This is a genomic window from Paenibacillus sp. J5 (assembly GCF_054955055.1).
This window is the reverse complement of sequence record NZ_JBUEDD010000006.1, coordinates 346,029-387,086: the sequence shown is the minus strand read 5'-3', so window position 1 is coordinate 387,086 and position 41,058 is coordinate 346,029. Positions and strand designations below refer to the sequence as shown.

Annotated in this window: 38 protein-coding genes (1 of these 38 cut by a window edge); 6 read left to right on the top strand and 32 right to left on the bottom strand. The window is 53.7% G+C overall.

Going from position 1 to position 41,058, the window contains the following annotated elements; genetic code table 11:
* Window positions 1-233: 233 nt before the first annotated feature.
* Window positions 234-818, bottom strand: a complete 585-nt coding sequence (locus ACY1JZ_RS14005) for a hypothetical protein (protein WP_462629678.1) — start codon at window positions 816-818, stop codon at window positions 234-236.
* Window positions 819-1,099: 281 nt separating this feature from the next.
* Here ACY1JZ_RS14005 and ACY1JZ_RS14000 point away from each other — a divergent pair, with 281 nt between their 5' ends.
* Entirely contained in the window at window positions 1,100-1,453 is a 354-nt protein-coding gene (locus tag ACY1JZ_RS14000; RefSeq protein ID WP_270165619.1) for a YgzB family protein, read from the top strand.
* A 108-nt stretch (window positions 1,454-1,561) separates the two neighbouring features.
* Here the strand turns inward: ACY1JZ_RS14000 and ACY1JZ_RS13995 are convergent, their stop codons facing one another.
* The 17 genes from ACY1JZ_RS13995 to ACY1JZ_RS13915 form a co-directional block, all read right to left on the bottom strand.
* Window positions 1,562-3,289, bottom strand: a complete 1,728-nt coding sequence (locus ACY1JZ_RS13995) for a glycosyl hydrolase family 18 protein (protein WP_462629696.1) — start codon at window positions 3,287-3,289, stop codon at window positions 1,562-1,564.
* Between the two features lie 470 nt (window positions 3,290-3,759).
* Complete coding sequence (gene perR, locus ACY1JZ_RS13990) at window positions 3,760-4,194, bottom strand: peroxide-responsive transcriptional repressor PerR (RefSeq protein ID WP_270165621.1); 435 nt, start codon at window positions 4,192-4,194, stop codon at window positions 3,760-3,762.
* 128 nt (window positions 4,195-4,322) lie between these two features.
* Entirely contained in the window at window positions 4,323-6,359 is a 2,037-nt protein-coding gene (locus ACY1JZ_RS13985) for a DUF4097 family beta strand repeat-containing protein (protein WP_462629677.1), read from the bottom strand.
* 339 nt (window positions 6,360-6,698) lie between these two features.
* Window positions 6,699-8,141, bottom strand: coding sequence for an Asp-tRNA(Asn)/Glu-tRNA(Gln) amidotransferase subunit GatB (gatB, locus tag ACY1JZ_RS13980; RefSeq protein ID WP_270165625.1), 1,443 nt, complete (start codon window positions 8,139-8,141; stop codon window positions 6,699-6,701).
* A gap of 34 nt (window positions 8,142-8,175) precedes the next feature.
* Window positions 8,176-9,636: an Asp-tRNA(Asn)/Glu-tRNA(Gln) amidotransferase subunit GatA gene (gatA, locus tag ACY1JZ_RS13975; protein WP_270165627.1), complete on the bottom strand. Its 1,461-nt coding sequence runs from the start codon at window positions 9,634-9,636 to the stop codon at window positions 8,176-8,178.
* A gap of 33 nt (window positions 9,637-9,669) precedes the next feature.
* On the bottom strand, window positions 9,670-9,957 hold the full coding sequence (gatC, locus tag ACY1JZ_RS13970) for an Asp-tRNA(Asn)/Glu-tRNA(Gln) amidotransferase subunit GatC (RefSeq protein WP_270165630.1): 288 nt from the start codon (window positions 9,955-9,957) through the stop codon (window positions 9,670-9,672).
* Between the two features lie 227 nt (window positions 9,958-10,184).
* Window positions 10,185-10,562: an ATPase gene (locus ACY1JZ_RS13965; protein ID WP_270165632.1), complete on the bottom strand. Its 378-nt coding sequence runs from the start codon at window positions 10,560-10,562 to the stop codon at window positions 10,185-10,187.
* A 237-nt stretch (window positions 10,563-10,799) separates the two neighbouring features.
* On the bottom strand, window positions 10,800-12,107 hold the full coding sequence (locus tag ACY1JZ_RS13960) for a M24 family metallopeptidase (protein ID WP_462629676.1): 1,308 nt from the start codon (window positions 12,105-12,107) through the stop codon (window positions 10,800-10,802).
* A 62-nt stretch (window positions 12,108-12,169) separates the two neighbouring features.
* Window positions 12,170-12,655: a hypothetical protein gene (locus tag ACY1JZ_RS13955; protein ID WP_270165636.1), complete on the bottom strand. Its 486-nt coding sequence runs from the start codon at window positions 12,653-12,655 to the stop codon at window positions 12,170-12,172.
* 71 nt (window positions 12,656-12,726) lie between these two features.
* Complete coding sequence (locus ACY1JZ_RS13950) at window positions 12,727-13,152, bottom strand: hypothetical protein (RefSeq protein ID WP_270165638.1); 426 nt, start codon at window positions 13,150-13,152, stop codon at window positions 12,727-12,729.
* Complete coding sequence (locus ACY1JZ_RS13945; protein WP_270165639.1) at window positions 13,149-13,379, bottom strand: hypothetical protein; 231 nt, start codon at window positions 13,377-13,379, stop codon at window positions 13,149-13,151. The genes ACY1JZ_RS13950 and ACY1JZ_RS13945 overlap by 4 nt, the downstream gene beginning before the upstream one ends.
* 12 nt (window positions 13,380-13,391) lie before the next feature.
* Window positions 13,392-13,541 (bottom strand): hypothetical protein, encoded by a 150-nt coding sequence (locus tag ACY1JZ_RS13940; RefSeq protein WP_270165640.1) that lies wholly within the window; start codon window positions 13,539-13,541, stop codon window positions 13,392-13,394.
* 76 nt (window positions 13,542-13,617) lie between these two features.
* Entirely contained in the window at window positions 13,618-14,487 is an 870-nt protein-coding gene (locus ACY1JZ_RS13935) for a hypothetical protein (RefSeq protein WP_270165641.1), read from the bottom strand.
* A 14-nt stretch (window positions 14,488-14,501) separates the two neighbouring features.
* Window positions 14,502-15,449, bottom strand: coding sequence for a type II secretion system F family protein (locus ACY1JZ_RS13930; protein ID WP_270165642.1), 948 nt, complete (start codon window positions 15,447-15,449; stop codon window positions 14,502-14,504).
* Entirely contained in the window at window positions 15,446-16,906 is a 1,461-nt protein-coding gene (locus tag ACY1JZ_RS13925; protein WP_270165643.1) for a CpaF/VirB11 family protein, read from the bottom strand. The genes ACY1JZ_RS13930 and ACY1JZ_RS13925 overlap by 4 nt, the downstream gene beginning before the upstream one ends.
* The gene (locus ACY1JZ_RS13920; protein ID WP_270165644.1) at window positions 16,903-17,748 is read right to left on the bottom strand and encodes a CpaE/TadZ family protein; all 846 of its coding nucleotides are present in this window, start codon (window positions 17,746-17,748) and stop codon (window positions 16,903-16,905) included. Before ACY1JZ_RS13920 ends, ACY1JZ_RS13925 begins: the two co-directional genes overlap by 4 nt.
* Entirely contained in the window at window positions 17,745-18,473 is a 729-nt protein-coding gene (locus ACY1JZ_RS13915; RefSeq protein ID WP_270165645.1) for an SAF domain-containing protein, read from the bottom strand. Before ACY1JZ_RS13915 ends, ACY1JZ_RS13920 begins: the two co-directional genes overlap by 4 nt.
* Window positions 18,474-18,819: 346 nt before the next feature.
* Here ACY1JZ_RS13915 and glpK point away from each other — a divergent pair, with 346 nt between their 5' ends.
* On the top strand, window positions 18,820-20,313 hold the full coding sequence (glpK, locus tag ACY1JZ_RS13910) for a glycerol kinase GlpK (RefSeq protein WP_270165646.1): 1,494 nt from the start codon (window positions 18,820-18,822) through the stop codon (window positions 20,311-20,313).
* Window positions 20,314-20,574: 261 nt separating this feature from the next.
* On the opposite strand, the gene ACY1JZ_RS13905 is transcribed toward glpK, so the two are convergent.
* Both ACY1JZ_RS13905 and ACY1JZ_RS13900 read right to left on the bottom strand, forming a co-directional pair.
* Window positions 20,575-21,210, bottom strand: coding sequence for a TetR family transcriptional regulator (locus ACY1JZ_RS13905; protein WP_270165648.1), 636 nt, complete (start codon window positions 21,208-21,210; stop codon window positions 20,575-20,577).
* Between the two features lie 263 nt (window positions 21,211-21,473).
* Complete coding sequence (locus tag ACY1JZ_RS13900) at window positions 21,474-22,622, bottom strand: YhgE/Pip domain-containing protein (protein WP_270165650.1); 1,149 nt, start codon at window positions 22,620-22,622, stop codon at window positions 21,474-21,476.
* 258 nt (window positions 22,623-22,880) lie between these two features.
* Here ACY1JZ_RS13900 and ACY1JZ_RS13895 point away from each other — a divergent pair, with 258 nt between their 5' ends.
* The 3 genes from ACY1JZ_RS13895 to ACY1JZ_RS13885 all read left to right on the top strand — a co-directional run bounded on the left by ACY1JZ_RS13895 (window position 22,881) and on the right by ACY1JZ_RS13885 (window position 26,523).
* Window positions 22,881-23,390, top strand: coding sequence for a hypothetical protein (locus ACY1JZ_RS13895; protein ID WP_462629674.1), 510 nt, complete (start codon window positions 22,881-22,883; stop codon window positions 23,388-23,390).
* 246 nt (window positions 23,391-23,636) lie between these two features.
* Complete coding sequence (locus ACY1JZ_RS13890) at window positions 23,637-24,947, top strand: ParB/RepB/Spo0J family partition protein (RefSeq protein ID WP_462629673.1); 1,311 nt, start codon at window positions 23,637-23,639, stop codon at window positions 24,945-24,947.
* A gap of 31 nt (window positions 24,948-24,978) precedes the next feature.
* Window positions 24,979-26,523, top strand: a complete 1,545-nt coding sequence (locus ACY1JZ_RS13885) for a YcdB/YcdC domain-containing protein (RefSeq protein ID WP_462629672.1) — start codon at window positions 24,979-24,981, stop codon at window positions 26,521-26,523.
* A gap of 268 nt (window positions 26,524-26,791) precedes the next feature.
* On the opposite strand, the gene ACY1JZ_RS13880 is transcribed toward ACY1JZ_RS13885, so the two are convergent.
* The 8 genes from ACY1JZ_RS13880 to ACY1JZ_RS13845 form a co-directional block, all read right to left on the bottom strand.
* A complete protein-coding gene (locus ACY1JZ_RS13880) occupies window positions 26,792-27,142 on the bottom strand; it encodes a type II toxin-antitoxin system PemK/MazF family toxin (protein ID WP_020618872.1) in 351 nt (116 codons plus the stop codon).
* Window positions 27,143-27,145: 3 nt separating this feature from the next.
* The gene (locus ACY1JZ_RS13875; RefSeq protein WP_028563293.1) at window positions 27,146-27,427 is read right to left on the bottom strand and encodes a CopG family ribbon-helix-helix protein; all 282 of its coding nucleotides are present in this window, start codon (window positions 27,425-27,427) and stop codon (window positions 27,146-27,148) included.
* Between the two features lie 381 nt (window positions 27,428-27,808).
* Complete coding sequence (gene alr, locus ACY1JZ_RS13870; RefSeq protein ID WP_270172629.1) at window positions 27,809-28,990, bottom strand: alanine racemase; 1,182 nt, start codon at window positions 28,988-28,990, stop codon at window positions 27,809-27,811.
* 155 nt (window positions 28,991-29,145) lie between these two features.
* A complete protein-coding gene (locus tag ACY1JZ_RS13865; protein WP_462629671.1) occupies window positions 29,146-30,336 on the bottom strand; it encodes a LolA family protein in 1,191 nt (396 codons plus the stop codon).
* Between the two features lie 307 nt (window positions 30,337-30,643).
* Complete coding sequence (locus ACY1JZ_RS13860; RefSeq protein WP_270165662.1) at window positions 30,644-31,291, bottom strand: ABC transporter ATP-binding protein; 648 nt, start codon at window positions 31,289-31,291, stop codon at window positions 30,644-30,646.
* Window positions 31,288-32,046 carry a hypothetical protein gene (locus ACY1JZ_RS13855; protein WP_462629670.1) on the bottom strand — a complete coding sequence of 253 codons (759 nt, stop codon included), beginning with the start codon at window positions 32,044-32,046 and terminating at the stop codon, window positions 31,288-31,290. Before ACY1JZ_RS13855 ends, ACY1JZ_RS13860 begins: the two co-directional genes overlap by 4 nt.
* The gene (locus ACY1JZ_RS13850; protein WP_462629669.1) at window positions 32,043-32,828 is read right to left on the bottom strand and encodes a hypothetical protein; all 786 of its coding nucleotides are present in this window, start codon (window positions 32,826-32,828) and stop codon (window positions 32,043-32,045) included. Before ACY1JZ_RS13850 ends, ACY1JZ_RS13855 begins: the two co-directional genes overlap by 4 nt.
* 5 nt (window positions 32,829-32,833) lie before the next feature.
* Window positions 32,834-33,646, bottom strand: coding sequence for a hypothetical protein (locus ACY1JZ_RS13845; RefSeq protein ID WP_462629668.1), 813 nt, complete (start codon window positions 33,644-33,646; stop codon window positions 32,834-32,836).
* A 474-nt stretch (window positions 33,647-34,120) separates the two neighbouring features.
* Between ACY1JZ_RS13845 and ACY1JZ_RS13840 the strand changes: the two genes are divergently transcribed.
* Window positions 34,121-34,888, top strand: a complete 768-nt coding sequence (locus ACY1JZ_RS13840) for a helix-turn-helix transcriptional regulator (RefSeq protein ID WP_462629667.1) — start codon at window positions 34,121-34,123, stop codon at window positions 34,886-34,888.
* A gap of 12 nt (window positions 34,889-34,900) precedes the next feature.
* On the opposite strand, the gene ACY1JZ_RS13835 is transcribed toward ACY1JZ_RS13840, so the two are convergent.
* From ACY1JZ_RS13835 to ACY1JZ_RS13820, 4 genes are all read right to left on the bottom strand, one after another.
* On the bottom strand, window positions 34,901-36,526 hold the full coding sequence (locus tag ACY1JZ_RS13835) for a helix-turn-helix domain-containing protein (protein WP_462629666.1): 1,626 nt from the start codon (window positions 36,524-36,526) through the stop codon (window positions 34,901-34,903).
* Window positions 36,519-38,264 carry a sensor histidine kinase gene (locus tag ACY1JZ_RS13830; RefSeq protein WP_462629665.1) on the bottom strand — a complete coding sequence of 582 codons (1,746 nt, stop codon included), beginning with the start codon at window positions 38,262-38,264 and terminating at the stop codon, window positions 36,519-36,521. The genes ACY1JZ_RS13835 and ACY1JZ_RS13830 overlap by 8 nt, the downstream gene beginning before the upstream one ends.
* 70 nt (window positions 38,265-38,334) lie before the next feature.
* Window positions 38,335-40,005 carry an extracellular solute-binding protein gene (locus ACY1JZ_RS13825; RefSeq protein ID WP_462629694.1) on the bottom strand — a complete coding sequence of 557 codons (1,671 nt, stop codon included), beginning with the start codon at window positions 40,003-40,005 and terminating at the stop codon, window positions 38,335-38,337.
* Window positions 40,006-40,197: 192 nt separating this feature from the next.
* Window positions 40,198-41,058 carry the end of a family 43 glycosylhydrolase gene (locus tag ACY1JZ_RS13820; protein WP_462629664.1) on the bottom strand. The gene runs 5,370 nt beyond the window's last position, so only the last 861 of its 6,231 coding nucleotides appear in the window; its start codon lies off the right edge, out of view; the stop codon is at window positions 40,198-40,200.

Here is a 41,058-nt window from a genome sequence, read left to right as displayed (position 1 = left end):
CAACCGCCTATCTTAATGCAAGCTTTTTTTTAAAATCTTTTTTATTTCTTCTTGCTCAGCATTGAAGTCTCTCAAGCGGCGAATATTAATTTACCACATATCGATAAGGTAAGTCAACAGTCGACATGATTTTTTCTAAGATGACGCTCCCCGTACCAAGCAGCGCTTGTGCAGCTACTCATCGCCGCACGCTATACCTGGCACCGGCCGGCCTGTAGACATTCAAGCTATCATCAGACGACTGCCGACAAGCGCAGCTCCAGATCATTGAAGGAACCGTCTGATCCGATAACCGCTACCTCGCGAATGTAACCTTTGGACAGCAGCTTGTTCAGCAGCATATCCAGATCATCCTCAATCCAAGACAGCGACGGATGTGCGCGCAGTTCGTCATAGCTCCACGGCTCCTCCCTGCTGTTCAGTACACGGAATATTAAAGCCGTGCAGGTTTTTAACTTATCCATCATGGCAAACTCGCAGCCTAATAGCACTAGCTTAAGCCGCTGCTCCAACGATTCCGTACTTCCCGTCAACTCCTCATAGAGCTTATGAATACCGGGATGATAACGCCGGATCTGCCGCCACACACTCGCTTTAGGCTTGATTGTTATCTCCGCCAGTTCAATATGCGCCCAATGATGAAGAGCAGCCAGTGTGCTGCTATGGGCGTCAAGCAGGCTCCCGGACTGCATTTCCTCGCGAGCTTGCACATAGGCGTGCGCAAACCCTGCAAATTCAAACAGCAGTCTATGTTCACGCTCCTCCTCGGACGAATCACATCGTGGATGCACCTGTTTCCATACCTCATCGAAATCCAACACCATTTCACCCCGTACCGGGTCACAGCGGACGCCGAGACCCTTATACTATATCTGCAAGCAATCTCCTCGATATTATACTGCTGTCTTCCAAATCGCAGCTCCCATTATATAGCGTTGCCTGCCTGTTTCAGCTATAATGAAATTCTATGGTGTGTTCATGTTCGACACCTTTGTTCCGCTTTCCTGCTTAGCGGTATAGAATTATTCGGAACACCCGCCGCGCTGATCGCGGCCGTAGGTTAACGATGAGGCTTGAAAGTATAGAAAGGATGAAATCTATGTTTTTCAAATCAAGCAAGATTAATGAGTTCCGCCTCTGGGGACTTCTCCTCACCTTGATTGGGATGGGGCTTATGATCTGCGGGACGGCAGGAATCGTCATGTGGGGTCAGGCAGGGAAAATCTTCGCAGGCATCTTTATGGTTATCGGCATGGTGTTCATGATGGGCAGCATGGCCATCTACTTCTGGGCGGGGATGCTCTCCACTAGCGCTGTCATGCTCCAATGTCCCGAGTGCGACCGTCCTACGAAAATGCTAGGCAAGACGGACCGCTGTATGTTTTGCAAAACCAAGCTGACGCTCGATCCGAATCAAGCGACCCACACCCCTCCTAGTGAACCCGCAAGTTAACGAACCCGCCTCTGCTAGGAGGATACACTGCTGAATTCCCCGCCCCGACGGGGGAAATGCTCCCTTACAGAAAGGCTCCCTGCCGCTGATGCAGGGAGCCTTTCTTTTTTATGGCCTGCTCTGCAGCGCCTCATCCAGCACCGGCCAAATGGCAGGCTTCTGGAAGACACGCGCCCACGAGGCGACGCCGCCCAGGTCGTACTTCTTGGCCAGCTCTGCCCGCGCCTTGATAGATACCTCATCCTCCATCCAGATGCGCTTGCGGGCGCCGTCCTCTTGATACTCTATATAATGCTGTCCGGTTGAGGCGTTGAATTCAGGCTGAAGCTGCTTCTCCTCGATCAGCTTGTCCACCGCCTCCATCCCGATCGCCTTGGAAGATACCTTTGTTTTCCCGTCCTCTCCCGCCTGCTCCGTCCATACCCGCGTATAGAGCGGGATGCCCAATATCAGCTTTCGGGACGGTACACCGTCCTCCTCCAAAATACGCTTCACAGATTGCTCCACCCATGGAAGGGAAGCGACCGAGCCGGCTACTGGACTCGAAGCCCAATGCTCATCGTAGGCCATCACCATCATGAAATCGACGACTTTACCCAATGCGGCTCGATCGATAAAGGCCGACCACATCTCGCTGTTTGATTTGGGCGTCACATCCATCGACACAACCAGCCCTTGCTCATGCAGCAGCGGTGTCATCTCCCGCACGAACTGCACCAGATTCTCCTTGTCCTTGGTGTAGACATTCTCAAAATCTATATTAATACCCTGCAGCTTGTAGATTTGAGCATAGGCGATCAATTGCCGAATCATGTTTTGCCTGCTCTCATAGCTGGCCAGCGCCGTGGTTGTCATATCGGGATCAAAGCTGTTGCTGAACAATGCCCACACTTGCATTCCTTTGCCATGTGCCCAATTCACATAGGACTTGTCTGCCTTGCTGCTCAATTGTCCCTTGGCATCCTTCAGGGCAAACCATGTCGGACTGACGACATTAACACCCTCCAGCTCTCCAAGCTTCACCAAATCCGGGTTGCGCGAGTAGACGGCCTCCCATGTCAGGTTGATGCGCTGGCCGTACAGCTTCCAGGCTACAAAAGGCTCCGGCTCCTCCACAGAGGCGGTCGTCTCGATCGCACCCAGTACGACAGCGCTCTTGGCGACATAGCCGATATACCCGGAGGAGGCCTGAACCTTGTACCATCCTTCCTCCTCGCCCCATAGACGCAGCTTCGCTCCACTCTGCAGCGATTCTACGATGGGAGCCTTGATCGTAGGCTGGCTTCTCAGCTCTGTCTCCTGCTTTGCAACACTTCCCGTCTGGATCAGCTCCGCCGCGGCGTGGATCGTTACGATCGAGGACGAAGGCGCATAGTCAAATTGCAGGCCATATAGCTCCTGTAGCGGCTCAAACGGCAAATAAACCGTATCCTCCTGTTTCTCGGCAGCAAAGCTAAGATCAACCTTCTGCTGATTCATCGTCGCCGTCAGCGCATCCGTCTTGAAATGCATAACACTATTAGACGTTGTCAATATAATGGATTCGCTCTCTTCCTCGTAGCGGACCGGCGCGTCTGGCCCTAACAGCTCCTGCACTAGCTTCAACGGCAGCTTAACGCTCTTCCCGCCTTGAGCTACCAATGCTCCGTAGCCTGTAGGCTCTCCTTGGTAGAACAACGGATTGGCCGTGTCGAACACTGGCGTGAGCCGTTCAAAGCTAGGAACGTAATGCTGCCATCCCCAATAGCCACCGCCCGCAACCACACCTATAAAGCATAGAAATAAAAAACCTCCAAACCCGCGCTTTTGCTTCTTCCGCGGTGTCTGCACCCGCATCGTCTCCAACAGCGTTCACTCTCCCTCTGCTTGCGTAAACCAGTTGCCGCTCTAGCAGCGCCTGCTCTCAGACCCGTGTCAAGCCAACATTCAACATCAATCGTTACCTATAAGACTTAGACGAGATAGCACTTCATCACGTTCACTCCTGCCATATCTCTTAGCAGACAAAGACAAAGAATAGGCGCCAGTAGCATCTAAGCGTATGCGGCTTTATCGTCCTTGACTAGCTGGCTACACTAGGTCGTGTCTGAAAACCCGTTCAAGGGCATCTCTCCCCGCCTTTTCGCCCCATGCTGCGTTGCTTTTTCTTGACGTCCCCCCGGTACGCCTGCGAAAAAACGCCTTGCCTGGAACGAAAATTCGGCCAGATCTGTTCCGTTCAGAGTCTTCAGACACGCCCTAAAAAAACGCGCACTAAAGTCGGCCTTCGAGGCTTCCCTTATGTGCGCGTCTTTTGTAAGATACGGTTACTGAACCATGGTTTTGGTGCATTCCTTGCACAAACCGTAAATCTCCATCCGATGACCCTCTACAACAAATCCCGTCTCTTTCGATGCAGCACGCTCGACCTCAAGCAGCGGCGGATAGTCAAAATCAACAATCGTCCCGCATTGCTTGCATATCGCATGATAATGGTCGGACAGATCCGCGTCAAAGCGGCTGGAATCATCGCCGTATGTGAGTTCGCGAACAAGTCCCGCCTCTACAAACAGACGAAGATTGTTGTAAATTGTTGCAACACTCATGCTGGGAAATTTTGGCGATAGCGCCTTGTAAATCTCATCTGCCGTCGGATGAGTCAGCGCATCCATCAAATACGTCAAGATAGCGTGCCGCTGCGGGGTCATCCGGACGCCAGTCATCTTCAATTGTTCCAATGCTTGCTGGACACTAGCACCCATAGCCCTCACGCCTTTCTATAAGCTGATCGGACCCCGCCTCGCTGCAATAGGACTGCTAGGACGGCAATTTCCATTCAACTTATCTTATTTTAGAATTATTATTATTAGCACCATTTTAAGTGTTATGTTTACTGTTTGTCAATGAAAGGCGGGGTCGTGTCCGCAATATATTTCTTCAGGTAAATACTGCTATTGGCATTGACTCGAATATTGTAGCGCCCTTCTCCAAGCGCTCCGCTCACTTTCTTACCGCTCACCTCTAGTGGAAGCTCTGTATAGATTTCGCCGAAGGTGACCGCTCCAAACACCGCATAATCCCCCTGCTCCGGCAGACCTAGCCGAATCTCACCTATGGAGCTGTCCAAATCCCACGGCCCCCCTACTACAGAGCTGGCAGCCTCAATGCTCCCATTCAGTGTATCCGCCTTGACGATGCCAGCGGCCTCATGAATCTCGATCTGCCCATTCTTCGTCTCAGCTTCAACACTGCCTGCGGCATGCTGCACCTGAATCGATCCGTTCACTGTGGATAGGCTCAGATCATCCATCGCACCTGCAACGATGATATTGCCATTATCAATAAGAAGCTTCGAAGCACTGCGCAGCCCCTGCCCCTCGATGCTGCCGCTCTTGACTGTCGCTGACAGCGGCCCTGCGATCTGTTGCAGGTATAAGCGACTGTATGTGGCGTCCACCTCCAGACCACCGTATAACAGCGACCCATCGATTGAGACGGTTCCATTCTGTATTTTCACCTTCATCGCTAGCTGCTGTTCCGGCTCCGTCTTAGCCTGATGACGCTCCTGCTCCTGCTCCTGTGCCTGTTCCTGTCCCTGCTCTATCGAGCCGCTCCCCGCTTCCTCACTAACCGCGAGGCCTCCCCCCTCCTGATCGGCTAATAGGCCGGATTCAGCAGCATTGCCATCTCCAGTACTGGTTGCAGCAGACACTGCATCATCAGTGGACGCTGATGCCTTCTCCAACTCCAACTGGGGCTGCTCCTCTCTCAAGGACTCAGGTTCCCCCTGCGGCTCGGCAGGAGGAGCTTCCTCTACAGCATAGAGAGAGGACGGCAGATATACCGTCATGTTGATCCGCGGCTTCAACTGCTTCTCTCCATATAGCTCGCCTGCCCCCTTAATGAGCAATCGACCGCCCTCCCTGTTCAAGCTGACGCCTGCTGCATCGGCAGCCTGCCGTGCAGCCTCACGGTCGTTCAGGTCAACCCAGACCTCCGATTCCACGCGCACATCCGGCTCGTCTGTGCTTATAACCGTCAGATTGCCGTTCGCATTGACGACCTCGATGAGATGAACCAACTCCTCCGCTGGCTGAAGGCCACCATACAGCGTCTTGCCCTCAAAGCGCTGCCCCTTCTCCTCCGTAAAGCTGCCCTGCTCGTTGTATTCACTCTTGAACTGATCCAACCAGCGGTACGGAATATCGGCCAGTTCAGTGACTGCATAGGAGGTACCCAGGAGCACCACGACGGCGGCCATACCGATCCAATCCATGGATAGCCTCATCTCTTGCTGCCTTCTTCGCACTGCGAATAGCGTAATCTCGATCCCTAGCAGGACGATGCCTACCGGCCACCACTTGGCGATGAAGGCTGCGGAACCGCCGAGAGCCGGCGGGGCTGCCAGCAGATACAGACCGACGGCCAGCAGGCAAGCAGAGGCTGTTCCCCGCCCAAGCCGCGCACGCCCTGCTGCCATGCGCCATGCCAGCCAGATGCCCAGCAGTATGAACGTCACGCCGGGCGCATAGATTCCGGCAGCCTCAAGCCATCCCGTCAGCATAGCTGGCGGGTTCATTAGAATCAGCAGCGCTACTCCGCCCAGCGACAGAGCCATTCCCTGAAGCAGCGTAACCGCTCCGGCAGACTTCTCTTCTGTACATTTTGCAAGCTGCTGCAATGCATCATATACACTATAGAAATAGACCACGGGTACCGTCAGGCCGAGCAGCACCAGCATCAGCAGATGCCTTCCACCCGCCTCATTGGCGTAATAGATCATGGCTGCTACCGCGACAACACTGACCAGCAGCAGATTCAAGCCTCTTGCAGCCCGGCCAAGCAGCATATGGCCGCCTCCGGGGATCAGCAAGGCAAGCAATATCGCAAGCACCCGTCTGCGACGGGATAATGATTGTTCACTCATCTCTCCATCACACTCTCTTTGAATTGCTTTTATTTTACCATAACCTTATCAGGTTGTTGCATAACAGGCAGTCGGAACTGTGCTTGTGACTCTAAATATCAGCGAACAGCACTGATACATGCTCCTATAAATAAAAAAGGCACCCTGCGCAAGCCTTCCGGCTCGTCAGAGTACCTTATCCTTATCCTTTTCCTTTTCCTTATCCGTATCATCATCCTATATCAAGCCAATAAAGGGCTGAACAGGCTGCCCCCGGCATAAACCCACAACTCACGACCAAGCGGGAGGATCGCTCCATGCTCAGGCTGGGGGAGGTGCTGCTTACTTACACAGGGCGACTTACTTGCTCAGGCATTGCTGTAGCAGCTTGTTCACCAGCGCCGGATTCGCCTTGCCGCGAGACTCCTTCATCACCTGGCCGACCAGGAAGCCGATCGCCTTATCCTTGCCTGCTTTGTAGTCCTCGACAGATTGCGGGTTAGCTGCTACCACCTTCTCGACAATGGCCATGATGGCGCCCTCGTCGCTGATTTGTACCAGTCCCTGCTCCTCAACAATCTGCTGCGGCAGCTTGCCGCTCTCCAGCATCGCCTTGAACACAGTCTTGGCGATCTTGCTGCTGATCGTCCCCTTCTCCATCAATCCGATCATCTCGCCGAGGCCCTGCCCTGTAATCTTCACCTGTGACAGCTCCAGATTATTCGCATTGAGATAACCGAGCAGATCGCCCATAATCCAGTTCGATACCGCCTTGGCATCAGCCGTATAGCGCAAGCTTTCCTCGAAGAAATCCGCCAACTGCTTGGAGGCAGTAATGACACCCGCATCATAGGACGGCAGTCCAAATTCGTTCGTGTAGCGTGCTTGACGCGCATCCGGCAGCTCGGGAATCGAGGCGCGCACTCTCGCCTTCCATTCGTCGTCGATGTATAGCTGCACCAGATCCGGGTCCGGGAAGTAGCGGTAGTCATGCGCTTCTTCCTTGCTGCGCATCGAGATCGTCTTCCCTTGCGCCTCATCCCAGCGCCGTGTCTCCTGTACGACCACGCCGCCGCTGTTCAGCACCTCGGCCTGACGCCATTGCTCATATTCGAGGCCACGCTGCACGCCGCGGAATGAGTTCATATTTTTCAGCTCCGTGCGTGTGCCGAACTTCTCCTGTCCATATGGACGAATGCTGATGTTCGCATCACAGCGCAGCGAGCCTTCCTCCATCTTCACATCGGACACATCGCAATAGAGCATGATCGCCTTGAGCTTCTCCAGATAAGCCTTCGCTTCCTCCGGCGTGCGAATGTCCGGCTCGGAGACGATCTCAACGAGCGGGGTGCCAACACGGTTCAGGTCAACCAGCGATGCATAGCCGCCGTCGACATGCGTCAGCTTGCCCGCATCCTCCTCCAGATGGAGGCGGGTGATGCCGATCCGTTTCGTCTTGCCGTCCACCTCGATATCAATCCAGCCATTCTCACCGATCGGCTTGTCATATTGCGAGATTTGATAGGCCTTGGGCGAATCCGGGTAAAAATAATTTTTGCGGTCGAATTTGCTCTCCGTCGCAATCTCGCAGTTAAGCGCCATCGCCGCTTTCATCGCATACTCCACCGCCTGCTTGTTCAGCACCGGCAGCACACCAGGGTGGCCGAGACAGATCGGACACGTATGGGTATTCGGAGCGGCCCCGAAGGCCGCCTTGCAGCCGCAAAAGATTTTGCTGTTGGTGTGCAGCTCTACGTGCACCTCCAGGCCGACTACCGTTTCATATTGAGTCGATTGTGACATCGCTTGGTTCCTCCTGCTTCATGATTTCCGGCGGCTACAGCTGCGGACGCAACGTGTGATGCTCGGTATTTTGTTCATACGCATGCGCTGCGCGCAGCACCGTCGTCTCGTCGAATGCTTTGCCGATAATTTGCAGGCCGACTGGCAGGCCATCCGCCAGGCCGCACGGCACGCTGATCGCCGGTACACCGGCCAGGCTGACCGGAATTGTACAAATATCGTTCAGATACATCGTTAACGGATCATTGACCTGTGCGCCCAGCTTGAAGGCAGGCGTAGGGGCCGTTGGTCCGATAATGACGTCATAGGATTGGAACGCCTCGTCAAAATCCTGCTTGATGAGTGTGCGCACCTTCTGTGCTTTCAAATAGTACGCATCGTAATAGCCGGAGCTGAGCGCGTAGGTGCCCAGCATAATACGGCGCTTCACCTCAGGCCCGAAGCCTTGACTGCGCGATTTGCGGTACAGGTCAAGCAGATTGTCCGGGTTATCCGCCCGCACGCCATAGCGCACGCCATCGAAGCGAGCCAGGTTCGAGGACGCCTCAGAGGAAGCCAGCAGGTAATAGGTCGCAATCGCATACTCTGTATGCGGCAGCGAGATTTCCTCCCAGGTCGCGCCAAGCGATTCATACACCTTCAGCGCTGACAGCACGGCCTCCTTCACTTGCGGGTCAATGCCTTCACCCAGATATTCCTTCGGCACGCCGATGCGAAGTCCCTTGACGTCGCCTGTCAGTGCAGAGGTGTAGTCTGGAATATCTACCTTCGCAGAGGTTGAATCCATCTCATCATAGCCTGCAATCGCCTGCAATACGTAAGCAGAGTCCTCAACATTTTTGGTAATCGGGCCGATCTGATCGAGCGAGGACGCGAAGGCGACAAGTCCGAAGCGCGACACCAGTCCATAGGTTGGCTTCAAGCCGACAACGCCGCAGTAGGACGCTGGCTGGCGAATCGAGCCGCCCGTATCGGAGCCAAGCGCAAAATAGACCTGTCCTGCCGCTACCGACGCTGCCGAGCCGCCGCTGGAGCCACCTGGAACATATTCGGTATTCCACGGATTGCGGGTCGGGTAGTAGCTCGAATTCTCATTGGAGCCGCCCATTGCGAACTCGTCCATATTCAGCTTGCCGATCGTAACGGCCTGCGCAGACTTGAGCTTGCGCGACACCGTCGCATCATAGATCGGATTATAGTTGCTCAGAAATTGGCTAGCACAGGTCGTGAGCAGATTTTCGGTAACGATATTGTCCTTGATGCCCGCAGGCAGTCCGAACAACAGCCCCCGCTCGCTGTCCGCAGCCAGCAGCTTGTCCAGCTCCGCCGCATCGCTGCGAGCTTGCTCTTCATTTAATGTCAGGAACGCCTTGATCGTCGAATCGGTATCTGCAATTCTTTTGTAGGATGCGTCAGTCAGCTCCGCAACGGACACCTCCTTGCGAATCAGCTTGCTATGTACATCCTGCAGGCGCAAATCAAACGGTGATGCCAACAGTAGTTCCTCCCTTCAATATCTCGCTTGTAGCTATTCCAAAACGGCAGGCACGCGGAATTGACCCTCATCCTCATCAGGGGCGTTGCGCATCGCCTTCTCCACCCCGACAGACGGACGGGATACATCCTCGCGCATGACATTGGTGATCGGCTGCACATGGCTGGTTGGCGGAACATTGTCCGTATCAAGCTCGCCTAGCTTCTCCGCGTATTTCAAGATGGCGTTCAACTGACCGGTGAACTGCTCCTTCTCTGCCTCCGACAGCTCAAGCCGGGCAAGCGCAGCGACATGCTCTACATCCTTGATCGTTATGCTCATTTGCTACTCCTCCTTTTCCTACCCTGAACCTCAATGTTCCCATTATAGCCTAGAAGTATGGTGAAAAACTAGCCGTTTGCCCGGCAAAAAAGATAGCCTCCCTTCTCCACCCTCCCGGATGTAGAAAAGAAGCTATCATTATGACTTCCAGCAGCCCTGCCGCATTCACCTGCAGCGCGTCCAGACTCATCCGCCCGCGCCCATGTCTGTTGCAGAGCCATCACTTCTCAGATCCACGCCTTCAAATTAATCTGCTTCACAAAATCCTCCGGCTTGGCCTGCGCCGCCGTCTCCGGCTCGTCTGCCTCACCCTCATCCCCATTCATGATCCGCTTGAATAGCGCCTCATTATGAGTAGCCAGCGCAAAATCAATCAGCGCTTCGCGCTCCACGCGGGCAACCTCATTTTGAATAATCACTTCTTCCAGCTCCAGATCAACGCTCGGCACAAAAAAGTTCTTGTTCACTTGCGGAATGCGCACCACATAGTCAAATGCATTATCTGCATTGCGGTCATACGCAATTATATAGCCATACTCCCCTACAGGGAGGTTCTGTTCGAATTTGTCTCCGATAACGATGACCCTCTGGCCCAGCTTCCACATCGCCATCCGCCCCCTATCCTAGCAGCTCCCTACCACTTTGCCTACCGCATCCTGTAGCTGCACATCAACAATCAGCAGTGAATATAGCTAAAGATGATAGATTATGTATCTATCCTACTAAAAAAAGATAGCGGTGTCCAATCGGTGACGATGATAAATCTGCTCCGTTCATGCGATCATACGGTTCACGATCATACGGTTCAATGCGTTCACGATTCCTAAGTGGATGACTGCTGACTACTCATGTCTGCTGCGTGGCAATATAATCAGTTCTTCCGAGGTGCGCGTCAGCGCTACCGGGCCATCATCTGTAATGAGATACGTATTCTCGATGCCGACGACCCCCTTGCCCGGAAATGTGAACTTAGGCTCCACCGCCAGCACCATTCCCGCAGCGAGCGGCGTGGCGAACCCTGCGGCGAGCACCGGCCATTCGTCGATCTCCAGCCCGATGCCATGGCCGAGGAAGCGAACCTGATCCGCGCCGCAGCCCATAAAATGCGCGCCCAGCCCCGCCTCATCGGCAAGCCGCAGAGCCTGCTCATAGACCGCTTCACAGGATACGCCAGGCCGCAGCATCTGCTCCGTCCTCCTGATGATCGAGACTGCCGTCTCATAGGCCTGGAGCAGCTCCTCCGGCAGTGAGCCGATAACCGCTGTCCGGGTCTGGTCGATCACATAACCGTCGATGCAGCAGCCAATATCGATCAGTATCGGCTCATCCTCTGCCAGCAGCTTGCGGCTGACGCTCTGAGGAGCCGCAGGCCCCAGCCCGCGGCCTCCTGCCGGCCCGTCAAAATAGGACGGCTCGGCGGCAGCCTCGCCCGATCCGACCATGCCCGTCATAATCTCCTGATTATAGCCGCGCATCCGCATGAGGCCGATATGCCCTCTGCGGCGCAGCTCCAGCTCCAGCAGCGCCATCCATTCCAGCTCCTGCATGCCTGCGCGCATAGCAGGCAGCGCGGCGGCGAGCGCCTCATCCACTACCGCTGCGGCGGCGGCGATCCGCTCGACCTCCACATCCGACTTGATCATCCGCAGGCTGCGCATGAGTGGCGAGCCGTCCGTCAGCTTTATATGAGCCGCGCCCGCATTCAGCACTTCGTTCAGCTTCAGATAGAGCTGAGCTGGCAGTACATCCAGCTCCGTCGCAATCCGAAGCTGCTGCCCCCCGCCTAGAAGCTGCGGATAATCGGCTGCAAGCGTGGCCGCAAAGCTGCGGAAGGAGCCTAGCGAAGTGGTTCGCACAGCCGATTCCGCAACGGCCCTGGCGACACTTCTGCGCACATAATAGGTCGGCTCTCCTGCCGCCGGTACCAGCAGATAGCCGGCCTGCATCGAACCGGTCAGATAATACAGGTCTACATTTTGCGTGACGAGATAGGCGTCCAACTGTGCTGCACATAACGACTGCTGCAGCCGTCGAATCCGGCTCTCCGGCTCTGTGAGGCCTGTCAATGGCGCGGGCTCACGGCTCCCCTCTACCTCTTCGCCCTCTCTCTCAACTCGACTTGTATCCAGGCTCCGTTGCTCGTCTGCCATCGCTTCGCACCCTTTCCTCTCTAATTTCCCTCCCTTCATTAGAGCAAGTTTGTGACACCCCGTCAACCTGGCAACAATTCAGCCACCCCCTTAACCTTCCATTCAATCGGCTCCAACACCGTGAACGCACGCGGATAACGGAACAATGCGATAATGACTACGCCTGGCCCTTGAAGCGTCACCTCGAACTGATGCGCCTCCGAACGATAGCGATAGGGAAAGCTGGTGTCTCCATCAATAATATCGAACACCACAATCTCCGGCTCGGCGCTCAGCAGCGAACCGGGCAGCGGCTCCCCTGCTTCATTCAGCCCCAGATTATAGCGCATATAATCTGTAGCCGCTTCTGTTGCCTCCCGCCGATCAATCACAATCCGCCCGCCTGCCAGCTCCTGTGAGTCCAACTGCTGAGCAGCGGCATGAGCAGCCCGGTTCACCGCATGCTTGCTATGGAATAAGGTCTGGATCGCCATCTCCTCATCCAGTTGAAGCACATGAAGCAGCATCCATACCACCATCATGAGCGGTATGAGCAGCAGCTTGTACATCCTGCCCCTCCCTTCGTTCTATCCTTGCAGGCTCACTCTGACGGCCTGCGGCCTGCTGTATCATCCGTCCACTACCGCATATATTCACTCATCTTGAGCCCTCTTGCGCCCATCAGAGAGTCGGGAGACGGCGGCTCCAGGCCGATCAGACGGTCGATCTCCAGCAGCCGCTCATAAGGGTAGCGGATCGTCAGCATCAGCCCCGTGCCACGCTGCAGAGGAGCCTCTGGATTGTCGGCGGGCTGGCCGCTGGTGGAAGCCAGCTCGTAGACGAGCAGCTCCGGCTTCATGCCGAGCTCGGCCAGTCTCGCCCGCGACTGCTCCACCATCGCCTCGCTTATATAGCCACGTTCACCGCTCGCTCCAACCTCCAGCAGATAGTCCACTTCCTTTTGCAGTACCGCCTGTCGGACAATGAACACATGCTTATAGATCGGAGCGAACATGAACCAGCACATCATAGCCGACATCAACACAAATGCTAGCAATGATTTCATGGGTCTGTCTCCTTGATTCTTTTGCTCATCGCTGCCCCGCTATCCCGGATGACATCCTTCCCGTCTTGTCCGCTTCCGTACAGACCGGTATAGAGGGCAAGGGCAGCGACCAGCAGCAGCGTGCTGATCAGCAGGGAACGCATCGCGCTTCTCTTCTCCTTTCTTCCGTTGGCAGCCTGAGTGCCTGCCGGTATACCATCTCCGGCAAGCGACCAGCCCGCCAGCATAGCTACGCATTGCTATGGCGTCATTGCACTGATCTTGGCATTGGCAGCATTGCCCTGGCTCTGAATTTGTGCCTGTGTGCCTGTGCTGCTCTGAGTAATAATGCCGTTGAACAGCAACACGACAACGACCAGCATCATTACCGTCATCAAAATGTTTCTCACCGCCCTCACCTCCTCTCATCGCATTCTTTGCCATCGGGAAGCAGACCTCTCTTGCGCACCAGCTATAGAAGCCAACCTACGAATTCAGCGTCTGAAACAGCTTTTGCGCCTCCTGCACCCACGGGAAAATAAAAATTTGAAACATGTACAAAATCGGCACGCCTGCCAGCACGAACAGCAGGTACGAAGCACTCTCCTTGCGGCTCTCCTTGGCCAGATCCAGCTTCTCCTTGTAATCGTGAATCCTCTCTCGCAGGAGGCGGTAATATTCCTCGCTCTCGTGCAGCCGCAAAGAGTGGATTGTCTCTGTGAAGCTAAGCCCCTCCTCGGTTCCGATACGCTGCTTGAAGCGGTTCATCGCTCCTTCGGCGTCATGATACCATTCACCAAGCAGCCGTTGCAGCTCGCCCCGCAGCACTCTGGCATAAGGAAGGCAGCGCATCAGCTTGGTATGAATATTCAGAGACGAGCCAGCCAGATAGAGCAACTGATTGCTGATCGTATAGATTTCCTTGGTCATCCGCTCTGCTCGCCATTTCTTCATGCTCTCCAGCATCGGCTTATCCACCAGCAGCAGAGCGGAGGCAGCGGCAGCCCCGGAGTAAACCGCAGGCGCCAGCCCATGCCGGTAGCCCAGGATCGCAGCGGCAGGCAGCAGCACCAGCAGCAATTGGCGCACCAGCACATACAGGGCGGGGTCCCACTGGTATCCGATGCCTGCCAGCAGTGCCTCCCGCTCCTTAAATGCGGCTCCCATGCGGCTCAGACCGAGCGCGTTCAGCAATCCCGCCGGCACCTGGTGCCGGGATGCAGTTGAGCCGGTTCCCAGATGCAGCCAGCGGGGCGGGCGCAGCAGCATCGCCCGCAGCAGTGCTCCAATACAGATGACGCCCAGCACATATTGCCCCGCTAACGCTGCCCACATCACATATCTCGCAGCCTCCATCATGCAGACCCCCTTTACATTTTTTTGCGGGATAGATACAGACCCATAATGAAGGACACTACAATCAGTACAGCCGCATTCAGCAGCATATCTCTTCCTTTGGGGTCGAGCACATAGTAATAGTAGGCCTGCTCCGGGTTGTAATGCAGATTAATGCCGACGAATAGCGCAAGGAACAGAATCGGTGTAAAATTTGCAATCCGAATCTCCAGCAGTCGGTTCCTCTCCTGCTGATTGGCTCGCCGAGCCTTGCGCATGTCCGTAATCAGCTCCTTGAGGTTGTCCGTCACCGCATGTCCCTCTGCCAGCGCCACCCGCAAAATTTGCACATAATAATCAGCCCAGACATGCCCAAGCGAGGCCGCAAAGATTCGCAGGCTGGCCTCATCATCTCCTCTGACGGATAGATTGCGGTACAGTTGCTCGAATACGGACTGAATCGGTCCGAGCAGCCGCTTCTCCTCTACTGTCCGCTGGAGCGCGCTGCGAATGTTCCGCTCGCCGGTAATCAGGTAGCATTGATAGAACAGCTCCACCGCCGGCAAAAAATCAAGCTGCGTCTTGAGCTGCCGCTGAGCAAGCGACATGCGCAGCCACAGATACGGAGCCGCTCCCAGCAGCAGGCTGAACAGCACAATTCCCCTTGCACTTTGGAAGAAGACAGCACCGCTTCCAGCTCCAACAATCGTCAATGTCACAGACAGACCTGCGAAGCCCACTGGCTGCAATGGCCAACGCATGGATTCTAGCAGATCCGACAAATGGCGGTAAGGCGTCTCATAACGGGCCAGCCACCTAGCTAGCCTGTTGATCAGCCGTGCATCCTGCCTGTAGGTCAGCCGATCCTGCCGAACCTCCTGATCTGCCATCCTGCGAAACAACAGGTACAACAATGCACAAAGAGCAATGAACAGCAGTGCAGCGGGCAGCCACGGCCCGGCAAGAATTACAGCCGCATTCATGGCCGTCCTCCTCCAGGGAAGCTAGGGGCTTCCCGTCCTGGCAGCTTCATCGCCTCCAGCTCCTCCGGCTTCACCCGTGAGGATGCGTCCCCTGTCTGCTCCGCGAGTGCCAACTGGGCCGCGCTCTTCATCGCTGCCAGCTCCCCCGACACTGTCCAGCTCCCGGACGCCCGCTCATAGCGTACCCAGTCATGAACCTCCGCCTGTCCGTTATGCCAATACAGTCTGCCGATTCTGGCAATGCGCCGCTTGCCGTCTAGCTGACGCATCTCGATGCCGACCTGCGCTACATATTCGGTGATGCGCTTCATTAGCCGTTCCGGGTTCATCGACCGTCCGTCCAGCATGCACATATCGGTGATGGCCTCTGGCACATCCTCCAACGTGTTGGCGTGGACAGTCGTCATACTGCCCGAGTGCCCGCGAGTGCAGGCCCGCACATAGATATTCGCATCGTCATCCCTGATCTCTGCGTGAATGATCCGCTGGGGCGACTGCCGGAGCGCCAGCTTGAACGCTTGCGCCGCGCTATGCTGGCTGTCCTCATCCGTCTCGTATTCCACAATGTTTTTGCTGGGAAAATCACGCCGCAGCCGCATCTCCAGACGGCTTTCAATGGTGATGATGCGTTCCTCGTCCGGCAACTGCGCAATGAGCGACTTGATGAGGTGCGTCTTGCCAGCATTGGTCGGCCCAATAATGACGATGTTCAGGCGCGCTTGCAAAATATGCAGTATCACCTCCAGCACCTGCTCGCTCATCGTCTGCACCTCCGGTCGGCACAGGCTGCTCAGCTCAAAGCGCCGCACAGTGTAGAACCTCAGTGTAAGCGTGGGCTCAGACGTGAAGCCGAAGCCTGTCATCGTCACCCGCGTGCCGTCGGACAGCATCACCTCCGCCCAGCGCTTGCGCGGATTAATGCGGTCATTATTGTAGAGCACCAGATTTTGCTGAATCCGATGTACATCCATAATCGAGTCGAAGGCATAGGCGGAGGGCGCCGCATAGCCGTCCCGCACCTCAAATATGCGCGTCCCGACGACCTGAATCTCCTCCAGCCCTTCCCGACTTTGCAGCACCAGCTCCAGCACATGCAGCCCGATCACCTCGGCGAACAATGCCTCGGCGAGCGTCGGATACGGATGCAGATAGCCTGGAAGCTGATGGATACGCTCACGGATGAGCTTATCCGTAATCATCGCCAGCACCTCCTCCCGCTCCTGCTTAAATCCGAGTACAGCACGGTTGAGCCGTTCATTATGCTGGCGGCGCTCCTCCTCTGAGGAGCCTCTGGGGGCAGCGAGATAACCGCGCACCTCCTCAGCCAGTCGGGCAAAGGTCTGCTCGGGGCCGACCGACAGCCGCGATTGCAAAGGGGTGTCGCTAACCTGCTCAGCGCCAAGCTTGGCTGCATATTCTGTCGGAGAGAAGCGCCCTCCTGCAGCCGCGCCCGTCATACCTCCGCTCCGTTGCGGAGCGCTGCCAGCCTGCGGTACCAAGGCTGCTTCTTCTTCTCGCTCCCGCGCTGCAGCGCGTAGGTGCGGCTGATCAGCTCGGCTGTCGGCTTCATCGCCAGCCGCCCTTGCTTGTCTGAACGCAGCCATTCCTCCAGTCTGCCGCTATCAAGCTGCATCAGCAGCGACTCGTTCATGCGAAGCTGCTCCGCTACAGGAATGCCAATCTCTTTGCGTATATCTCTCACTGGAAATCCTCCATTTCTCCATGGCGGGGATATGATGATCCCTTTATAATCAGTTGGCGCGATGCCAAACAGAGGCGAGACCTGATAAATCCAACGTTTCCCATCCTCTTGAAAGCTCGCTAGCGCCGGCGTTGTCGTCAGTAGTCTCAGACCTGCACGACGCAGGACAGCAATCGTCGCCGCGTTATCCCAATACGCACTCACGTCAGCAACGACTGCGGAGTATGAGCCAAGCCCTATGTCGAGCAGCAGCTCCACCTCCTGCGGCGTAAAATATTCAGCCTGATCCCGCAGCATGTTGCCAAATAACACATGCAGACGGGGGTTGTCCGGAAGCGGATAGAGCGAGCTGGCCAATCTGCCCGGGGTCAAGGCGCCCGACAGCAGCTCAGGACGCAACTGGTCAAGCGTCATTCCCGGACGGTCAATGCCCAGATAGCGGTGCAGCTTGGCACTCTTCAGATTCAGATCCAGATACAATATCCTTCCCTCATGCTCCTCCGCCAGCCGGTAAGCGGCGGCAAATGCTGCGCAGGTCGTTCCGATATTCGGTGTTGTTCCGACAAACCCGATGAGCGGCGCGAGATTCGCTGTCATGGATTCACCTCCCCCTCTGCATTCCTGTCCGGCTCGAAGGACAGCGGGCTGAAGGCAATGACCAGCTTCGCTTCGCCCTCCTTGCACAGACGATCAATCGCCAGCCACTGCTCCTCCGTCAGATTGAGATTGATCGAATCGATCATCGCATTCGCATCCCGTCGCGAGGCATACATCCCCTGCTTGTTCCCGGCCGCCATCGACAGCACATTCGGGTTGGCCGGGTCGTCTACCTCCTGGTTGCCGGAGCTCTTCACGGAAGCCACCGTGACCAATTCGGGGAACATGCGGACAGAGTCCGACGCTGTGCCCGATAGGTACAGAATCACCTTGTCCCCGGCACGAATCCCGTTGGATACGGACAATACATAGTCTCGGGGAATCTGAAAGGTGGCCTCAGCACGCCCCGGAAGCAGCCTGTACGGGCTGATCTTCCAATCCAGAATAGGCTCGCCCGCACCGAGCGGAACGGCGGTCTCCATCCCCAGCGCCAGCGACGGGTCTGTTAACATCTCGCTGCTATAGCCTGAACGCGGGATAGCCGCAACGGTAATCATATCGCCCGTAATTCGTTCCCCTGTGCTAATGAAGCGGGAGGGCACCAGCACTTCGATCATCTCTTGCATCATCATTTGTCTGGCCTGGAACTGGTACATGGCATAGACCAGCAGTGCCGACAGCAGGGCAGCAACAGCTCCAATCCACATATTTCGTCTACGATTCATTACGCCTCCTCAGCAAATCCCCCACGCTAGCAGCCTACGCTTCCTCCTGTAGCACCCTACACACGCAGATATTAGGGGGATAAAGGCAGAAAACGCAAAAAAGAACGCAGCAGGGCAGCACCCGTGCTTGCGTTCTTCGCATAGCGGCAGAATAGTATAGACATTATATATTGCTGTGTTTATATTACCAGCATTTCCATCGTCTGTCTACCCTTTTTTTGTATGTCGATCGTATGATTCAAAACCTCAGCTCCTTCTCTTCACGAACCTTCACTCAAGCATTTGCTATTGTCCGTGCTTATGGTATAGTCTTGTTCAGATATATCGAACATGGAAGGATGGTATGATGGGCAGCTACATTTTATCTATCGATCAAGGCACAACGAGTACGCGCGCCATCTTGTTCGGCAAGGACGGCAAGATCGTCGCCTCTGCTGGACAGGAGATTCGTTCTTACTTCCCCCATTCGGGTTGGGTGGAGCAAGACGCCGAGGAAATATGGGTATCCGTGCTTGGCGTCATGGCCTCCGTACTCTCCAAATCAGGTATCCCCGCCAAGGAAGTAGCCGCAATCGGCGTGACGAATCAGCGGGAATCCACGGTCATCTGGAACAAGCAGACCGGAAGGCCAATTCATCGCTCTATCGTCTGGCAATCCAGACAAACCGCAGATATTTGCGAGGAGCTGAAGCAAGCTGGTCACGAGAAGCTGATCCGGCAAAAGACCGGGCTGCTGATCGATCCTTATTTCTCCGGCACCAAGGCCAAATGGCTGCTCGATCATGTCGAGGGTGCGCGCGAGCTGGCGAAGCAGGGAGACCTGCTGCTGGGCACGATGGATTCATGGCTGATCTGGAAGCTGAGCGGCGGCGCTTGCCATGTCACCGACTACTCCAATGCCTCCAGAACGATGCTGTTCAATATACATGATCTTCGCTGGGATGAGGAATTGCTTGCACTGCTGGATATTCCTTCATCCATGCTGCCGCAGGTGCATTCCTCTTCCCAAGTATACGGCACGACGATTCCGCACCATTTCTTCGGAAGCAGCGTTCCCATCGCAGGCTGTGCAGGCGATCAGATGGCAGCGCTATTCGGACAGACTTGCTTTGAGCAGGGGATGGTCAAAAATACGTATGGAACCGGTTGCTTCATGCTCATGAATACCGGAGAAAAACCGGTCTCATCCCAGCATGGACTGCTGACAACGATTGCCTGGGGAATCGACGGCAAGGTGACCTATGCGCTGGAAGGCAGTGTGTTCGTAGCCGGGTCGGCGGTTCAATGGCTGCGTGACGGCCTGCGTATGATCAAGTCCACCAAGGATAGCGAGACCTATGCTGCGCGTGTCGAATCAACGGAGGGCGTGTATGTCGTTCCGGCCTTCGTCGGCCTGGGGACGCCCTATTGGGACAGCGAGGTGCGGGGCGCCGTGTTCGGCCTTACGCGAGCAACGGAGAAGGAGCATCTGATTCGCGCCACGCTCGAAGCGCTCGCCTATCAGACCAAGGATGTGCTGAAGGTGATGGAGGAGGACTCGGGCATGACGCTGCAGACACTGCGTGTGGATGGAGGCGCGATCGAGAACAGTCTGCTTATGCAATTCCAGAGCGATCTGCTCGGCACTCCGGTTGAGAAGCCTGAGAACCGGGAGACGACTGCGCTCGGGGCGGCCTATCTGGCCGGGCTGGCCGTCGGCATGTGGAAGGATCAGGAGGAAATCTGCAAGCTGTGGACTACCGGCGGCGTCTACGAGCCGTCTGCGGATCGCGAACGCTACGCCCGACTGTATCAAGGTTGGAAGCAAGCTGTTCAGGCCGCGATGGCCTTCAAGGTCTAATAGCGCCTACCGGCATTGACCTCGGTCATAAGAGAAACAACATGTATGCAATGGCAAAAAAAAGCGGATACACCTCTAGCAGGAGATGTATCCGCTTCTGTTTGTTCCTTAACCCTTCAGCTCAGCTTATCCTTCAGGGTCTTCCCATTTTTTGGAATACGCTTTGTTCGTTGCCCAGATCGTGGCCCAGATCAAAAATGCAGTGATAATACCGGCTGCAACCCATACGCCTACAGGCACATCCATTGATTAATCCCTCCTTCATGGACGACATGGACGATTATCTCCGTCTTGTCCAGTTTGCTCGTCCTCTCTATAACCAAGTCCTCCAAAAATAAATGCCGTCGCATGCTCTACAAAAGCTTCATGGGGATGCGGCTCCTCCTGGAGCAAAGCCTGAAATTCCGGCTTCCTGGGACCGAACATCAAGATGCCGAGCACAGACATCAACGTCATGTCAGTGGATTGAAAATGAAACAAGCGCTGCCGCTTCCCTTCCTCCAAGCAATCGCGCAACAGACTCCATAACGGAAAGGTATGCTTTCTGACCGTCCCCATCCGCTCGGACTCCATCATCATCTCCTGACGGATAACATTGTGCAGCTCAGGCTCCCCCAGCCTGAAGGCAGACACCTCATAAATAAGCAGCTTAATGCATTCCACCGGATTCCCCCGTACAGCCTCTATGCGCTGCAGGACTTCCTCGGGAAGAGCCTTCTCGAACATGGCTTGAAACACCTTTTCTTTGCCGCCAAAATGATAGGAGACCAGCGCAACGTTGACCCCCGCCTCCTCGCAGATCTGGCGCACTGTTGTCCGGTCATAGCCATACATAGCGAATAATTTTTTGGCAGACTGCAAAATACGCAGCTTACTGTCCCCTTCAGCGTGTCGCATAGCAGCCCCCCTTTCCGTAATCAAAACAGCGCCCGCCATAGGGGGCTCTTTCACTTCACCACTCTAAATTATGAAGCGTATACAGCGTGAAATCAAGCCTTATCTTGCATGTCGCCCTATTTATGGAAAAAACGCCTGCTCCAGATCGGAGACAGGCGCATCCTTAGCGGGATTGTTCGATAGGCTATGTCTTGCTGCCCTGTCTCGGATTAGAGTGGTGATTAACGCAGGCGTAAGCCAAGACTGTGGGAACTGCTGGTTCGTCAAGACGACGCTGCGCCTCTTGTTGCCGGGTCTTTCCGTATCGCGACTGCTCCGGCGCTCAGCAGCGCCGACACAGCCAAGATGAGCAGCAGAGCAAGCGAGGCAGAGCCAACCCCAGTGCCGCCGAACAGCACATCCATGCTGCCTTCCACAGCATACGTAGCCGGCAGCAACTGACCTAATGTCCCATAAAAATCCGGGAGCAGCTCGCGTGGAATCATCGCGCCCGAGGTGACCAGTTGGGTGGACAGCGTAATAATATTTAGCAGCATGCCCGCCATACCTAACCATAGAATAAATAATTGCGCGACAAACATAAAGCACAGCACGAACAGCAACTGGAAGCTCCAGACGGCCAGGAAGCCCTGTGTCATCTGCCCGCCCAGTGCGTACAGGAGAGAGGAGCCGACCAGCGATACGATAACCGCCGCTGCCACATTCAGCAGGCTGCGTGCGCCGAATCTGTGCCATCTGCCGATCTGTCCACTTACCGCGAGCGCCGACTGCTGGAAATTCATCGCCATAATCATCGAGCCCACATAAGAGGCCAGCACCATCATCATAGGCACCATCTGGTTATTCGTTCCCTGAACAGGATTCGAGATTTCCACGTTAGACACGACACGCTCGGACAACTGGCTGGCAGCGCTGGCTGCCTCCTGCTCCGGCATATGCAGTCTACCCAGCAGTGCCTGCGCGCCGCCCGCGATCGCCTGCTTGTTCGCTGCTGCCGTGATCTGGGCCGAGATGCCGGTCATCATGCTCTTCACCATGGCCGGATTCGATTCATTCACATAATAATCCAGTTGGGCAGGCGCATCCTGGGAAGCCAGCGAGGCTGTGAAGCCCTCTGGAATTCGAACCACCATCTGCAGCTTGCGTTCATCCAACAGTTGCTTCGCTTGCTCAAGCGATGCCGCTTCGTCGATCTGCACCGGAAGCGACTCCTCAAGCTGGCTCGCCATCACGAGGCCCGCCTGCCCTTCATCCTCGTTGATAATGCTAATATGGAACCGGTCGATCCGTTCCGCCACCCCGCTGTAGCCTGTCATCCAGATGACCGAAAATATTAGCTGAAACATAACAGCAGTTACAATGCCTACGATTGTCGTGGGCCTCTTCAAAAATGCTTGCAATGCGCCTGTCATTTCTCAACACCCTTTCACTGTGCATGCCATGGATAGAAGCCTTCCTAATTTGATTGCCCCTTCTTAACTCCAATCAAACAATTGTTTTAAATAATTGTTTTAAATAATTGTTTAAAATACATGTTTAAGTATAGTGGACACTTTTATTCGTTGTCAATAGATGATATTCATCCTGCACCTACTCTACATACAGCTAATAATTTCCACTCAAGTGGACATACTAGCGTTAGCGTTACAGATAAAGGAGGACATGAAGAAATGCACCATATATTTGCCGATCACTCACAACGCTGGCTATCCCCGCTGCTCCTGGCTGCTCTGCTCCTGACTATTCTGCTCTTCCCACCCATTACCCATGCACAGGAACAAGAAAGCAGCCACAAGACGCAGACCGTCCTGAGCCAACAGGGTGGAGGAGTGAAGGGCATCCGGGCGTCAGGCGTTCATTACGAGAACTATATTCGCCTGCTGGTAGAGAAATACGCGCCGCAGTCCAAGCAGCAATGGGAGTCTGTTCTGGCAGAGGGCGCACGGCTGCGCCAGCAGCTCGCCGCGCAGAAGCATCACCGGTCGCACGATCCGAATCATAAGCCGCACCCGGAGAACAATCCGCTCCTTGCTCACAAGCAGGTGTTCCGTCAGTTTCATGATGCCATTGCCTCGCAGGACGCAGGCAAGATTCGTGAAGCCCTTCATGCCTTGCTGCCTGTCCACAAAGAACTGAACGCACAGCTAGCACGGCAGCTCCAGAAGCAGACAGCAGCATAGGACGGCTCTGGCAGTCTCTCTAGCAGCACCCTCAATTTCGATATATCCAGCGGTGCATGGCTGTATAGGCTATACTGAACCGCCAATAGACAAAGCACGCTCCCGCGGTGGGGCGTGCTTTGTCTATATGTGGCCTCTCCCGCCTTATTGGCGTCCCTGGCTCTGTGCGGTTACTTTTTACTTGGAAGCTATTATATAATAGTTTCATTGCACTTTATAGTATGAGCACGTCGAAGGAGAATGGAAATGAATGTAGTCAATATTGAACTGGCGCTGATCGATGAGGACAAGGATCAGCCCCGGTACCAATTTCAGCCGGAGGCGATGGAGGAGCTGATGCGCAGTATCTCAGAGCTGGGTCTTCTATCCCCTATCAAGGTCAGACCGACAGCAGACGGCAGGTATAAGATCATCTATGGCAACCGCCGCTATAAGGCAAGCCAGTTGCTGGGCAAGGCAACCATACCGTGCATCATCTCTGATGCCGTCGACGAGATGGACATCTATCTGGAGCAAGTCGCGGAAAACCTGACGCGCGAGGGCTTCTCCCCGATCGAGGAGGCCGAGGCGTTCCACAAGCTGATGCATGACGGACGGTTTCGCAGCTCGCTCAAGCTGGTATCATCGAAGCTCGGCAAGCCGGAGAGCTATATCAAAAACAAATGCGAGCTGCTCAAATTCGGCCGCAGTGTCAAAAAGCTGATCGTGAGCGGCACGGAAATTCGGCGCAATATGCTGACGGAGGAGCAACTGCTCCCGCTCAAAGATCTGCCGATGGAGCATCGCGATCCACTAGCGCTTATTACTGCGCGCGATGCGCTCCCTGTAAGCGATGTGAAGAAGATCGCCAAGCTGTTCAAGGACAGCTCGATCTCTGACAGCACCAAGGAGAAGCTGCTGCTCAAAAATGGCGATGGCCTCATCGAGACATGGTCCGTCTACGAGCAGAACCGCAAGGAGCGCGCCAGGGTGCAGCGCGAGCAGGCCGAGGAAGCGGCGCGCAGGGCGGCGCAGGCCGAGGCGGCGCAGGCGGCCAAAGCTGCGGCAGCCGCCGAGGCTGCAGAGGCCGCCAAGGCTGCGGCGCGGGCGGCCGGGGGCGGTGACGCCACGGCAGCGCAAGGCGCGGGCGCAGGCGCAGGCGCAGCGGCAGCACGTGCCGCGGGCGCAGGCGCAGCGGCGGAAGCAGGCGGCGCAGCGGCGCAGGCGGCGACGCCTGGCGCGCAGCCCGCGGCCGCAGATAGCGCCAGCAGCCTGGCGGGCGACGCCGCAAGCAGCGGGCAGCGCCCGGCAGCTGCAAGCGCGGCAGCCGCTGCTGGCGCAGGCGCGGCGGCACAAGCGCAGCCCGCCGCGGGAAGCCTGGATGAGCTGCTGAGCGAGCTGCTGGCGCTGTTGCCGCGCCAGCAGGAGCTGACGCAGCAGATTCAGGCGCTTGCCGCCATGCCCGCTGCACGCAGCGCAGCGCTGACCGTTCGCGAGGCCGACGCGGTCATCATGGCGCTGCAGGAGCAAGTGCAACAGTGGCATGCAGTGCGTGAACAGCTCCCTCTTTGGCGTTAACTCTAATAACAGCAACAAGGAGGCTTCAGCCTTGAGCAAACAGACGAACGCTACAGATCACACCGAGGAAAAATCGAAGAATATACAAGAGAATATAGTGGAGCAGCAGCCTCCGGCACAGCTTCAGCACCTCAGGTCACAGGCAGAGCAGTTGTTTCCTATCCCTGAGGACTATGAGCTTGTCATTGAACAATTATTGCCGACCCGGTCCGGGCAGGACAACGAAGCTTTATTCGTCTGGAACATGGCAGGCAATGAACACAACAGCATCTCCGTCACCTTATCTGAGCAAGGCAAGGTGCTGGAGTACTCGCTGGCGGAGGAGGCAGACGAGGCGCCGTCCCTAATGACCAAAGAGCAGCTATGGCAGCTTGCAGAATCATTTGTGGAGCAGCATCATCCGGGTGCGCTGGCGCTCTTCCCCTATCGGGAAGAGAGAATCATTCCTGGCGGCGTGCGATATACTTGCTGCCTCACCGCGATGGGCCTGCCGCTCCCGCGTTCCGGCTGCTTCATCATAGTGCGTGAGTGCGGACGGGTTACAGATTTTAAATACTATGGCCTCGTGGAGCCTCCGCCCATCCCAACGCAGATTCGGCCCGCAGCGTTGCTGCTGGCTAAGCTGCGCCGCCAGTTGCAAGTCAGCCTGCAGCTCCAGCTATTGCATGAATCGGTATACAACGATGGTGACGACCTGCTCCACCTTGTGTATGCGCCTATGCCTGCCTGTCTGTTCTTCCCTGCAGCAGAGGAGTCAGAGGAAGGCACTATGATGGAGCAGCATCCTGTGGAATCCACGGCAGAGCAATATGAGTCATTTGAGATGGAAGCCTGGACAGCGGAGAAGGAAGCAGCGTTGCTGCTGCGGACGCCAGAGGAATGGCTGGGCGTTGACGAGGACAACTTCGCTCGTGTGCGCAGCCTTGACCTGAGTGACGAGGTGCAAGGCGTAGTGTGGCAGCGGCGAGACTTGCATCTCTCGAAGGCAGAGCGGACGCTCGATGCGCTCTTCGAGCAGCGAACGGCGGAGACGGTCAAGGCCAAATTCCACAAGCCTACAGGCAGATTACTCGAATTTATGCGCTTCACTACGCCTGCCCAAGACACTGCTTACGCTCTGAACCGCAACGAGTGTCTGCAACGCGCCTTAGATGCCATTCGTTGCTTCTCGCCGGGCCTGCTCCCTTACCTGCGATTGCTACGTGCAGAGGAGCACAGCTCAGAAGCGCAGGAGCACTTCCAATTCGCAGTCGCTGTGCAGGGCATGCCCGTCTGGGGGGAATACATCTCTATCACCGTGCACCGCTCCACAGGCTCTATAGAGCACTATATGGGCTGCCAGCTTAACCCTGAACAACTGGCAACACTGGACACGCAGCCCGCATTTGCCGCGCAGGAGGCGGTAGAACGTTTTGTCGACGCCATTAAGCTGGAGCTGCAATGGGAGCACAGTTACAATGAGCAGAAGCAACCCATATATAAGCTCGTCTATCGGGCCGTCTGCGCCCTAACAGGCAGAGAAGCCCGTCTGCTTGATGCCCATACCGGCGGACTATACTCCAGCAGAGTAAAGTAGGCCCATTGCCACTCGCGGGCAAGCGAATTCTTCTTCGGCTACAGCCTGAGCATACATATCCTGCGCCGTCTGCTGTCGTTGCAAGAGCGGGATATGGGCACGCCCCCAGGAGCAGGGCTCAGACTCATAAGCGAAATCTCCGCGCCCCAGCGAGATTAGAAGCACGAGCAGCACTTGTACATTCTTCTATATGACGAGCAAAGAGCAGTCCTGCCGAGGCAGGACTGCTCTTTGCTTATCCGATAAGGTAACGATGAGAAACGATAGGCTAAAAGTCGATAAGGCCAACACTGATCTGCAGCGCTTCATCGACCTTACGCATCGTCTCATCATCCAGATGCGTAATTTTGTCTGTTAATCTTTGCTTGTCGATCGTTCTGATCTGCTCCAGCAAGATGACCGAATCTCGGTCAAATTCATGTGTAGCCGCATCAATCTCCACATGTGTCGGGAGTTTGGCCTTCTGAATTTGCGCCGTGATGGCCGCAACGATCACAGTGGGGCTGAATCGATTGCCGATATCATTTTGTATCACAAGAACAGGACGCACTCCTCCCTGCTCCGAGCCAACCACCGGTGACAAGTCAGCAAAAAACACATCGCCTCGTTTTACGATCAAGCTCTACACCCCGCTTACAAGACGGCCGAGCGTGCTGTCGGCATCTTCCTCCGCTTGAAAGGCTTCCGAGGCCATATTCAAGTTGATTTTTGCCATCTCCAGATAACCCCGCTGCATCGATTCCCTGATCTGCCGCTTTTTACGCTCAATCAAATACAGCCTCATGGCCTGCCGGATAAACTCGCTTCGATTCGAATTTTCTCTTGCCACAATTCCGTCCACTTCCTGTAGCAAGTGATCCGGCAAGCTAATCATGATTCTTTTGGTGTTCTGCATATTGGCCACCAACTCGCACCCCCAAAACATTTCCGAAAGACCTATTCCCAGTATTTCGCTAAATGACCCGAATTATACATCCTCTTGTATATCCATCCCAATTACCCGCAACAACAGACAGTTTAGCAGCTAACAGAAGCAACCTGTAGTATAGATGATTTTCAAAACGGCTGTCGCCGACTTTGGTTCTTATAGTTGAAACATATCTATGCACAATAGTATGACAATATGATGGACGATCCAACGTTCAACCGGAATTCCCCTGATCTAATAGTTCGTCCTCGAGACAGAAAATCCTTTTCTCAAGAGCAAAAATTTAAAAGGTAAATCCGACCAGGCAGTCATTGCAAGACGGCAACTCCGCTCAGTGCTCCGAAGTAAGCCGCAGCGCTATATCAGCGCCGCATTATACACGGCTACCGTCTGCCCGCTGCGCACGTAGACACGCGGCACGCGCGCAGCCAGCATGCACGTCACCTCATAATTAATCGTTCCTAGCTGATCCGCCACCTCTTCAACCGTAATGCATCCATCGCCCTGGGTGCCGAACAGCACAACCTCCTCGCCCGCCTGTACAGCAGGCTCTCCGGCATCCATCGCCTCATCCAATGCAATCATCAGTTGATCCATGCAGATCGTCCCGCGCACAGGCACTCTGCGGCCACGCACCAGCACCTGTGCCTTGCCAGTCAGCATCCGGCTGTAGCCATCTGCATAGCCGATCGGCACCGTGCCAATCTGTTCGCTAGCAGCAGCGATATAACGCGTGCCGTAGCTGATGCCCCAGCCTGGGGGAACCTGCTTGACCATGACGACCTCCGAGCGCAACGACATGACGGGCTCGAGCCGCACCTTCTGCTGGTGCACCTCCTCAGACGGATACAACCCATACATGCCAATGCCCAGCCGCAGCATGCCACCGGTCCAGGCAGGCAGATCAATCCCGGCAGCACTGTTGCCTGTGTGCATGATCGGGATGCTCCAGCCGCGAGAAGCAATGTAATCGGTGATCTGTGTGAATCGCTCATGCTGCAGCGCTGCGTAGCTCTTATCCGCCTCGTCTGCACTCGCAAAATGCGTAAACAGCCCCTCCACCTCCAGGCCAGGCGCATTCAGCGCCTGCTCCAGAAAGGACGGCCACGGCTCATGCGGCATGAGGCCAAGGCGCCCCATGCCCGTATCAATCTTAATGTGCACCTTCAAGCGCTTGCGCGAGGATGGCAGCCTGGCCGCAGCCTGCAGCACATCCTCGCGAAACAGTGCAATCGTAATCTCCTGCTCCCGCGCCAGCTCCAATGCCTGCACCGGAACATAGCCCAGTACAAGGATCGGCGCTGTAATACCCGCCTGGCGCAGACTTATTGCCTCATCCAAAAATGCAACGCCCAAATAATCGACTCCACACCGCACGGCTTCTCTGGAAATCTCCACTGCGCCATGACCATAAGCGTTAGCCTTAACCGAGGCCATCAGCCGCGTCCCATCCGGCAAGGCCTTGCGAAAAGCAGCCAGATTGCGAGCAAGCGCGTCCAATGAAATCTCCGCCCGGGTCGGTCGATAGTAACTCATCAACATCCTTCACCTTCTCTTCCGACAAACCCATGTAGACTTTATGTTATACGGTTCGACAAGGACTGTCAATGAACCAGCGGAAGGATCGCTCAGGTACGTATTGGGGTCTTTGGATTCGGCTTCCATGGGACACGCCTAAACGCGCCCGGCGCAGGTTATTTCTCCATCAATTGGACAGATTGGGCAACCTTGACCATCTCTGAATCCGGCAGATTGGCGCTCGTCAGGCGGTACTCCATCCCCTCCGAGATCCAGGTCAGTGTACGCTGCTCCTCCCCAGTAACAAAGCCGATCGTAAAGCCAAGATCGATGGTCGAGCTGGGTACCAATGCCGTTGCTTTATCCTTGGGATGCGTCTGGATAAGGGTATAGTCGTAGGTGCCGCTATAGCGCAGCATGACGCCATTGTTGCCGCCGTAGACGATGTCATCCATATCCTTGAGCGCTACCCCTTCCGGCAGATAGGTCGGCTCCATCAGCACCAGTTCGTCCGCTCCAGCCGACGCTTCGCCGCTGCTCGCCTGCTCCCCGGCTCCCTCCTCGCCGCCTTGCTGCTCGGGCTGCGGCTGCTGCACCTCATCCGGCGTCAGAGCGCCCTCGCTATCGCTCGCTGCGCCATCCTCCGGCTTCACTCCATCTGGCTGCTCGCCTCCCTCCTGTGGCTCGAGCGTGGCTTGCCCTTGCTGTCCCTTGCTATCCTCATACTCGCGAGTGGCCGCCTCCATATTTTTGTTCATATCAAAGGCATTGTCCTCGAAGCTCGTTCCAAATTCAAAGGAATCGAACGTCACCTCGACGACGACGGTGCCGTTGGCATCGCTCACCTGCACGTGATCCGGGCGATAATCTGATTTGCTCAGCCATATTTTTTGCCGGGCAAGCGCACCATTCTGGTAATTGGCCATCACATCGAATACATAGGACTCATTTTCCATCGTGAACTGCCTGGAGTTATCCAGCAGAATGCTCTGCACCAGCGTCTGGTACAGATAGACCTGGCCTTGATTTTTCGGCCAATCGCTCTGGAAGCGGAAGCTTTTGTTCAGGTGCGGGGTAAGGACGAAGACGCCGTCATCGTTGCGCAGCACAATTTGCGAGATGTCCTTCTCCTTGTTCTTCAATGCAATTCGGTAAAATTCAGGCTTCTGATACCATACCTCAACCTGATATTCCAATGGCTGCTGTCCGGTCAGCAGCTTCATTGTCCCTGTTCCTTTGTAGCTCTGCAGATCGCTTACCACTTTTCCCAAGTCCTTGACTACCGATTCAGCATCCTTCGTTCCGCAGCCGGCCAGCAGCAGCGATACAATAACGATAGCAACTGCGATCCATTTGATGCGACGCATGAAGATCATCCCCTTTGGCACAATGTTTTAACAGGCTGATAACATGTCTATGAGGGAACTTGGACGATTATGCGGACGGGTTTGACGAGCATGACAAATTGTGTGGACTGCCCTTCTGCCTCATCGCTATCCAGCGGGCCAACACATGCTACAATTGAACTTCCGCCAAACCGCTTCATCTATGCTATGACAGACTGCGAGGAAGACAGCTTTAGCGCCAGCGTGTACCAGCACGTGGCGCTATGGTGTGTAGCTATTTACTGACGTATGCTCGTGGGAACGCACTGCCAGCCTTAAAAGTCAGTATTCATGAAGATACAGGCTCCAGCATTTTGTTGTTAAATTCAAATCTATGATCACATAATAACTCGATGTCTTCACTCATATGACTCGTCAACAACATGGTGGTTCCGCTTCTTTTCATATCTAAGAGCAAGTTTCTCATCCGCTCTACACCTTGTTTGTCCAAGCCGTTAAACGGCTCATCCAGAATTAATAACTTGGGCTTCTCCATAATTGCTTGTGCGATGGCTAGTCTCTGTCTCATTCCGAGCGAGAATTTTTTGACAGGTTGCTTACTAGCGCTATCCAGCCCTACTGTCTCCAAGACCTTATGAATCTGTTCAGTATGAATATCATTACGAATCGACGCCAGAAACTTCAAGTTGCGATATGCAGAGTAGTCCTCCAAAAAACCAGGCGTTTCGATAATGACACCCGTGCTCTCAGGAAAATCTATATCTTTCCCAATTTTCTTGCCAAAAACCTCCACATTCCCTTCATCTGGTCGGAGAAAACCACAAATGATTTTAAATAAAACCGATTTACCTGAACCATTGTAACCGAGAAAACCGTATATTCTTCCCTCGTGAAGCTCCAGCGTTACGTTTTCAAAAATCAGAGTGCCTTTGAACGTTTTTTTTAGGTTCTCTAATTTAACAGCGATTGGACTCATTTTGTTCTCTCCCATATAATAAATGCTTTCTTTTTCAAGAGGGCAACAACTGCCGTAATGCATAACAAAACATGCAAAATAACAAATTGCCCAATCGGAATAGCATCAGGATTGCTACTGAAAAAATCGATCTGCCCAATAAAGATTTGTGCCCCTAAAGGAAAAGCCAACTGGGGGAAAACAACCTGAAATAGCATAAGGATAATAATGCATAAAAAACCAATTCGGAATCTTCCGCTCCATTGTGTAATGACTAGCTGAAGCATAGTTTGTGTATACGCTCCAATAATTTGTACCAGTAGCACACTCATAAATTTCCCCACTGCCAGCTTCTCAGTCGAGGGCGTGAGCCAGTAAGATAACATGAATAGACTTCCTGTATACAAGACAATAAACAGAATTGTTACCAGAAGTAAAATAGTTATTGCGGACGCTAAGTAAATTCTTGTATTCCTGACCCGCATTAACATCTGAACTGCTGGCGCCCCTAGCAGATGGGAGCTGTAGAGCTCTGTTATTAAACCAATCATCATATATGGACTCATGGCAATGAAAAGTTGTAGGATGCTCATGTCTTGCACGGATCGCCTCCCCAAGGCATCCAATACAGCATCAACCCAACTCAAGCTACTACCATGATCAATCACCAAAAGATAAAAGGAGCCTAATATAACAGACCATACAAGAAAAATAACAAAACGATTAAATATATAGTTCAAGTTATAATTAATGGTCAGGGCAAGAAATCTCCTCATTCGATTTCCACCTCATCGAGCCTATAGATGTTAACTAATACTAAAAAAGTGTAAAAAAGCAATAGTGGAATATGACTTTTCAGCAAAAATAGCCCCCATCCCCCATCACTTATCTCATAAGAATAAATATACCGGGCGCTTATATCTATAAGCCCAATGCCAGGGATAGCGCTCATATTGACCAAGGACTGCGTGAATAAAAAAGTTGCCGTCATAAGAAAAGGAAATAATCGTCCCTTCCACAGAGTACAGAAGGTACTATACACTAACCCGACCCCTAATAATCCTGCAAAATAACGGACAAACCACAATACCATCCCTTGAACAGGGGACAGAGTTGCAGCAAACGAAGTATAAGATAATTCAAGATCGCTGCTTACTTTACTCCATTCACTTGAGTAGTCCCCCCCATGCACTGCGATAGAAATCGTAGATGCAGCACCGAAAACAATAAACACGATAAGGATTGCAGTCAGAAATACGACAATGTAACGGGCAAATAACCAATGTTGCTTAGAGGTTAACCGAGCTGCAATAAATACTCCGAGAGCACCTTCTTGATATATATCTTGTACAATCACAAGAAAGCTTGTTAGAAAGAGCAAAAAATAAACATAAGGATTGGAAAAAACGAAAAAAAACGAATCCCAATGATTAGAATGACTTGGGAGATGCGTCAAACGAATCAAGAAAAATACAGCTAGAATACTAAGCAAAGTAATTCCTAAGAATACCTTGCCACTCCATACCCGAATACAGGTTAACCAAATATAATTGCGCATGTTCACTACCCACTTGTAATCATTCTATGCTTATTGTACTGAACAAGCAGTATGCCTACAGCGACTAAGGACAAATTAAGAAGGATAAAATCAACAATCGTATACGTTGTGCTACTCATAAAATTGTACATATTGGTAATCGCAAACCTCCGGATGTTTTCCATCCCTGAAATTACAAGATCATAAGTTAAATAAACAAAAAACGGAACCGTATATGCCAATATTTTCTTATTAAAAAACATACTCAAGCCCATTGCAAATAAGCCAAAGCTTGCACCAAGAACAAAATGTAACGTCATCTGTAGTAAAATGTATATATCCGGGTTAGTGAAAAATAGAGAACTGAATAAACCAACAGGATAAAACGTGAAGCTCTCTAAAATTGTATTTTGAGCTAGCGAACTTACCCCGATATAATAGAGAAGCTCTGGAACGAACAAAGAAAAACCTCCCGAAATACAGCTAACATACATTTTACAACGATAGTATCGATTCAAGCCCCCTCGCACAATTGCCAGATAGTGATAGCCTCCGTTTTTTTCGGTAACATAGCTAGCCGTATAAGGTAACACGATCGCAAAAACAAATATAACCTGCATATAAGAAAAGCTCTCTACCCAAATATGATATTTATTGCTGCCAGTCTCCAGTATATATCGTAACCCTTCCGCAGTTAGATCTTCAGCTGTTTTATCAATAAACAGATGAGAGCTAAGCAACTGAGTATATGCGGATAAGAAAAGAAGCACGAGTGAAATTAGAATGACGAACAACATACGAAGATTATAAATCGCCTTGATTAATTCTTGTTTAAACATAGAACTCTCCTAATTAAAGGCACCCTGCTACTGCTATTTATTGCAGCAGCAGGGTGCGCTTGTGAACTATTAATATGAATCAGGATTCCATGAGCCTGTTACATTATATCTGTTGTAAAAGCTACCATCGTCTGTTTGAGCCTTCAAACGGTATTGTTTATTTATTGCCATACCTGTCTGTGTAAAAGACAATTAAATCTTACCATAAATAGTATCTTTTGCATATTAAATTTTAATTGAATTATGTATATTTTATGAACTAAACTTTTGCAGCTTGAAATCGGTATCTAAGCCTTTAGTTAAGTAGAACGGAAATCCAATGCACCAGTTCTCATCTCCACCTATCCTCCCGCCCAACACGTAAAAAACTGGAGCAAGAATAAAGAAATGCATATTGTGAGCGCGGGCGGCTATTCCTCATAATTAAAGCGTATACATTTCTTTTGATTCTCTTGGAAACGGGGGTTTTAGAACATGCTTAACGTACTGCTTGTCGATCCTAACCATCGCACGAGAATTCGCCTGGAGCAGATGCTGGATTGGAAGCGCTGGGGGTTTTGTGTGGACACATCGCTGGAGGATTATACGAAGGCCGATGCCCTGATCAAGCAACAGACATTTTCATTGATCCTTATTCATATTCAGCCCAATTATAGCGCTAGCCTGCAACTATGCCAGCACATTCGCCAGTACAGCCACATGCCGATTGTTCTTGTAGGAGAGACCGCCGACCACCGGCTGCTATACAGAGCACTCGCGTACCAGATCGGCCATTGTGTGTCCTCTCCGCTGGATAAGGACAAGCTAACCTCCACCCTGCTACGGCTGAAGAGCGACCTGGCTGCGGGCGAGGCTTCCAATACCCAGCAACCATCGCAGCACCTACACCAGATGGAATTCCGCAAGCCCTCATCCAACGAGATTATCACCATCATCAAATCCTATGTACAACTGGAGATGCATCGCAATGTCACCCTGAAGAGCATATCCAGCCTGCTTCATTTTAATAGCGCTTACTTAGGTCAACTATTTAAGCAGCATGAGAATATGAGCTTCAACGACTATCTCCTCCAGCAGCGAATGGAGCATGCTAAGCTCCTGCTAGCCAAGACCAATCTGCGCATCTATCAGATCGCCAACAAGGTCGGCTATACCGAGATGGACTGGTTCTACAAAAAGTTCAAGGAATATACCGGCGCCAGCGCCAATGAATACCGCAAGCAGGTCTCAGATTCGGCGTAAGGGACCGCCAGATCAGGTCAGGCTGTCCCGATACTCCTGCGGAGTCATCCCGGTCACTTTCTTGAAGAATCTTGTGAAGGAATGCGCCGCCTCATAGCCGACCCTCAATGCCACATCGCGAACCTTGAACTCCGGCTCCCGAAGCAGCTCCTTCGCTTTTCTGATCCGGCATTTGTCGATATATTCGGACAGGTTAACCCCGCGTTCCTGCTTGAAGAGACGTGACAGGTACGAGGGGTTGAAATAATGAATTTCGGCCAGCTTGACGAGCGACAGCTCCTCGCACAGATGGCTCTCGATGTAATGGCAGATTCGGTCAATGACCAGCTCTGTCCGGTCGCGCGCTTCCAGCTTCTTCAGGCCAAACAGCGCCTTGGCAATCTGCCGCAGATAGCTGAAGCCCTCTCTCATCGAGGCGTGATCGTCCAGACGCATCAGCTTGCCAGCCTCGCTAATCCGCTGGTAATGCCCCAGCCGATTAATATGAGAGAACAGCAGGAGCGCGGCGGCATAATAGCCCTCTACTGCCATCTGTACATTGTCTCCACGATGCAGTACATACTGCTCCAGTTGATCCAGCCCTTCTATAAACTCCTGCTCTCGCCCTCCCTCCAGGTGGGCTTCGAGCTGTGAGGCCCGGTAGCTTAGCATCTGTCCTTCTCTGCCACTCGCCACTTCCTCGGCTTCCACCCGATCCTTGACGATGACGGGAATCCCGTCCCCCAGCTTCATCTGCTGCAGCTTGCGTAACCGCTCATACTGCTCGGTAATGCTGCTCCAGCGGCAGGGACTGCCGCTAAGTGTGAAGGAGATGGGGAGCGCCTGCGAATGGAAGCAAGCCTCCTGTACCATCTCCAGCGTACCCTCCAGATAGCGAATCAGATGCCCGCCCAGCTTATCCTCCACATGGGCAGCCGGCTGCACGAACCAGATCAGGTCGCCGTGCTTGTCCACGATCCCTAGGCTCAGCGTCTGTTCTTTCATATATGAGTCCCAGATCAGCCTGACCGAGCGGAGCCGCTCGCTCTGTTCAATGTAGGAGAGGCCATGGGGGGAGGCCAGCCGCCCGAGGGCAAGGGCTACCGGCGCCTGCGGGTTGAAGGCAATGTTCAGATGAGCAAAGTCATGACCGAGCAGCGTATCGGTAGCTGCGAGCGTATCGCTCTCCAGCAGCATCTGCCGGAAATATTCTCCCTGCGCCAGCAGCTCCAGCGCTTCAAGACGCTCCTTGGACTGATCCAGCCGCTGCCTGATCTGCCGGGAATGATCCAGCTCATCGATGACCTCCTGCACAGTATCCGTTACCTTAGAGTAACCCTCCGTCTTGAGCAGGTAGCGGACGCTGGGCATCTGGATCGCCTGATATGCATAGTGGAACTCGCTGTAGCCTGTCAGGAAAATAATACGGCATCTCGGCCAATAGGCGCGAATCTCCTCACTCAGCTCCAGCCCGCTCATACCAGGCATACGAATATCGGTCAGAATAATATCAATGCGGGTACGCGCCAGCCAGTCGAGCGCCTCCTTAGCAGAGTAGGCCCGGCACACATCCAGCTTGCCTGCCATCATCTGCTGAAACACCTCGTATAAACTGTCCGTAATTATTTCCTCGTCATCCACAATGAGCAGTCTATACATCCTTCGTTCCCCCCTGTAACTGAATTACAATATCGACCCTCAGACCATTCAGACAGCTTCTCGACAGCCACAAGCCGCTGCCCTCGGCGTAGCATAGCTGCAGGCGGCGGTGAATATTAATCATGCCCGTCATCTCATCCGGCAGATCGGGATAGAGCAGCAGCTTCTGCAGCCGCTCAAGCTCCTCAACGCTAAGCTCGCCGCTGTTCTCGACGGTTATGCGCATGCTGGTGGAATCCTGTCCGAAGGTGATCATTAGTTGTCCTTGCTCCGTCGCCTTCTCCAGACTATGCTCATAGGCATTCTCGATGATCGGCTGCAATATGAGACGCGGGACACGTATAGATGCCAACTCAGAGGGCACTTCATCAAATTGCACACGAATGCGGCGCGAGAACCGGAGCTTCTGAATTTCTGTATACATGCGGGAGTGATGAACCTCCTCCTGCAGCGTCACAAAGTCTTCCCCATTGCGGGTAATGAAGCGAAAGTATTCGCCTAGCATCTCGGTAAACTGCTCGATCCGCTCCAGATCACCGGTCTTGCTTAACGAGTGAAGAATAAAAAAGCTGTTATACAGAAAATGAGGATTAATCTGCGACTGCAACTGCTTCAGCTCTGCCCTCTGCATCATCATCTTCTGCTTGAAATCTTGCTCAATCAGACTGTTCAGCTTGCGAAGCATATGATTAAAGCGGTGGAACAGATAGCCGAACTCATCCTTCTGCTCATGCTGAATCGGAATATCCAGCGTTCCCCCCTCCATCCGGCGAAAGCCCTGGACGAGCAACAGCAGCGGCTTATGGATGTACTTGTAGGTTGAATAAGAAAAGATAATAACGGCCGCCAGTGAAGCAACCGCGAACAGCCAGGCCCAACTGTAGAACTTGTTAAGCGGTCGCTTCACCGTCGCCTCAGGCAAATATGTCACAACCGACAATCCCAGCTTCTCCGAATAGGCCTGATCCAGATGATAGTGTTCGCCATTGATCTGCAACGCTTCTGGCTGCTCTCCCAAGGACAAGAGCTCGCTCGCATAGCTCTCATAGATCGGAGTCGCCTTCTCATCGCTCAATAGCACGAAGCCCGTCGATTGCGATAACAGGAAGGACTGGCTCTCCGGGTAGAGCTGGAACTGCTGCAGCGAATGCCTGAGCTTCTCCCGATCCAGCTCAATCTGGACGACGAACAAGGGCTTCTCCTCCTTGCTGGCGCTGAGTCTGACTGCACTGAGATGCAACGTATTGCCCTCCCAGATCAGCCGCTGATCCTCAGCAGCGGTAACCTTGCGGAAATGCTCATATTGCGCCGCATTGAATGCACCCACACCATGTAAAGCGGACACCGTTTTATGTGCACTCCGAACATGCACATAGACATTTTTGATAAATGCGCTGCTATTCTTGAAGGAGGTCAGCCGCTGCCGAATATGGTTCAGGCCCGAGCGTCGCTCCACATTGCTCATCATCTCCCATGTTACAGCCAGCCTCGTCAGCTCATTATCCTCCAGGATATCGTATTGCTGAAGCTCCATCCATTCCATTTCCCGGCTTAAATCCTCCAGATAATAGGCCAGTTGAGTCGTTGTAGCCCGCGATAAATCTTGACTGGCATTATGATAGCTCCAGTTATAGAGATACAGACCCAGCGCAATGATCGGCATAATCACGATCAGATAAATTAACGCGAGCCGGACAAATATCGTGTTGCCCATAGACACTGCGGGAGTCTTAAACAATAGGTCACCTCCATGCTTCAAGCTATCATTGGCCATACGCCTGTTGCAGCATCTTGGATGATGAATAAGGCTATGACCGCTTATTCTCCTCGTACCACTGATTGACTTCTCTGGTCATCCTTTCTCCACCCAAATTATTCCACTCTTCTACAAACTGGTCGAACTCCTCGATCGGATCGCCCAGTATAATGTTGATATAAGCTTCATGCTGTAGATTGCTCAGCATCTCCTGCCGCTCGATCATCGCCTCTGTGATCGGCCCCGCATAGAGGTCATACAGCAGTTGACCATTCTGCTCGTATTGATCCAATATGGAAAATGCCCCGCCGGGACCATAGGTACGCTCCCAGCCCCAACCGGTACTGCTGCCTCCCCCGCTTGAATAATACTGATCCAATTTGTCCTGGATCGCCCGGGCTTCGCCGTTAAGATTGTTGTCATCCCCTGAACGACGATACTGCTCCAGCTCCAGATAAGCCGTCAGATTTTTCTTCGGCGGGTATGGCGTAACCGGGGACAACTGCCATGCAGGATAGGGGGTACTGTAATAGGTATCGTATTCCGCCGTCTTGCCCCAATTTTTCTCCAGATGCAAGTTGAACAGCTTCACGATCGCTTCGGGATGTGGATAGTCCTTTTTCACCGCAAAAAAATGTCCTGTCTGCTGCATCAGAGGAATTTTGGGCGCTTCTCCGCTTACAGACACGATCGGATACGCTCTCCAATCGGCCTGCGGGTCTGCTTCCCGACTAGGCTGAACAAAGAACGAGCCCCACTGTTCACCATACATCATGCCAATCTTGCCCTGGGCGATGAGAGACTTCGCTTTATTGCCATCCTTCCACGCAAATTCAGCGTCTAGCTGCTCCTGACGGTACATGGCCTGCAGAGCCAGTAGCGCCTGCTTGACTTCAGGCTGAATGCCGCCGAAGACCAGTCTCCCGTTGCCATCCTCTACCCATATATTCGGATAAGCGCCATACCCCGCCATAAACCCTTTTATACCGACCACCGGAGACCACAGATAGTCGGCTAACGCCAGTCCATAGCTGTCATGAAGACCGTTATGATCAGGATCTCTTTCTGTAAACGCTTTCGAGATCATCAACACATCCTCCATCGTTTGGGGAGGCTTCAGTCCGAACTTGGTTAACCAATCCGAACGAATCCACAGAAACATCGCTCCTTCAATTGACGATACGGTCTCTGGAATCCCCATCAGCTTGCCATCCATCGTAGCCGCGTCGAACGGGAAGCTGCCCTCCTCGAGCAAGATACGCTTCGTTAGCGGTGTCGCATAGGTATCATAGACCTCTGACAAATCCTGAATCAAGCCCGCATTGGAGAGCTGTCTTAACTGCTCCGCATTAACCCGGATGACATCGGGTAATTGACCCGAAGCCATGGAGACGCCGAATTTCTGCCTGTACATGCTGCCCGCGGCCGTCCAATCATAGGTGATGCGGATGCCCAGCACCTCCTCATAGAGCCGGGTCCAGCGATTCTGCTCTAACGTCTCGCCTGGCAGATGACGGAGCAGCTCCTCCAGATCCTCGCCCGTCTCCCTTACCATCGTGAGCTCTATAGGCGGGTTATGCTTGCTTAAGCCAATCTCGGGATAAAATGAGACGCTATGCTGGGAGAGGGAGGGGTCGGAGTCGGCCAGATTACCTCCCTCCTGACTATCACACTCCAGCAGCACGACGGTCAGCATGGAGGAAATAAGGGTAAGCTTTAGCATGACAGATATGGATCTCCGCACAGTTCAACCTCCTCTTTTCAGTCTGGATTTATCCCTATTATCCTCATAGTGTTCTGGAAAATCAATAAAGTTCTCACGGTTTGCCCCAGATGCTGCAAGCGATACGCATACAGCAGAAAGAGCCGGTCCTCGACCGGCCCTTTCCATTTATACCTTGACGTGGGGCTGCATTTAGATCAGATCGGATTTTTGCAGCAAGCGCTGGACGATCTTGGCCACCTCAGCGCGCGTCATATTCTCCTTCGGCGCCAGCTCGTCACTGCTTCTGCCGGATACGAGACCTGCCTGGATGCAGTCTGCGACCGCTCCCTTCGCCCAGCCTGAGACAGCCGCTGCGTCCGAGAAGGCTGCTAGAGCCTCCGCCTGTTCCTCCGATTGCAATTCGAGGCCTGTCAGCGTCATCGCCTTGGACAGAATCACCATTGCCTGCTCGCGCGTGATGCGGTCAAGCGGACGGAAGGAACCATCTGCAAAGCCATCAATCAGTTGATACGACTTGGCGACTGACACTGCGCTGCTATACCAGTCACTGGACTTGACATCGGTGAATGAAGCCGCTGACCCAGATGGCTGTAGACCGAGCGCCCGTCCCACGATGGCCGCAAACTCTGCGCGGGTGATAGCCGCATCCGGGTTGAACTGGCCGCCATTGCCATTCACGATCAAGCGCGAAGCCAGATCATGAACACTGTCCTGAGCCCAATGCGCCTTCATATCGCCAAACTCCGCTTGATGCTGGATGAGCGCATAGATGCCGCTGCCACTCAAGCTGCTCAGCTTCGCATAGAGCTTTCCATCCTCGTTCACGATCTTCGTCGGTACATGGCGCACCGTTCCATCCTCACCGATCACGACTGCCGTGCTCGCCGCATCCGCTGTGGTATTGCCTGCTAATGGAATCCATAACTCTACATAGCCGTCGATAGCCGGCGCTTCAATCGTCTTCCCGCGATAAGCCGCCGTCAGTCCGAATCGGATCGGCGCTGCAACCAGCTTCGCGGTATGCGCCGCTTGCTTCGCAACAAGCTGCTG

Coding starts and splice junctions, on each gene's coding strand:
- ACY1JZ_RS14000 (WP_270165619.1), top strand. CDS start 1,100: ATGTTTTTCAAATCAAGCAAGATTAATGAGTTCCGCCTCTGGGGACTT.
- ACY1JZ_RS13995 (WP_462629696.1), bottom strand. CDS start 3,289: ATGCGGGTGCAGACACCGCGGAAGAAGCAAAAGCGCGGGTTTGGAGGT.
- perR (WP_270165621.1), bottom strand. CDS start 4,194: ATGGGTGCTAGTGTCCAGCAAGCATTGGAACAATTGAAGATGACTGGC.
- ACY1JZ_RS13985 (WP_462629677.1), bottom strand. CDS start 6,359: ATGAGTGAACAATCATTATCCCGTCGCAGACGGGTGCTTGCGATATTG.
- gatB (WP_270165625.1), bottom strand. CDS start 8,141: ATGTCACAATCGACTCAATATGAAACGGTAGTCGGCCTGGAGGTGCAC.
- gatC (WP_270165630.1), bottom strand. CDS start 9,957: ATGAGCATAACGATCAAGGATGTAGAGCATGTCGCTGCGCTTGCCCGG.
- ACY1JZ_RS13965 (WP_270165632.1), bottom strand. CDS start 10,562: ATGTGGAAGCTGGGCCAGAGGGTCATCGTTATCGGAGACAAATTCGAA.
- ACY1JZ_RS13960 (WP_462629676.1), bottom strand. CDS start 12,107: ATGGCAGACGAGCAACGGAGCCTGGATACAAGTCGAGTTGAGAGAGAG.
- ACY1JZ_RS13955 (WP_270165636.1), bottom strand. CDS start 12,655: ATGTACAAGCTGCTGCTCATACCGCTCATGATGGTGGTATGGATGCTG.
- ACY1JZ_RS13950 (WP_270165638.1), bottom strand. CDS start 13,152: ATGAAATCATTGCTAGCATTTGTGTTGATGTCGGCTATGATGTGCTGG.
- ACY1JZ_RS13945 (WP_270165639.1), bottom strand. CDS start 13,379: ATGCTGGCGGGCTGGTCGCTTGCCGGAGATGGTATACCGGCAGGCACT.
- ACY1JZ_RS13935 (WP_270165641.1), bottom strand. CDS start 14,487: ATGGAGGCTGCGAGATATGTGATGTGGGCAGCGTTAGCGGGGCAATAT.
- ACY1JZ_RS13930 (WP_270165642.1), bottom strand. CDS start 15,449: ATGAATGCGGCTGTAATTCTTGCCGGGCCGTGGCTGCCCGCTGCACTG.
- ACY1JZ_RS13925 (WP_270165643.1), bottom strand. CDS start 16,906: ATGACGGGCGCGGCTGCAGGAGGGCGCTTCTCTCCGACAGAATATGCA.
- ACY1JZ_RS13920 (WP_270165644.1), bottom strand. CDS start 17,748: ATGACAGCGAATCTCGCGCCGCTCATCGGGTTTGTCGGAACAACACCG.
- ACY1JZ_RS13915 (WP_270165645.1), bottom strand. CDS start 18,473: ATGAATCGTAGACGAAATATGTGGATTGGAGCTGTTGCTGCCCTGCTG.
- glpK (WP_270165646.1), top strand. CDS start 18,820: ATGGGCAGCTACATTTTATCTATCGATCAAGGCACAACGAGTACGCGC.
- ACY1JZ_RS13905 (WP_270165648.1), bottom strand. CDS start 21,210: ATGCGACACGCTGAAGGGGACAGTAAGCTGCGTATTTTGCAGTCTGCC.
- ACY1JZ_RS13900 (WP_270165650.1), bottom strand. CDS start 22,622: ATGACAGGCGCATTGCAAGCATTTTTGAAGAGGCCCACGACAATCGTA.
- ACY1JZ_RS13895 (WP_462629674.1), top strand. CDS start 22,881: ATGCACCATATATTTGCCGATCACTCACAACGCTGGCTATCCCCGCTG.
- ACY1JZ_RS13890 (WP_462629673.1), top strand. CDS start 23,637: ATGAATGTAGTCAATATTGAACTGGCGCTGATCGATGAGGACAAGGAT.
- ACY1JZ_RS13865 (WP_462629671.1), bottom strand. CDS start 30,336: ATGCGTCGCATCAAATGGATCGCAGTTGCTATCGTTATTGTATCGCTG.
- ACY1JZ_RS13860 (WP_270165662.1), bottom strand. CDS start 31,291: ATGAGTCCAATCGCTGTTAAATTAGAGAACCTAAAAAAAACGTTCAAA.
- ACY1JZ_RS13855 (WP_462629670.1), bottom strand. CDS start 32,046: ATGAGGAGATTTCTTGCCCTGACCATTAATTATAACTTGAACTATATA.
- ACY1JZ_RS13850 (WP_462629669.1), bottom strand. CDS start 32,828: ATGCGCAATTATATTTGGTTAACCTGTATTCGGGTATGGAGTGGCAAG.
- ACY1JZ_RS13845 (WP_462629668.1), bottom strand. CDS start 33,646: ATGTTTAAACAAGAATTAATCAAGGCGATTTATAATCTTCGTATGTTG.
- ACY1JZ_RS13840 (WP_462629667.1), top strand. CDS start 34,121: ATGCTTAACGTACTGCTTGTCGATCCTAACCATCGCACGAGAATTCGC.
- ACY1JZ_RS13835 (WP_462629666.1), bottom strand. CDS start 36,526: ATGTATAGACTGCTCATTGTGGATGACGAGGAAATAATTACGGACAGT.
- ACY1JZ_RS13825 (WP_462629694.1), bottom strand. CDS start 40,005: ATGCTAAAGCTTACCCTTATTTCCTCCATGCTGACCGTCGTGCTGCTG.